This window comes from Micromonospora sp. M42 (genome assembly GCF_000568915.1).
Taxonomy (GTDB): Bacteria; Actinomycetota; Actinomycetes; order Mycobacteriales; family Micromonosporaceae; genus Micromonospora; species Micromonospora chalcea.
On record NZ_KK037233.1, the window covers coordinates 4843052 to 4897227 of the forward strand.

The following is a 54176-nucleotide window of genomic DNA, read 5'->3' on the forward strand; positions in this document are numbered from 1 at the left end:
GTCGGGGGCAGGTCGGTGCGGCCGGTACGGGCGGGGCTCGGCAGCAGCGACGGGTCAGCGGGTGGGCGCAGACAGGCCGCCGTACCCCGATCCGGTGCCGGCTCGCCAGATGCGCGGCCACGTCGGCCGAGTCCCGCCCGGCGACCACGAAGCTGACGATCCCCACCCGTGGGGCGTCCGGGCCGAACATGCGCAGCTCGACCAGGTCGGGCAGCGTGGCGAGGCCACGGCGCAGCCGGGTCAGCAGCGCCTGTTCCCGTACGTGCAGCGCCTGCCGGTCGGCCTCGCCGAGCGCGGCGCAGACCGCCGCCAGCGCCACCGCGCCGAGCAGGTTCGGGGTGCCGGCCTCGTGCCGTGCCGGGCCGGTGGTCCACCGCACCTCGTGCGTGGCCGCGCCGACGTGGCTGGTGGCGCCGCCACCGGCCAGGTACGGCGGGGCCGCGTCCAGCCAGTCCGCCCGCCCGGCGAGCACGCCCGCGCCGAACGGGGCGTACAGCTTGTGGCCGGACAGCGCCACGTAGTCCACGTCCAGCGCGGCCAGGTCGACCGGGGCGTGCGGGGCGAGCTGCGCGGCGTCGACCAGGATGCGTGCGCCGTGCCGGTGCGCGACCCGGGCCAGTTCGGCGATCGGCCACACCTCGCCGGTGACGTTGCCGGCGCCGGTGACCGCGACCAGCACGGGCAGGCCGGGCCGGGCGTCGCGGGCCAGCTCGCCGAGCGCCGCCGCGAGGGACCGGACCGCGCCGGCCGGGCTGTCCGGCACCGGCAGGCGTACCGAGCCGCGCGGCCAGGGCAGCAGGTTGGCGTGGTGCTCGCCGCCGAACGTGATCACCGTGGTGCCCGCGGGCAGCGCCCGGGCCAGCAGGTTCAGCGCGTCTGTGGTGTTCCGCGTGAAGATCACGTGGTCGTCGGGGCGGGCGCCGAGGAAGTCGCCGACGGTCTGCCGGGCCTGCTCGTAGGCGAGCGTGCAGCGCCGGGACAGCCGCCCGCGCCGCGATGCACGCTCGCGTTACCAGGAAAGCCCGGCCACCGCGTCGGCCGCGGCCCGCGCGCACGGCGCGCTGGCGGCGTGGTCCAGGTTGATCTCCCCCGGTACGCCGAGCACGCCGAGCGGGTCGGGCCGGACCGGCGCGGGCAGCACTGGCGACGGGGGTACGAGAGTGAGGGTCATGGCGGAGCCTCCCGGGTCACAGGTGGACCCCGGGTGGTGCCGGGACGGGGTCCGCGCTTGCCCAGCACGCGGAGCGGCGCTGGGCCCGGTCATCACCCGGGGCACCCCACCGCGAACCTCGACGAGGGTTGCCGGCCAGCAAGCCGGGGCTTGACGCTGGCGCTCGTGACCTGTTCGGGAGCATAGCCGTAGCGTTCGGCCCGGACCAGTGGGTCGCGGGTGACTACGCTGACCGCATGGCCGACACCCCGCCCGGCGGAGCCCTGCCGCCGCCGCCCGCGCCCGCCGCCCCGCCGCCGGGAGGGCCGACGCCCCGGATGCCGCTGCGCCGGCTCGGCTGGCGGCGCTTCCTCGCGCTGGCCGGTGTGGTGCTGCTGATCGCGGCCGGCGCGCTGTTCATGGTCTTCACGCTGGGCGAGAGCCTCGGCGCCGAGGCGCTGCTGGTGGGCCTGGTCGCGGCGATCCTGCCGGTGCCGGTGCTGGTCTCCTGCTTCCTGTGGCTCGACCGCTACGAGCCGGAGCCGTTGAAGTATCTGATCTTCTGCTTCGCGTGGGGCGCCTTCGTCTCCACCGCGATCTCGCTGCTGGTCAACGAGACCGGCGCGCGGCTGTTCGACGACCTGGGGCTGCCCGCCGCGCTGACAGCGGTGCTCGTCGCCCCGTTCATCGAGGAGCTGACCAAGGCGGCGGGCCCGCTCCTGGTGCTGATCTTCCGGCGCCGGGAGTTCTCCGGGATCACCGACGGCCTGGTCTACTGCGGGCTCTCCGCGGTCGGCTTCGCCATGGTCGAGAACATCCTCTACCTGGGCGGGTACGGCTACCGCACCGGCGTGGAGCAGTACGGCCCGGCCACCGGCGCGCAGCAGGTGATCGCGATCTTCATCGTCCGGATCCTGCTGTTCGGCTTCGCCCACCCGCTGTTCACCTCGATGACCGGCGTCGGGCTGGGCGTCGCGGCGCGTACCGCCGACCGAAGGGTACGGGTGCTCGCCCCGCTGGCCGGCCTGCTGCTGGCGATGATCCTGCACGGCACCTGGAACCTGCTGCCCTCGCTGGCCCAGGCCACCGGGCAGACGGTGATCGTGCTCTACGGGTACATCGGCGTGATGGTGCCGATCTTCTTCGCCATGGTGGGGCTGGCGATCTGGCTGCGCGCCTGGGAGGGCCGCCTCACCGAGCGCACGCTGCCGGACTACGTGCGGGCGGGCTGGCTCACCCCGCCCGAGGTGGCCGCGCTGGGCAGCCTGGGCCGCCGGCACGCGGCGCGTACGTGGGCCCGGCGGGTCGCCGGTGACGGCGGGGTGAAGGCGATGCGCGGCTACCAGTTCGCCGCGACCCGGCTCGCGCTGCTGCGCGACGGCATGCGCCGGGGACTGGACCGCAAACCCGCCGAGCGGGAACGGACAGCGAGGGAGGAACGGGAACTGCTGGAGGCGATCTCCGCGTACCGGTCGTTCTTCGTCGGCCGGGACCCGCAGGCGCCGGTCGGGGTCTGGGACGGTCAGCGCTACCACCTGCGGTTCCCGGACGGTTCGCAGCGCCCGGTGGAGGCGCCCGACGACCCGGTGGTGCCGATCCCGGTGGTGCTCGCCGCGCCGCCCGCGTACCCGCCGCCCGGCTACGGCCCGGGCGGCTGGCACGGCCCGGGCGCGCCCTGGCATCCCGGGCGCTGACGGGTCAGCTCATCAGGCCGGTCAGGAAGTCGCCGAGCCCCTGGGCGATGGCCATGAGCGCGGCCCCGATCCCCCTGAACACCTGCGCGGCCCCGTCCGGACGGAACGCCATGAAGTAGATCAGGAACGCGAGGAATCCCCAGGCGAGGATCTTCTTGATCACTACCGGCATGGTGTCCCTCCCCAGGGCGCTCAGGTGCCTGGGCTTCCCGCCGGGAAGCGCCGCAAACGGCGCCGATGCCGGGTCGGAGGGTGGAGAGCCGGATCAGAGGTAGAGACCGGTGGAGCCGGCGGCGGTGCTCTCCACCCGCTCGGCCGCCACGGCGTGCACGTCCCGCTCGCGCAGGAGCACGTACGCCCGCCCGTGCAACTCGACCTCGGAGCGGTCGTCCGGGTCGAAGAGCACCCGGTCGCCGGCCACGATCGAGCGGACGTTCGGCCCGACGCCGACGGCTGTCGCCCAGGCCAGCCGCTTGCCCACGGCGGCGGTCGCGGGGATCACGATGCCGGCGGTGGAGCGGCGTTCGCCCTCGGCGCCCTCGGTGCGTACCAGCACGCGGTCGTGCAGCAGGCGGATCGGCAGCCCGGCGTCGAGACTCTGGTCGGCGGTCACGCGAAGACGCTACCGCGTGCCCGGCTGTCGATTCCGCCGTGGTTCGCAGGAGCGCCGGGCGGGCAATGTGTGGCCGAGCCGCCCTAGGGTGGGGCGAGCAGACGTATCCTGTGCCCCCTGCGACGTGGTGGGGCCGACTTTGCCGGAGGTGCGCTTGAGCCGCTTCGAGCGGATGCGCGGACGGCTCCGCCGCGCGTACGAGTCGGGCCGGGAGGCCGCCCGGACCCGCCGGGCCGACCCGGAAGCGGCGCCGGGGGAGGCAGGAGTGGCCTCGCCCGCGTCACCGGGACCGTCGGCGTCGCCGGAGGCGACTGTGGTGGGCGTCGAGCCGCCGGCCGCGATGCACTCGTCGACTGTGAGCCGGGACGACACCGAGGTGCCGCACGCGCTGCGGATCACCGCCGCGTGGTGCTGGCGGCTGATCGTGATCGGCATCGTGACCTGGGCGCTCATCAAGATCATCGGCACCATCAGCATCGTGATCATCCCGCTGACCGTCGCTCTGCTGCTCTCCGCGCTGCTCGCCCCGGCGGTCGGCTGGCTGCTCCGGGCCCGCCTGCCCCGCTCCCTGGCCACCGGTGTGGTACTCGTCGGCGGCCTGGCCGCCGTGGTCGGCACGCTGACGCTGGTGGTCAACGAGTTCATCAAGGGCGTACCGGAGCTGAGCGAGAAGTCCTCGCAGGGTATCCGGCAGATCCAGGACTGGTTCAAGACCGGCCCGCTGCACCTGTCCGACAGCCAGCTCGACCGCTACATCAACGAGGCGCAGAACTGGATCAACGGCAACACCGAGCGGTTCACCAGCGGTGCGCTCAGCACCGCCGCCACGCTGGCCGAGGTGCTCACCGGCACCGTGCTCGTGCTGTTCGCCACGTTCTTCTTCCTGCGTGACGGCAACTCCATCTGGCGGTTCCTGGTCCGGCTGCTGCCGGTCGCGGCCCGCTGGAAGGTCGACGACGCCGGTCGCGCGTCCTGGGCGACGCTCGGCGCGTACGTGCGGGCCACCGTGCTGGTCGCCTTCATCGACGCGGTCGGCATCGGCATCTTCCTGGTGCTGTTCGACATCCCGTTCGCGTTCCCGCTGGCCGCGCTGGTCTTCCTGGGCGCGTTCATCCCGATCGTCGGCGCGTTCCTGTCCGGCGTGGTCGCAGTGCTGGTCGCGCTCGTCGACAGCGGCCCGGTGACCGCGCTGATCATCCTCGGCGTGGTGGTCGGGGTGCAGCAGGTCGAGGGCCACGTGCTCCAGCCGCTGATCATGGGCCGGGCGGTGGCCATCCACCCGCTCGCCGTGATCATCGGCATCGCCGCGGGCGTGGTGCTGGCCGGCATCGCCGGCGCGCTGGTCGCGGTGCCGCTGATCGCCGTGCTCAACACCGCGGTCCGGCGGCTCGCCGCGCGTACCGTGCCGGACACCCCACCGGACGCGTGGTGGTCGCCTCCCAGGCGCCCTGACCCGCACGACCCCCTGACGCCCGTGTCGCCCCGCCCGGGGAGCGCGGCGTCAGCTCTTGCCGAGCCGTTCCAGCGCGCCCCGGCCACCTTACTGTCGCTAGCTGATCGATTGGTCCTGAATAGTGCAAGTCAAAGCTTTTGTGAGTCCCCCAGTTAATCGTGGTGAACTAACTGCCCTGGATTGTGTTGAGCGAAACCCACCGAATCCGTATGCGGCATAGCCGGCACACTGGTTCGCGGAGCCGCTGAATCGCCGTGCTCAACACCGCGGGTCCGGCGGGCTCGCCCGCGCGTACCGTGCCCGGACACCCCACCAGACCGGTGTTGATCGCCTCCCAGGCGCCCTGACCGCACGACCCCCTGACGCCCGTGTCGCCCGGGGAGGCGCGGGCGTCAGCTCTTGGCGAGCCGTTCCAGCGCGCCCCGGGCACCTTGGGCCGGGTCGTGTACCAGAACGGCGGCACGAACGGCGCAGGAACGGGCCGTACCCGCGCGCCGTCTCCAGCCGCGAGTCGAGCACCGCCACCACACCCCGGTCGCCGGTGGCCCGGATCAACCGGCCGACGCCCTGGGCCAGCCGGACCGCCGCGATCGGCACGCTCACCGCCGCGAAACCCGAGCCGCCACCGGCGTCCACCGCCGCGGCGCGCGCCGCGGCGAGCGGCTCGTCCGGCCGGGGGAACGGCAACCTGTCGATCACCACGAGCTGGCAGGCGTCGCCCGGCACGTCCACCCCCTGCCAGAGCGACATCACCCCGAACAAACAGCTCTCCCGCACCTCGCGGAAGCGGCGCACCAGCAGCGGCAGCGCCTCCTCGCCCTGCAGCAGCACGGGCAGGTCGGTCCGCGCGCGGACCAGCTCCGCCGCCTGCTGCGCGGCCCGTCGCGACGAGAAGAGCCCGAGGGTACGACCACCGAGCGCCTCGACCAGCGCCAGCAGCTCCTCACCGGCCGGCCCGGGCAGCCCGGAGACGCTGGGGCGGGGCAGGTGCGCGGCCACGTACAGGATGCCCTGCCGGGCGTAGTCGAACGGCGAGCCGACGTCCAGCGAACTCCAGCCCGGCCCCTCGGTGGCCGGCACGGTGCCGATCGACGCCCGGCTGCCCTCGGCGGCGGCCACCGGCGGCGTGACCGGGGTGCGGCCCGCGGCGGCAGCGGTGGCGATCGCGGCGGCGGCCGGGGACGGCGGGGCAGGCGGCGGCGCGTCCAGCCCCAGCGCCCGGGCCACCGTGTCGAAGCGGCCGCCCAGCGCCAGCGTCGCCGAGGTGGCGACGACCGTGCGCTCGTCGTACAGGTGGGTGGCGAGCGTGCCCGCGACCGACAGCGGCGCGACCACCAGCGCCCGGCGGCTGCCGTTGTCCGGCTTCTCGACCCAGGCGACGTCGTGGTCGGCCTCCTCCAGCAGCCGCTGGGCGGTGGTGGACAGTTCGTCCAGCACCGCCTTGGCCTGCTGCTTGCGTACCGGGTCGGGGTCGTCGGACTTCACGTCGCCGATCGCCTCCAGCGCGGCCCGGGTCGCCGAGTCCAGCAGCGTGCACGCCTCGCGCAGCGCGGACGGCAGACCGGCGGTGAGCCGCCCGGCCGGCGCCTCGGCCAGCCCCACGGCGAGCGCGTCACCGGCCTCGGTGAGCCGCTCGGCCAGGTCCGGGCGCAGCAGCGGCCGGGCCCGGCGGGTGGACCTGTCGATCAGCTCCGGCACCAGCTCGGCCTGGGCCGCCGAGGAGACCCGGTCGGCCAGCTCGTGCGCCTCGTCCACCACCAGCAGCTTGTGCGGCGGCACGATGTGCCGACCGGCGAGCATGTCGACGGCGAGCAGGCTGTGGTTCGTCACCACGATGTCCGCCTCGCGGGCGCGCGCCCGGGACGCCTCCGCGAAGCACTCCTGACCGAACGGGCAGCGGCTCGCGCCCACGCACTCGCGCGCCGGCATGGAGACGGTGCGCCACACCTGGTCGTCCACGCCCGGATCCAGCTCGTCCCGGTCGCCGGTGGCGGTCTCCTCGGCCCAGTCACGCAGCCGCTGCACCTGCTTGCCCAGGCGGCCCGCCTCGCCGAGCCACTTGGTGCCGCCGTTGCCGGGGCGCGGCGCGTCGAAGAGCGCGTCGTCCGGCTCGTCCTCGACCGAGCTGTCCAACCTCGCCAGGCACAGATAGTGGTGGCGACCCTTCAGCACGGCGAACGTGGGGCGCCGGCCCAGCACCGGCTCGACCGCGTCGGCCAGCCGGGGCAGGTCGTGCTCGACCAGCTGGGACTGCAACGCCAGCGTGGCGGTGGAGACCACCACCGGCCCGTCCACCGTCAGCGCCGGCGCGAGGTAGGCCAGGGACTTGCCGGTGCCGGTGCCGGCCTGCACCAACAGGTGCTCGCCGGAGGCGATGCTGCGCTCGATCGCCTCGGCCATCTGCTGCTGACGGGCCGGGCCGCGCCGCCGGGAACCGCGCCCAACCGCGGCGGTCAGCAGCTCCCCGGCGCCGGCGCGACCACTGCGGCGCTTCTTCGGGACGGCCGGGCCGGTGGCGGTGCGGGACGGGGTCACCGTGCGACCGTACCCGCCGGCACCGACGGGGGTCCGGTCGCTCCGGCGGCGTGGCGGGACGGCGGGTCGCGTCCGGTTACCTCCCGATCGCGTGGCGTGGCCGGAATCGGTTAGGGTGCCAGGCATGCCGAGCGACGTGGTCCGCGTGATCTACCGCAAGTACGACGGCAGCGCCCACCGCGACTACCCGGCCCGCCGCCTCGCCGAGGACGATCTCGGCGTCTGGCTCGGCGTGCCCGCCGGCACCGAATCCGTCTACCACGGCCGCCCGTCCGTCGAGCAGATCCCGTTCGTCCTGCTGGTGCCCCACCACGGCTGGTGGACCGGCATGTTCAACCCGCCGCCGCGCACCAGCGAGGTCTACTGCGACATCGCCACCCCGGCCCGCTGGGAGGGCGCGGAGACGGTCCACCTGATCGACCTCGACCTGGACGTGGTGCGCCGCCGCGAGACCGCAGTGGTCGAGCTGCGCGACGAGGACGAGTTCGCCGAGCACCGGGCCCGCTGGGGCTACCCGGACGACGTGGTCACCGAGGCCGAGGCGGCCGCCCGCTGGCTGCTCGGCGCGCTCGGCGACGGCACCGAGCCGTTCGCCACGTCGTACCGGAAGTGGCTGGCGCTGGTGGTCTGAGCCGGCTCACCAGCGCGGCGGCCAGGCGGCGTCCGGCCCCAGCGGCGGCAGCTCGCCGACCTTGTCCGGGTTGAGCTGGTTGAACACCCCGGTGACCCGCCCCTCGTGGACGGCGAACGAGGTGACGATCCGCATGGTCCGCCCGTCCCGGTAGGGGACCTCCGACTGCCAGCCCAGCGTGCCGTCCACCACCACCGGCCGGACCCGCATCGCGCCCCACTTGCGGGCCTGGTTGAACAGGCCGAGGAGCAGGCGACCGGCCGCCTCCGCGCCGACAACCGGCTGGCGGGCCGCCGGGAAGTGGCCGCCGGAGTCGCCGATCGCCACCACGTCGGGTGCGAGCACCCGGACCAACTGCTCCAGCTCGCCGGACTCCACGGCGGCGACGAACGCGGTGAGTACCCGTCGCTGCTCGGCGAGGTCGGCGCTGTGCTGCGGCGCGTCCGGCCGGTGCACCGCCCGCCGGGCCCGCGACGCGAGTTGACGCGCCGCCTCCGGCGTGACCGCGAGGACGTCCGCCACGTCGGAGAACGGCACCGCGAACACGTCGTGCAGCACGAACGCCACCCGCTGCTCCGGCGTCAGCCGTTCCAGCACCACCAGCAGCGCGGTGCCGATCTGGTCGGCGCGTACCGCCCGCTCGGCCGGGTCGGGCGCGAACCCGTCCGCCGCCGGCACGGTGGTCACCACCGGCTCGGGGAGCCACTGACCCGGGTACGCCTCCCGGCGCACCCGGGCGGAGCGGAGCACGTCCAGGCAGATCCGCGAGCAGGTGGTGATGAGCCAACCGCGCAGATCGCGTACGCGGGCGCGCTGCTCGGGGTCGCTCAACGCGCCGGAGAAGCGCAGCCAGGTCTCCTGGACGGCGTCCTCGGCCTCGCTGCGGCTGCCGAGCATCCGCCGCGCGACCGCCAGCAGATGCCCCCGCTCCGCTTCGAACTCCCCCGTAAGTTCATCCACCCACCCATTCTCCCGCCCCACCACCCGCCCCGGCACCCCGCCGCCCACCCTCGCCGATCTTGCGCTTGCCGCCCCGGCAAAAGCCGCTTTCCGGATGCACCAGGGGCCGCAACTGCAAGATCAGCGGGGTGGGGCGGGCGGGAAAGGGCTTCGGGGGTGAGGATCGGGGGATGAGTGAGGTGGTGGGGCCCGAGGGCGGGCCGATGCGGGAACTGCTGCGGGTGGGGCCGGGGGCGGTGGATCTGGCGGCGATCGACCCCCGGTCGACGCCCGGGCTGCCGGCGGTGGCCGGGCGCGGGCCCGCGCGCAAGGAGTGGGCACGGGCCCAGGTCGAGCTGGTCGGCGCGGAACTGGGGCGGCAGCAGGAGATGCTGTACGCCTCGGCGCAGGGCGCCTCAGGTCCGGGCAGCGCCACGAGCGCGCCGGCCCAGGCGGGCGCGGGGCTCGGTGAGGGCCGGCCGCGCCGGCTGCTGCTGGTGCTCCAGGCGATGGACTGCGGCGGCAAGGACGGCACGGTGAAGCGGGTGGCGGGCGCGATGAACCCGCTCGGGCTGCACATCCGCTCGTTCGGGCCGCCCACCGAGGAGGAACTGCGGCACGACTTCCTGTGGCGGGTACGCCGGGCGCTGCCGCCGCCCGGGTACGTGGGCGTGTTCAATCGCTCGCACTACGAGGACGTGCTGATCGCCCGGGTCGAAGGGCTTGTCGACGAGGCGACCTGGCAATCCCGGTACGCGATCATCAACGACTTCGAGCGGGAACTGGCCGAGCAGGCGGTGACCGTGATCAAAGTCATGCTGCACATCTCGTACGCGGAGCAGGGCGAGCGGCTGATGCAGCGGCTGACCGACCCGACGAAGTTCTGGAAGTACAACCCCAGTGACCTGGACACCCGGGCACGATGGGACGACTACCAGGCGGCGTACGCCGAGGCGATCGAGCGGTGCGGCGCCGACGACGCGCCCTGGTTCGTGGTCCCGGCGGACCGCAAGTGGTACCGGGACTGGGCGGTAGCCCACCTGCTGCGCGAGACGTTCGACGAGTTGCATCTGGGGTATCCGCCTGCCGATTTCGACGTTGAACGGGAGCGTGACCGGTTACGGAGCCAACTCGGCGGGTGATCAGGTGAACGGAAGGTGAACGAGCGGTGAATCGGGCTTGACCAGGGGTGGGCCGATCGAAAGCCGCCTGGACGCGATCCCTAGCATGCGCAATGCAGACGCCCGGGCGGCGACGGCCACCCTTCCACCGACACGACGAGGTCCGTGCTGTGAAGTTTTCCTTCCGTCCCACCGAGGGCGCCTTCTACGAGCTCTTCACCAGGGCCGCGCAGAACCTGGTCAAGGGGACCGACCTGCTCAACGAGCTGGGTCTGCCCGGCGCCGACGTGCAGTCGATCAGCGAGCGGCTGACCGACATCGAGCACGACAGCGACCAGATCACGCACGAGCTCTACAAGAAGATCAACTCCACGTTCATCACGCCGTTCGACCGGGAGGACATCTACCGGCTGGGCTCGCTGCTCGACGACGTGATGGACCACCTGGAGGCGGTCGGCAACCTGCTCTACCTGTACGGCCTGACCAAGCTCCCGTCCCTTCCGCGTGAGCTGCACGAGCTGGTCAACGTGCTCGACCTGCAGGCCAAGCTCACCGCCGAGGCGATGCCCCGGCTGAAGTCGATGAAGGATCTTGAGGACTACTGGATCGAGTGCAACCGGCTCGAGAACGACGGCGACCAGGCGTACCGGATGCTGCTGGTACGCCTCTTCTCCGGTGAGTACGACGCGCTCACGGTGCTGAAGATGAAGGAGGTGGCCGACGAGCTGGAGGCCGCCTGCGACGCCTTCGAGCACGTCGCCAACACCGTCGAGACCATCGCGGTCAAGGAGTCCTGATCCAGTGAGTCCCGAACTCATCGCCGTGCTGGCGGTGATCGCGGTCGCCATGGCGTTCGACTACACGAACGGCTTCCACGACGCGGCGAACGCGATCGCCACCAGCATCTCGACCCGGGCGCTGACTCCCCGGATCGCCCTGGCGCTGGCCGCCGTCGGCAACTTCGTCGGCGCGCATTTCGGCGCCGGCGTCGCCAAGACGGTCGGCGACGGCCTGGTCACGTTGCCGACCGGGGTGGAGAGCCTCGGCGTGGTCTTCGCCGGCGTGCTGGGCGCGATCATCTGGAACCTGATCACCTGGTACTTCGGCCTGCCGTCCTCCTCCTCGCACGCCCTCTTCGGCGGCCTGGTCGGCGCGACCCTGTTCGCCGCCGACGGCATCGTCCAGTGGGGCACCATCATCGAGAAGGTCCTCATCCCGATGGTGCTCTCGCCGGTGGTCGGCCTGGTGCTCGGCTTCCTGGTGATGCTGGCGATCATGTGGCTGTTCCGGAAGGGGCAGCCGGGCAAGCTCAGCCGCGGCTTCCGCTGGGCGCAGACCGCGTCCGCCGCCGCCATGTCGGTCGGCCACGGCATGCAGGACGCCGCCAAGACCATGGGCATCATCGTGCTGGCGCTCTACACCGGTGGCTTCCAGGAGAGCAAGACCCACATCCCGGGCTGGGTCTTCTGGACCTCCGCGGCGATGCTGGCCGCCGGCACGTACGCGGGTGGTTGGCGGATCATCCGGACGCTCGGCCGGAAGATCATCGACCTCGGCCCGGCGGAGGGCTTCGCGGCCGAGACCGTGGCCAGCGCGGTGCTCTACTTCAACGCGCTCGTGCTCAAGGCGCCGATCTCCACCACGCACACGATCACCTCGGCGATCATGGGTGTGGGCGCGACGAAACGGCTCTCCGCGGTGCGCTGGAACGTGGCCGGCAACATCGTGATCGCCTGGATCATCACGTTCCCGGCCGCCGCCGCGATCGCCTGCCTCGCGTACCTGCTGGTCCGCCCCCTGTTCTGAGCTCCCGCGCAACGACGTCGAGGGGTTCCCCGCCGTGGCGGGGAACCCCTCACGCGTAGGAGACGCCGATCCGGGCCTTGATGTCGTCGATCAGGCCCATCACCTCGAGCGTGGCGGCGTGCGGCACCAGCGGGCTCTCGGTCAGCCCGGCCGCCAGGCAGCGCTGCACCTCGATCGCCTCGTACTGGTAGCCGCCGCCGGTCAGGTCCGCCGGGATCGTCTCCGGCTCGGCGCCGGCCCGGTGCAGCACGGCGTGCGCGGGCCGGAAGAACAGCTCGGGCAGGTCGATCCGGCCGGTCGTGCCGGTGATCGACGCGGTGATCGCTGTCGCGCCGACCATGCCGCAGCTGAGCGTTGCCACCGCGCCGGAGTCCCAGCCGAGCACCATGCCGGTGTTCTCGTCCACCGCCTCCGGGGTCAGCTTCGCCCACGCCTGCACGTGCTGCGGCACGCCGAGCACCAGGTGGGCCAGGCTCAGCGGGTAGACGCCGAGGTCGAGCAGCGCGCCGCCGCCGAGTGTGCGGGCCCGCATCCGGTGCTCCGGCGGGAACGGGCCGGCCACGCCGAAATCCGCCCGTACGTGCGTCACCTCGCCGATCGCGCCGTCCCGGATCAGCTCCAGCACGCGCAGGATCAGCGGGTTGGTCCGCATCCACATGGCCTCCATGAGGAACAGGCCCCGGGCACGGGCCGTCTCCACCAGCTCGGTGGTGGTCGGCAGGTCCAGCGTGCAGGGCTTCTCCACCAGCACGGCCTTGCCGCCGGCCAGGCACGCCAGCGCCGCCTCGTGGTGCGCCGCGTGCGGGGTGGCCACATAGATCGCGTCCACGTCCGGGTCCGCGGCCAGTTCCGCCCACGAGGCGTACGCCCGCGGCACGTCGTGCCGGCGCGCGAACAGTTCGGCGCTCTCCCGGGTACGCGAGCCGACCGCGACCAGTTCGGCGTCCGGCACCAGCCGCAGGTCCTCGGCGAAGCGGGCGGCGATGTTTCCGGTGGCCAGGATTCCCCAACGCGTCATGCCCGGCACGCTATCCCTTCCCGCTGCGGGACCGGCAGGGTGATCCACCGGTCGGGACGGCTCAGCGGGGGGTGTCGGCGACGGCCAGGGCGGCCAGTTCGATCGTCGCCCGCCGCGTCGCCAGCGTCGGCCGGTCGGGTTCCAGGTGCGCGTACGCGGCCCATGCCCCGGTCGAGCCGTCGAGCTGTTCCCGCAGGATGTCGGCGTGCCCGGCGTGCCGGTTGGTCTCGGCCAGCACGTGGACCATGACGTTGAACAGCTTGACGTCGGGGCGGGGCCACCACGGCACGTGGCCGGGCGCGTCGATGGGGAGGGCCTCGATGGTCGCGTCCGCGTGCTCCCACGCCCGTCGGTAGCGGCCGATCACCTCCTCGCGGGTCTCGTGCTCGGTCGCCCACATGTCGGCGCCGTCCGGATCCGGATCGTCCCACCGGGGCAGCGGTTCCGGGAACGGCCTGCCGAACACCTCGCCGAAGTACCGGGCCTCTGTGAACGCCAGGTGCTTGACCAGGCCGAGCAGGTTGGTGCCGGACGCGGTCAGGGGGCGGCGCACGTCGTACTCGGACAGCCCGTCGAGCTTCCACAACAGCACCTCGCGGATCTGACGCAGGTCGTTGTGCAGATACTGCTTCGCGAAGTCGTCGATCACAGGTCACCACCCTGCCAGGCGCGGCCGGCGCACGCTGCCCGGTGCGCGCCGGTGGGTGCGCGGCGGTCCTCCAGGCGGCTGAAGTCACTTCGCTAGTGACCACTTAGCGTGAAGGTTGCGGAGCGTAATGGATCCCGTTCGACTCCTCGCAGAGCCGGGTACCCAAAAGCCACTAGGCAGACATAAGTCAGCCCGATTTCGGGCTGGGCCAATCGCCTCTCGCCGACTTTGCTCTGCAGCCCCATGCGCACTGGTTACGGAAGGTTGCCGCTGCGGATCTGGCTGCAGAGCAAAGTCGGCGGAGGGGTTCATGGTGGCGGCGGCCGAAAACTACACAAAGTGACCGGGTTGGGTTCGCGCGGTGCGGATGCTTGCGTGCGGCGGCGTGCACCGCGCCAGGCGGTGCCAGGCCGCCCCCGGCCCGGCCGCTCGGGCGGGAACTAGGCTCGGCCGCATGACGATCGACGGCTTCGCCGCACCCCCCGCCCTGGTGGAGCACGCTCGCCGGTTCCGGGCCGAGGGCGCCGTACCGGCCGTGCCCCGGGTCGCCGCCACCGTGCTGCTGCTCCGCCCGGCCGGCGACGGGTTCGAGGTCTACATGATCCGCCGGGTGGCGGCGATGACCTTCGGCGGCATGTACGCCTTCCCCGGCGGCGGCGTGGACCGCTCCGACTCGGAGGCGCACCTCGGCTGGGCCGGCCCGGACCCGGCGGCGTGGGGTGTGCGGCTCGGACTCGACCCGGCGGCCGCGCAGGCGGTGGTGTGCGCCGCCGCCCGCGAGGTCTTCGAGGAGGCGGGCGTGCTGCTCGCCGGGCCGGACCCCGACACGGTGGTCGGCGACGTGAGCGGCGACGACTGGGAGGCGGCCCGGCAGGACCTGGAGGGACGGCGGGTCGGCTTCGCGGACCTGCTGGCCGGGCGCGGCCTCACGCTCCGGTCCGACCTGCTGCTGCCGTGGAGCCGGTGGATCACCCCGGAGTTCGAGCCGCGCCGCTTCGACACGTACTTCTTCGTCGCCCTGCTGCCCGAGGGGCAGCGGACCCGGGACGTGTCCGGCGAGGCCGACCACACGCTGTGGCTGCGCCCGGCGGACGCGCTGGCCCGCGCGGAGGCCGGCGAGCTGACCATGCTGCCGCCGACCATGGTCACGCTCGCCGAGGTCGCCGCCGCGGGCGACCTCGGCGGCGTGGCGCGGGATGCGGCGGAGCGCGACCCGGGTACGCCGATCCTGCCGTACATCGAGGGGCTGGACGGCGCCGAGCCCAGCTTCCGCCTCAGCCGAAGCGGCCGGTGATGTAGTCCTCGGTCTTCTTCTGGCTCGGGTTGCTGAAGATCTTCTGCGTGTTGTCGTACTCGATCAGGCGGCCCGGGTCGCCGGTCTTCTCGATCGAGAAGAATGCGGTCCGGTCCGACACCCGCGCGGCCTGCTGCATGTTGTGCGTGACGATGATGATGGTGAACTTGTCCTTGAGCTGGAACATCAGGTCCTCGATGGCCAGCGTGGAGATCGGGTCCAGCGCCGAGCAGGGCTCGTCCATCAGCACCACCTGCGGCTCGACCGCGATGGTGCGGGCGATGCAGAGCCGCTGCTGCTGACCGCCGGACAGGCCCGCGCCGGGCTTCGCGAGGCGGTCCTTCACCTCGTCCCACAGGTTCGCCGAGCGGAGCGCCCGCTCGGCCGCCTCCTCCAGGATCGACTTGCGCCGCACGCCGTTGAGCCGCAGGCCCGCCACCACGTTCTCGAAGATGCTCATGGTGGGGAACGGGTTCGGCCGCTGGAAGACCATCCCGATCATCCGGCGGACCGCCGTGACGTCCACGTCGCGGTCGTAGATGTCCTGGTCGTCGATGGTGAGGCTGCCCTCGACCCGGGCGCCGGGCAGCACCTCGTGCATCCGGTTGATCGACCGCAGGAAGGTGGACTTGCCGCAGCCGGACGGCCCGATCAGGGCGGTGACGGTCTTCGGCTCGACGGTCAGGTTGATGTTCTCGATCGCCTTGAACCCGCCGTAGTAGGCGGTCACGTTCGTGGCTTCGATGCGCTTGGCCATGGTGGCGGTACCTCCGGGGTTCATCGGCCGAGCCGGTTGCGGCGGGACAGCAGCTTCGCCGCCACGGTGAGGACGAGGACGAGGGCGACCAGGGTCAGCGCGGCGGTCCACGCCCGTGCCGGCGAGTACCTCGACGCCTCACCGGCCTGCTGGTAGACGAAGAGGGCCAGCGACGACTGGTTGTTCTCGAACGGGTTGAAGTTGATCGCCGCGCCGCCGCCGGCGACGAGCAGCACCGGCGCGGTCTCACCGGCGGCCCGCGCGATGGCGAGCATGACGCCGGTGACGATGCCGGGCAGCGCGGTCGGCAGTACGACCCGCAGGATGGTCTTCCACTTCGGTACGCCCAGCGCGTACGCGCCCTCGCGCAGCGGCGCGGGCACCAGGCGGAGCATCTCCTCGGTGGAGCGGACCACTGTGGGCAGCATCAGCACGCTCAGCGCCAGCGCGGCGGCGAAGCCGGAGAAACCGGGCCGCCCGTCGTTGAACCACGGCGAGACGATCAGCACCCAGAAGGCCAGCACGAACAGGCCGGTGACGATCGACGGGATGCCGGTCATCACGTCCACGAAGAAGCGGATGGTGAACGCGAACCGGCCCCGGCCGTACTCGACGATGTAGATCGCGCAGAGCACGCCGAGCGGCACCGTGATCAGCGTGGCGATGCCCACCTGCTGCAGCGTGCCGACGATCGCGTGGTACGCGCCGCCGTTGGCGTCCCGCGACCCGATGTTGTTCATCGAGGTACCGAAGAAGTTCGCGTCCAGCCGCTCGGAGCCCTTGCTGACCAGCGTCCAGACCACCGAGGCCAGCGGCAGCACGGCCAGCACGAAGGCGGAGTGGATCAGCGCGCTCCAGGTCCGGTTGCGGGCCGACCGGCGGCCCTCCACCGCGTTCGCCGCGACGAACAGACCGGCCAGGTAGAGCAGCGCGCCGACCACCACGACCAGGACCGGGCCGCCGATGCCGGCGCCGTACACGATGCCCGCCGCGAGCAGCAGCGCCGCGACGGCGATGGCCGGAGCGGCGTACGCGGGAAGTCGCCTCGCCCGCAGCGTGGCCGGCTGGGCCGGCGGGCGCGGGCGGCGGGAGGTGAGGGTGGTGGTCATGCGGCCGACTCCGTGAACTCGCGCCGCCGGTAGATGATCGCCCGGGCGGTGATGTTGACGATCAACGTGATCGCGAACAGCACCAGGCCGGAGGCGATGAGCGCGCCCCGGCCGGTGTCGTTCGCCTCGGCGAACCGGTTGGCGATGTTCGCGGCGATCGAGTTGCCGCCGCTGGCCAGGATGTTGAACGAGATGGCGTACGTGGAGCCGAGCGTGAGCGCCAGCGCGATGGTCTCGCCGAGCGCCCGGCCCAGCCCGAGCATCACCGCGGCGATGACGCCCGGACGCCCGTACGGCAGGACGGCGGTGCGGATCATCTCCCAGCGGGTGGCGCCGAGCGCGAGCGCGGCTTCCTCGTTCGCGGTCGGGGTCTGCCGGAACACCTCGCGGGACAGCGAGGTGATGATCGGCAGCACCATGATCGCCAGCACCACGGAGCCGAGCAGGATCGAGTTCCCGTACGGGCCGTCGCCGAAGATGGGGATCCAGCCGAAGTACCTGTTCAGCCAGGCGGACAGGTCGGCGACCGGCTGGGCGAAGTAGTCCCGGCCCCAGAGGCCGAAGACGACGCTCGGCACGGCGGCCAGCAGGTCGATCAGGAAGCCCAGGGCGTTGCCGAGCCGCCGGGGCGCGTAGTGCGACAGGTACAGGGCGATGCCCAGCGCGACCGGCACCGCCATGAGCAGCGCCAGCAGCGAGCTCAGGACGGTGCCGAAGGCGAGCGCGCCGATGCCGAACTGCGGCGGGTTGTCGTTCGGGAACCAGCCCTCGAACGTCCAGAACGACTCGGTGTTCGCCCGCAACGCCGGGACGGCCTTGGCGACCAGGAAGATCGCGATGGCCGCGATGACCACCAGGACCGTGGTGCCGGCGGCCAGGGTCAGGCCGCGGAACGCCCGTTCCGCGCCGAAGGCGCGGGCCCGGGGGAGGGCGCCGCCGCCGCCGAGGCCACCGTCGGGGCGGCCCGGGTTACCGGGGCGCTCGGCCACACGCGCCGAGGCACCGGCGGGTCCCTCGTGGCTCGTGGCCACGGGAGTCCCGCCGGTGCCGGCGTGGGCCGAGCGCTGAGGGGTGTCACCCATCTGCTCGCTCGCTTCGCGTTGAGGAGGTGTCGGTCGGGAGCGTCAGGAGAGGCTCTTGACCGCGGCCTCGACCTTGGTGCGGACGGTCTCGGGCAGCGGGGCGTAGCCGAGCTCGACCAGCTCCTTCTGCCCCTCGGCGCTGGCGGCGTGGCCGAGCAGGCCCTTGACCAGCGGCAGCTTGTCGGCGGCGAGGCCCTTGCTGCAGACGATCTCGTAGGTCGCCAGGACGATCGGGTACGCCCCGGCCTCCTTGGTGTTGTAGTCGATCGACATCTTCAGGTCGTTGCCCTGACCCTCGAACTTGGCGCCGGCGATGGTCTTGCCGGCCGAGTCACCGGTCAGCTCGACGAACTCGCCGTTACCGTTCTTGACCTTCGCCATCTTCAGGTCGGAGTTCTCGGCGTACGACCACTCGACGTAGCTGATGGTGCCGTCGGTGCTCTTGACCTTGCTGGCCACGCCGTCGGACTTGGCCGCGCCGACGCCGCCCGGGGCCTTCCACGCCTTGGAGTTGCCGAGCGTCCAGTCCGCCTCGGCGGTCTTGGAGAGGTACTTGGTGAAGTTGTCGGTGGTGCCCGACTCGTCGGAGCGGTGCACCGCCTGGATCGCGGTCGACGGGAGCTTGGCGTCCGGGTTGTCGGCCTTGATCGCCGGGTCGTCCCACTTGGTCACCTTGCCGGCGAAGATCTTCGCCAGGGTGGCCGGGCTGAACTGGAGGTTGTCCGCGCCGCTGACGTTGTAGACCACGGCGACCGGGCCGATCACCATCGGCAGGTTGAGCGCCTGGCCGCCGACGCACTTGGCGTCGGCCTGCGGCTGCTCCTCCGGCTTGAGGGGGGAGTCCGAACCGGCGAAGTCTGCGGTACCGGCGATGAAGGCCTGGATGCCGGCGCCCGAGCCGCTCGGCTCGTAGTTGATCGTGGTGCCGGCGCACTTCTGCTGGTACGCCTTGATCCACTCGGCCATGGCGTTCTTCTGGGCCGAGGAGCCCTGCGCGTTCAGCGTGCCCGTCGCGCAGTCCACCGCGGCGGTGGAACCGGAGGCGCCGGCGGGCTCGTTGTTGTCCGAGCCGCAGGCGCTGAGACCGAGAACCGCGGTAAGAGCGAGACAGGCGATGGCGCCGTGCCGCTGGAGCTTCACTTCAGGGGTTTCCCTTCACGTCTTTGGTCAGGTCGCCCGGAGTGCCGGGGGCCGGCGCTGACCGGCTGACACGAAAGGTAGGAGGGCCAGGTGGACGGTTCGCCGGACGCAAGTGAACGCGCGGTGAACACGTTCAGCCGACGAGATGGCCGTACGCTGAGGAAGGGTTGTCCATTTCGTGAACTAGCAGCCTGGTATCGCCTTTATGGCGATTTTCCGGGGCCGCGGAACGCTCAGCCGCGCTGGTAGTTGACGTGCGCGGACCACATGGCGAAGCCCAGCCGCTCGTAGAGCGCGACCGCGGCGGTGTTGCTCTCGTCCACGTAGAGCATCACCCGGTCCAGCCCGCGCTCGTCGCGCAGGTGGGTCAGGCCGGCGGCGGTGAGCACCCGGCCCAGGCCGCCCCGGTGCGCGGACGGGTCGACGCCGAGCACGTAGACCTCGCCGATGCGGGCCGAGCCCGGCCGCTCGTGCACCTTGGTCCAGTGGAAGCCGAGCAGCCGCCCGGTCGTGGAGTCGACGGCGAGCAGGAAGCCGGCCGGATCGAACCACGGCTCGGCGATGCGTACGCGCAGGTCGTCGAGCGTCCACTTGCCCTGCTCGGGGTGCTGGGCGAAGGCCGCGTTGTTCACCGCCAGCCACGCCTCGTCGTCCTCGCCGGGGCGGAACGCGCGAAGCGTCACGCCGTCCGGCACCACCGGCGCCGGCAGCTCGGCGGTCAGCGGACGGCGCATCTGCCAGAGCACCCGCGCCCGGGCGAAGCCCAGGTCGACAGCGAGCGCGGCGGCCGACGGGTGGTCGCCGTGGGCCCAGGCGCGCAGCGGACCGGGCGCGGCGTCCACCACGCCCCGGGCCAGCGCCCGGCCGACGCCGCGCCGCCGGTACGCGGGATGCACGACCAGTTCGGCGCCGACGCCCTCGGCCGGGGCGGTGACGTCGAGATGCGCGTACCCGGTGAGTGCGCCGTCGGCGGTGCGGGCGGTGAGGTGCACGGCGGGAGCCTCGGGGTCGCGCAGCCGCAGCAGCACGTGCTCGTCGAGCGGGTCGGCGCCGTCGGCGTCACCGGCGGCGCGGGCCAGCGCCAGCACCTCGGCGACCTCGGCCGGCGTCAGCCGGTCCGTCCGGTCGCTTGCGGGGCCACTGGTCGGCTCGGGGCTCATCTGAGTCACGGTAGCCGCCGTCCGGCGGCGGTTCGCGCCGGACGAGGGCGGCGGTCGGTGGCGCTCGTCACTGCGGGCCGACGGGCAACGACTCCAGCTCGAACCGCGCCAGTATCTCGGGCAGGAGTTGCTGCAACGCCGCGACCGTGCCGGAACGGTCCCCGCCCGCGTCGTGCATGAGCACGATCGCCCCCGGTCCCATCTGTGTGCGGATCCTCGACTCGATGGTGAGCGCGCCCGGCGCCCTCCAGTCCGACGGGTCCACGCTCCAGTGCAGCGGGGTGAGGCCCAGGTCGGCGCAGGCCGAGATCACCGGGCGCGTCCAGGCCCCGCCCGGCTGGCGGTAGTACGCGATCCGCGCCCCCGGCGCGGCGGCCAGGATCGCGTCGTTCGTGCGCAGGATGTCGGCCCGGATCGTCGCCGGGGACCGCTTGCCCAGGTCGACGTCGTGCTCCCAGGAGTGGTTGCACAGGGTGTGCCCCTCGGCGACTATCGACCGGATCAGATCCGGATGGGCCTCGGCGTTCTCGCCGACGACGCAGAACGTCGCCTTCACGCCGTACTGGGCCAGCAGCGCGAGCACCTGCGGGGTCCAGCGCGGATCGGGGCCGTCGTCGAAGGTCAGCGCGACCCGGGACGAGCCGGTGACGACCAGGCTGCCGTACGGGCCGTCGCCGCCCGGTTCGACCGGGGCGGCGTCCGGCGCGGCGTCGGGGCTCGGCCCGGCGGTGGCCCGGCCGCCGGGGAAGTCCGTGCTGGGCGGCTGGTCGGCGTAGCGCGGTCCGTTGAGCGCGGTGGTGGCGCCGGCGTTCGACGGCGGGTGTTCCGGGACCAGGCTGCGGCCCAGCGCGAACGCCGAGCCGAGCAGGCCCGCGAGCACCACGGTCACGAGCCCGGTGGCGCGCAGCGTCGGGCCCCGCATCAGCGGCACCGGCCGTTCGTCGCCCCCGTGTTCACCGCACGCACCGCCGCCCCCTTTGCCCGGTAAATCCGGCAGTCAGGATATGTCTGACTGATCGGGCAAAAAGGGCGTTCTGCGGAAATGCCCCCTACCGGAGTGGGGCGTGGGCGGTCAGACCGGCAGCGGCGCGGGCTCCGACTCCGGCAGCGAACGCGACGGCGGGACGACGAACTTGTAGCCCACCTGTCGGACCGTGCCGATCATCGACTCGTACTCCGAGCCGAGCTTGGCGCGCAGGCGCCGCACGTGCACGTCGACCGTGCGGGTGCCGCCGAAGTAGTCGTAACCCCAGACCTCCCGCAGCAGCTGGTCCCGGGTGAACACCCGCCCCGGGTGCTGGGCCAGGAACTTCAACAGCTCGAACTCCTTGTACGTGAGGTCGAGCGGGCGGCCCTTCAGCTTGGCGGCGTAGGTGTCCGGATCGATGTTCAGCTCACCGGCCCGGATCGAGCCGCCGGCGCCGGCGGTCGCGTTGCTCAGCCGGCCGACGGCGAGCCGCAGCCGGGCCTCCACCTCGGCCGGCCCGGCGCCGGCCAGGATCACGTCGTCGACACCCCAGTCCGCGTTGAGCGCGATCAGGCCCGCTTCGGTGACCACCGCGACGAGCGGTACGCCGAGCCCGGTGGCGTGCAGCATCCGGCACGTGGCGCGCGCCTCGCTCAGTTCGGAGCGGGCGTCCACCAGGACGGCGTCCGGCGTGGGGCCGGAGACCAGCGTGCGGACGTCGCGGGGTGCGGTGCGGACCGAGTGCGGCAGCAGGTCGAGTGCCGGCAACACCGCCGACGGCTCACCGGCCCGTGCGGTCACGAGCAGCAGGAGCTCCACGATCACCTCCGTCCCGGCGGCCCTTCGGCCGCGCGCGACCAGCGACACGCCCGGGTGAGGGCGGCGCTGTGAACTTGCGTGGGTCCCGGCGTCGCTGACGGGCGGGTAACGGCCTGAGCGTAACCGATGGACCCGCCGTCACCTCCGGGGTGCTTTCCCGTTTGCCCCTTCTGCCCTTGATCGCGGTGCAGGTTTTAACGTCACCGAAACCGGGACCTCCGCCGAGCCGCCCGGGTCTGGCACGATCGGGGCGTGTTTCCCTCCACCTCGCGCGACACCGGTCGTGAACCGTGGGCCGACGACCCGTCCGCCGGGCCCTCCGGCCCCGCCCGTGGCTACCCGCCCGCCCCGCGTACCGGCCCCGCCGACGAGGAGGGCGACCGGCCGGAGCGGAAGGGACCGCGTCGGCTACGGAAGGGCGGACCCGGCCGGCGCGCCGACGACGAGTCCGACGAGGCGCCCGAGGAGGAGATGCCACCGGTCCCGGTCCGCCGGCCGCTGGCGCTCACCGTCGCCGGCTTCGCCGCGCTGCTCGGCGTCGGCCTGGTGCTCGGCGCGCAGACCTCCGGCCCCGGGCACCGGCTGCCGTTCGCGGCCATCATCTTCGGCGTCCAGATGCTCTTCGTGCTCGCCTGGACGATGGCCATGCGACCGCCCGCCCTGCTGGTCGTCGCCCTGGTCAGCGCCGGCACGGCCGTGATCGCCGACGTCGCGGCGGTCCAGTCGGACATCGCCGGCCTGGCCCCGCTCGGCTACGCCGCGGCCGCCGGGCTGCTGCTCGCCGTGCTGGGGCAGCTCGTCCGGCGGGTGGACCGGGTCCGGGTGACCGACTCGCTCGGCGGCACCCTGCTCATCGTGGTGGGCGTGGTCGCCTTCGGCACGCTCGTCGTGCTCAGCCGGATTCCCAAGGGCACCCAGGCGATCACGGTCTGCCTCACCGCCGCCGGGGTGGCGTTGCTGGTGGCGCGGCTCACCGACGCGGTGGCGCCGTGGCCGCGGCTCGCCCCGCAGGTGCCGCGCGGCGCGGCCGGCGTGGTCGCGGGCGCGATGCTCGGCACCCTCACCAGCGCCCTGCTCGGCAGCTACCTGGTCGGTTTCACCCCGACCAGCGCCGCCCTGGTCGGCGTGGTCAGCGCCGCCACCGCCGTCCTGGCCGACCTCGCCGTGGGGTACACCGAGGCGGGCCGCCTGATGGCCGGTGAACCGCCGACGATGTGGGTGGCCCGGCACATGCAGGGGCCGCTGGGCGGATTCGCGCTGGCCGCGCCGGCCGCGTACGCGATGTGCGTGCTGTTCCTCTGAAACGGTTGGGGAAGATTCGCCTCGGGTAAGTACGGTTGCGCCGCGAGACGCGGTGACGGCGGCGAGGACGGGAGGCGGCGTGGCAGAGGCGTATCCGGCGGAGGGCCGACCGCGGCGACGCGGCCGGAAGGTGCTGATCGGCTTCGTCGTCCTGCTGCTGGTGCTGGTCGGGCTGCTCGTCGTCGCCGACCGGGTCGCCGCCGGGGTCGCCGAGCGGGCGATCGCCGACCAGGTGCGGCAGGAGATCGCCAAGCAGGACGCGCAGTCCGCCGCGCCGCAGGTCGAGGTGGGTGGCTTCCCGTTCCTCACCCAGGTGCTCGACGGCCGGTACGAGCGCATCTCGATCCAGCTCACCGACGTGCGGGGCGCCGTCCAGGGTGACGCCGTGGAGGTGCCGAAGCTGGACGTGGACGCGCGCAACGTGACCGCGTCGCTGGACACGCTGCGCTCCGGCCGGGGCGACGTGGTGGCCGAGAGCGTGGACGGGCGGGGCACCGTCACCTACGAGAGCCTGGCCAAGCTGCTGGACCGTCCCGGGCTGACGCTCGGCGAGCGGAACGGCAAGCTCGCCGTCACCGCCCCGGTGGACATCCTCGGCGTCAAGCTCACCGTCAACGGCACCGCCGACGTCACGGTGGCCGGCGGCAAGGTGGCGCTGCGCTTCAACGACCTCACCGCCGACGGCCTGCCGAACGTGCCGCTGGCCCGGGCCGCGCTCACCCGGTACGCGCAGGGCATCTCGATCGACGTGCCGCTGCCGGAGCTGCCGTTCCAGCTCAACCTGCGCAAGGTGGAGCCGAAGCCGGAGGGCCTGGTGGTCACGGCGGACGCGGCGAACGTGCCCATCAACTCCGCCGGCTGAAAGCCGTACACGGCCGGTCCGGGGAGCGGGCCGGCCGTCCCGGATGCTGGTCGGCCTGGTGGCAGCTGTGGCGTGGGCTGGTAATCTCCCTGCCCATGGGGACCCACCTCACCAAACGGCGCGCGGTCGACCTGTGCCGCGTGGCCACCTGCCTGTGTCGCCCCGTCATCTGACGGCGGGGCTGTCTCCGGCCGCCTGAACGGCGGCCACCCAGGGTCCACGAACCTCTCCCGGTTCCCCTCAACGCCCGGCAGCGGCGCCGTCGCACGTACCCGTGATCCGTTCCTAGCTCTGGGTCCCGCGCGTGGTGCGACAACAATCGACATCGATCTCCGCGCGCAGGCTCACCAACCATCCTCACCAGGGAGTGATCTGATGAGTCGCGACACCGCACTCGTTTCGGCCGAGTGGGCCGAGAAGAACCTCGGCGCCCCGGGCGTCGTCTTCGTCGAGGTCGACGAGGACACCTCGGCCTACGACACCGGGCACATCGCCGGCGCCGTCAAGCTCGACTGGCGTACCGACCTGCAGGACCAGGTCCGCCGGGACTTCGTCAACAAGAGCCAGTTCGAGGCGCTGCTGTCCGACCGGGGCATCGCCAACGACGACACCGTGATCCTGTACGGCGGCAACAACAACTGGTTCGCCGCGTACGCGTACTGGTACTTCAAGCTCTACGGCCACGGCGACGTCAAGCTGCTCGACGGCGGCCGCAAGAAGTGGGAGCTGGACGCCCGTCCGCTCGTCACCGACGTGGTGGAGCGGCCGAAGACGCAGTACGTCGCGCAGGAGCCGGACACCTCGATCCGCGCGTTCCGCGACGAGGTGGTAGCCGCGATCGGCACCAAGAACCTGGTCGACGTGCGCAGCCCCGACGAGTTCGCCGGCCGCCTGCTCGCCCCCGCCCACCTGCCGCAGGAGCAGGCGCAGCGGGCCGGCCACATCCCGACCGCGATCAGCGTGCCGTGGTCCAAGGCGGCGAACGAGGACGGCACGTTCAAGTCCGACGACGAGCTGCGCAAGATCTACGCCGACGCCGGGCTGGACGACAGCAAGGAGACGATCGCGTACTGCCGGATCGGCGAGCGCTCCTCGCACAGCTGGTTCGTGCTCCAGGAGCTGCTCGGGCACCGCAACGTGAAGAACTACGACGGTTCCTGGACCGAGTACGGCTCGCTCGTCGGCGTGCCGGTGGCGCTCGGTGACGAGCCGGGGGAGGCCTGATGACCGCCACCTCCGCCACCTCCGCCGCCTCGACGGCTGCCGCCGGCTGCGCCGCGCCGGACCAGGCCGCCCCCCTCCCGGCCAGCCTGGACCTGGAGAAGGAAACCGTCATCACCGGCCGTGTGCTGTCCGAGTCCGGCGAGGTCGTGCCGGGCGCGTACGTGCGGCTGCTCGACTCCACCGGTGAGTTCACCGCCGAGGTGGTGACGTCGCCGGCCGGGCAGTTCCGGTTCTTCGCCGCGCCGGGCTCGTGGACGCTGCGGGCGCTGTCCCGCCAGGGCAACGGCGACACCGCCGTCGCCGCGGCTCGCGGGATCAACGAGGTGACCGTCTCGGTCGCCGCCTGACCCACGCTCTGATCGTGGCCCGCCACCCCAGCCGGGTGGCGGGCCACGAGCCGTTCCGGTGACTGTGCGGCTTGCCCGTGGCTGGCAGGCTGGACGGCGGCGCGCCCCGGACGCGCCGGAGGGGGATCAGGTGCCCGACGACGCCGCCGCCCACGCAGTTCGCTATCTGATCGACTTCATCGACGGCAACCGGGGTGAGGAGATCGCCCGCGAACTCCAGCGCACCGCCGGGTCCGGCCGCGCGCGCCCGTTCGACGTCTCGGTCGCCAGCCTCGACACGGACCTGTCGTTCCTCACGAAGCGGGCCACGCTCGTCACCGGCAAGCTGGTCCTCTCCCAGCCGGGCGGCAAGCACTGCTACCTGGCCAACCGGGAGACCTGCAAGTGGTGCGGCAAGGATCCGGATCACTGCGACCCGCGCTGCCGGTACGAGGACATCCGAATCGACCAGCTCTACGCCGAATGCGACGACCTGGACCGCCTCGGCGCGTACCTGCGGGACTGCGCGCCGCTGCTGGAGCTGGGGCAGCTCGTCTACTTCCCGCAGACCTTCCGCCGCACCCACCTGGAGTCGCGTGCGCCGGACTCCCAGTCGACCTCCTCGCCGTTCGACACGATGGGCCGGATCGAGCTGGGCGACAACCCGGACCGCACACTCGACCTGATCGTCAAGGGGCACCGGGTCGTCGACGTGCCGAGCGGGGATCCGGTGAAGGCGCGGCTGGTGACCCCGCTGCTCCAGCTCGACCTGCCGATGCTGGAGGGCACCTCGCTGCGGGACTACTGCGCCATCCTGACCCAGGAGAGCGACGCGCTCGCCGCGACCCAGGCGTACCTGCGCGGCCGGATGCTGGACGTCGACACGGATCCGGACAAGGCGCTGGTGCAGCTCGCGAAGCTCGACGCGGAGATCCAGGAGGGGGTGCGGGCGGCTCGCTCCGAGGTCGCCCGGGTGGCCCGGCGCTCGGCGGTGCAGGCCGCGGGCGCCGCGGTGGCGACCGTCGCCGCGACGCTGGTGGCGGTCGAGGGCACCCACCTGGCACCGGTGCTCGGCATGCTGGGCGCGGGCGGGTTCTTCTCCGCGGTGCTCGCCGCCGACCAGTACGCCGACCGTCGTGGCGAGCTGCGGCAGCGCCCCTTCTACCTGCTGTGGCTGCTGTCCCGCCGGTCCGTCCCGGCCTGACCGGGCGTGCCGAGGCGCGGCCGGGCGCCTCGCCGGCACGTGACACCATTGCCGGGTGACTGCCGTCGAGACGGGCTACGCCCCGCCCAACCCTGGAGATCAGCCGGGCGCCGGCCGGCGTCGGCTGCGCTGGCTGACGGCCGCCACTGTGGCGTGGGCCGTGCTGCTGGCCGGGCTGACCTGGTGGTCGGTGCGGACCGACCCGCCGACGGTCAAGGAGCAGCGCTCACTGGACCAGGCCGGTCCGGTGGTGGACCGGGCGATCGGCGAGCTGACCGGCGCGGTCGGCGCCGACGGCGTACCCGCGCTCGTACCGGACCGCCTGGAACGCGGCTGCCGGATCACGCCGATGGACTCCGGCGCGTCGCTCGAGCGCGGCGTCGAGGTGGCGATCGGCGGCGACGACGTACGCGAAGTGCTGCGACGCGTCGCCGACCGGCTGCCGCAGGCGTGGCGGGCGGGCGTGTCGACGTTCGACGGCGAGCCGCTGCTGCGCGCCGACGCGGGCGACTTCGTCGCGGTCGAGGGCCGGGCCGACGGCCCGGGCCGGATCCTTCTGACCGCCGCGACCGGCTGCCGGCCGCTGGGTTCCGGCTACCGCGCGCCGACCGCCGACGCCGCTGCCGAAGCCGCCGCGCTGGCGTCGGCGCTGGGCCGGTGGGGCGGCGCGACCGGCGCGGTCCAGGTCCTGACCGCGCCCTGCCCCGGTGGGGGCGCGGCCCGCACCGCCCGGGGTGAGGCCGCCGCGCCGGCGGATCAGCCGCTCGCCGCCGCGTTCGGCGGTGGCGTCGCGCCGGTGGTGGACTCCGCCGACCGGTACGCGCGCCCCGGCGAGCCGGCCGTGCTGGCCGAGCGGGCCGACGAGCGGGTGCGCGTGGCGGTGACCACGCCCTGCCCGGCTGACTCACCGGCCGGGCAGCCCGAGCGGCGGCGGTGCCGGTTCCTCGTGCGGTTCCCGGCTGCGGCCCAGCGCGTCCACCCGGCCCCAGCGGCCCGGGATGTCGAGCAGTTCCACCCGGCCCATCCCCGGCGGTACGGCCGGGTCGATGATCAGGTGCTCGCCCTGCGGCTCCAGTCCCAGGATCACCCGTAGCAGCAGCAGAGGCGTACCGGCGGACCACGCCTGCGGGCTGCACGCGGTGGGGTACTCCACCGGGTAGTCGGTGAGGCCACGTTCGTAGCCGGCGAACACCTCGGGCAGCCGCCCGTCGAAGAAGTGCGACGCGCTGAGCAGCGCGTCGCAGATCCGGCCGGCCTCCTGCCGGAAGCCGTACCGCCACAGACCCCAGGCGATGATCGAGTTGTCGAACGGCCACACCGTGCCGACGTGGTATCCGACCGGGTTGTACCGGCCCTGGTCGTCGGCGAGCGTGCGTACCCCCCAGCCGGAGAACAGGCGCGGGCCGAGCAGATGGGCGGCGACCGCGGGGGCCCGGGACTCGTCCACGATGCCGCTCCACAGCAGGTGGCCGATGTTCGAGGAGAGCGCGTCCACCTGCCGCCCGCGCGGATCGAGCGCCAGCGCGTAGTACTCCCGGTCGGCGATCCAGAAGTCGCGGTTGAACCGTTCCTTCAGCGCCGCCGCCTCCTGCTCCAGCCGGTCCGCGTACGCCGGGTCCTGCCAGTAGGTGCGGGCCAGGCGGGCGCCGCGCATCTTCGCGTCGTACGCGTACCCCTGCAGCTCGCAGGTGGCCCGGGGGAACTCCGGCATCCGCCCGTCGGCGTAGGAGATGGCTTCCGGTGAGTCCTTCCAGCACTGGTTCGGCAGCCCCGTCTCCGGGTTGCGGGACATGTACCAGACGTAGCCGGTGCCGAGCAGGTCCCCGTACGTGTCGAGCCAGGTCAGCGCCGCCCGGGTCTCGTACTCCAGCTTGCGTACCAGATCGGCGTCCCCGGTCCACCGCTCGTACTCGTCGAGCAGGATCACGAACAGCGCCGTCGTGTCGGCCGCGCCGTAGTACGGCGAGTGCGGCTGTTCCTCGAATCCGGCGCTCTCGCCGTAGCGCAGCTCGTGCAGGATCTTGCCCGGCTCCTCGTCGCGGAAGTCGTCGACCCGGCTGCCCTGAAGACCGGCCAGCATGATGATCGTCGGTTTGACCAGGTCGGGGAGGAACGGCAGCACCTGGAGCGAGGTGAAGATGCTGTCGCGGCCGAACAGCGTCATGAACCAGGGCAGGCCGGCCGCGAGCAGCCGGACGCCGAGCGTGATCGACTCGTACCGGAGCGCGGCCAGGTCGTTGAGGCTGCGCCGGTACGCGCTGGCCAGCGGCTCGCAGTCGCAGCCCAGCTTCGGCGCACGGCTGATCAGGGCGCTCTGCTCGGCCTCGATCTCGGCTGCCGTGCGCTGGCCGCCCAGCGGCAGGATGGCCCGGATGTCCTCACCACGCGCGCCGTAGATGATGGTGCTGACGTGCAGCCGGGTGGTCCACTCGCCGTGCGGGCTGATCCGGACCCGGAAGGTCATCCCGTCCGCGTCGACCTCGACCGGCGCGCTGCTGGTCACCAGCGTCTCGCGGCGGAACGCCTCCCGGCGGTAGGTGAGCCGCAGGCCGTTCGGTTCCACCGTCGGCGTGGTGAGTCCCTTCTTGTCGCGCCGGTTCTTGATCTCCAGGAGGTCGGCGAAGTCGGAGCCGATGTCCAGCCGGAGGTGGAACTCCTGTTCCTGTTCGGAGTGGTTGAGCACGGTCAGTTCCTCGTCGAGGCTGCCGCCGATGGCGCGGCTGCGGATCACCGAGACGTTGGCGTCCAGGTAGTGCGTCGGCTCGCCGGGGACCAGGAAGAACCGCGTCTTGTACGACAGCGAGTCGTCGATCGAGAGCGCGTGCAGACGTTGCCCGTCGATGGTGAGGAACCAGGTGGACAGGAACCGGGTGTCGAAGGAGAACAGCCCGGTGGGGAAGTCGTACGACGGTTCGATGTTGCCGCGATCGTCGCTGACCAGGAACGTGTTGCCGTCGAGGATGCTGACCCGGTCCTTCACACCAGCCGCCGGACGTGCTCGCGGGCGGCGTCCCGGGGGTCCCGCACGTCGGGCCGTTGCGGCAGGAATCGGCGGAACGCCAGGAACAGCACGACGTGGCCGCTGAACGTGGCCTCGTTGCGCAGCACCGCCGCCATGCCGGCCGCCCGCCCGGTGACGAGCTTCTCGAACAGCTCGGTGGACAGCGTCAGCACGCCGTCCGCCGGCCGTAGCTCCTCCCGGCTCACCTGTGCCGTGCCGGGGGCCAGCGTCACGTACCAGTGCTCGGTGCGGTTGCCGTCGGCCAGGTCGATCTGGAGTGTCCCGCCGATCGGGCTGTTCAGAACGGCTGCGGCACGCGCCGGCAGCGACGCGAAGAACTCCTGGATGGCCTGACTCACATTCGCATGGTAGGCAGCATCCGGACATGCCGGGTCAGGATCGGCGCACTGGGCAGAATGGACAACCCGGGCCGGTTGTCAGTAGACCAGCGCCTGTGCGCCCTCGGTCATCGCTTCCTCGACGAACACGGCTGCGCCCGCGATGCGTACGCCGGGGATGACGTCGCCGGTGCCGATGTCCCGCCGGGCCGCGCACTGGGTGCAGGCGGTCACCCGGCCGGTGGCCAGGACGACGTGCAGCAGCTCGCCCAGTGGCGCGGAATGCGGCAGCTCGAACGACTCGGCCCGGCCGGGGAGCGCGAACCAGGTCGATTCGCCGGTGAGCCAGAGCGACACGTCCACCCCGGCCGCGGCGGCGGTGGCGGCGACTGTGAACGCCTGGGCGCAGCGTTCCGGGGAGTCCGCGCCGGCGGTGGCCTTGACGACGAGAGAGCGCGCCATGCCACCCAGCATAGGATGGTCCGGATGGTTACCGAGATCGGGTTCGTCAGCCTGCTGGTCGCCGGCCTGGGCGCGCTCGCCGGTGGCCTGGCCTATCTCGCGGTCCGCATAGCTAGAGGTAAGTGGTGAATCTGTGAGTGAGAATCCGCTTCAGCCGCCGTGGTTGAACGCGCCGCCGGTCGAGGAGTACCCGTACGAGGAGAGCCACGACCTGCGCGTCGGCCCGAAGCTGCACCCGAGCCTGGACGGCCTGCTGCCGTACATCGGGGTGTGGCGCGGCCGGGGCCGGGGTGGGTTCCCGACGATCGAGGACTTCGACTACGCGCAGGAGATCCGGATCAGCCACGACGGCCGGCCGTTCCTGTTCTACGAGTCGCGGGCCTGGATCCTGGACGAGCAGAGCCGTCCGGTCCGGCCGGCCGGCCGCGAGGTGGGCTGGTGGCGTCCGGTGCTCGACGGTGAGCGGGTCACCGACGAGCTGGAGGCGTTGATGACCACGCCGACCGGCGTGATGGAGCTGCACATCGGCAAGCGCAAGGGCACCCAGATCGAGTTCGCCACCGACGCGGTCGTGCGTACCGCGACGGCGAAGGAGGTCACCGCCGGCGCCCGGCTGTTCGGCATCGTCGAGGGCGCTCTGCTGTACGCGCAGGAGATGGCCGCCGTGGGTCAGCCCTTGAGCCCGCACCTCTCCGCCCGCCTCACCCGGGTGGCCGGCTGACCCGTCCCGCTTCCCCCGTTGATCATGAAGTTGACGGCGTCGGCTGCCCGATTTGTCACCGCCAACTTCATGATCAACGGGGGGAGGGCCGGGGGAAGTTCAGGAGGGCCTGGATGCGGGGGGTCAGGGGGGAACTCGGGCGGGGGGTTCCGTTCAGGGTCGTGACCTCTGTGGGGCCGCGTAGTGAGCTGGTCAGCCAGATCGCCTCGGCGGCGTGCAGGTCGGGCACTGTGGGCAGGTGCTCGGCCGGGGTCAGGCCCAGCTCTCCGGCACGGCTCACCAGGTGGTGGGCGGTCACGCCGGGCAGGATGCCGGTCTGCGCCGCCGGCACCGTGCAGAGCGTCCCGCCACGCAGCCACACCACGTTCGCGGTGGGTCCCTCCAGCACGTAGCCGTCGGTCGAGACCCAGAGCACGTCGTCCACGCCCGTCCGCTGCGCCCAGCGCCGGGCGGCGGTGCTGAGCGCGTACGAGGTGGACTTCACGCCGTTCGGCAGCCACCCCAGCTCGGGGCGGGACCGGGCGGCCACCCCGAGCGGCAGCGTGGCCACCGTCACCCCGGTACGCCGAGCCAGCCGGGCGGCGGCGGGCACCTCGCCCAGCGTGGCGTACACCGTGGCCCGCCCGCCGCCCTCCGGCCCCCGGGTGCAGACCAGCCGCAACGCGCCCTCGGTCTCCGGCGGCCAGCCGGCGCGGACCGCGTCCAGCAGCTCGACGAGCGCGTCGTCCGGGGGCAGCGGCAGGTCGATCGCCGCCGCGCCCGCCCGCAGCCGGGCCAGGTGCGGCTCCAGCAGCCAGGGGACCCCGTCGCGCAGGTGCAGCGTCTCGAACAGGCCGTCGCCGTGCAGCACACCCCGGTCGTCGCCGCGCACCACCGGCTCACCGGCCGGTACGAGCCCCCGGCCGAGCACCGCCACCCGCGTCGCCTCCACGGGCGCAGCGTAGTGGCGTACCCCGGCGGCGGACGGACCGGCGCGGCGGCCGAACTATGATCGAAGGGTGTCCGAATCCTCCCTCGCGGAAATGCTCCGCGCGCGCGGGCTGCGGCTGACGGCGCAGCGGCAGCTGGTGCTCCAGGCCGTCCTCGACCTCGGGCACGCCACCCCGGAGCAGGTACACACGGCGGTCCGCGAGGTGGCGGCCGGCGTCAACATCACCACCATCTACCGCACCCTGGAGCTGCTGGAGCGGCTCGGCCTGGTCACGCACACGCACCTCTCGCACGGCGCGCCCACTTACCACGCGGCCGGCGAGCACCAGCACGTGCACCTGGTGTGCCGGGAGTGCGGGGCGATCGACGAGATCTCACCCGAGATGCTCCGCCCGCTCGCCGACCAGCTGGCCGACCAGCGCGGATTCCAGGTCGACATCGGGCACGTCGCGCTCTTCGGAGTCTGCGGCCGCTGCACACTGAACGGGGAACACGCATGATCGACATCGCCGGAGCGGTGACCACCGAGAGCATCGACGACCAGACCCGGGACCAGCCCGAGCCGGCCCACCGGGCGGCCGGTGTCGCGCCGGTGGCCGCGCACTACGGCGACCCGATGCGTGAGCAGCGGCTCCTGGCCACCGGCGTGGGCCTGGTCGACCGGTCGCACCGGGGCGTGGTCGCGGTGCCCGGCGAGGAACGGATCAGCTGGCTGCACACGCTCACCAGCCAGCACCTGGCCGCGCTGGCCCCCTGGCAGGGCACCGAACTGCTGGTGCTCTCCCCGCACGGGCACGTCGAGCAGCACGCGATGGTCGCCGACGACGGCGAGACCACCTGGCTGGACACCGAGCCGGGCATGACCGGCGGCCTGGTGTCGTACCTGGAGAAGATGCGGTTCTTCAGCAAGGTCGACCCGCGCGACGCCACCGCCGAGTTCGCGCTGCTGTCGCTGGTCGGGCCGGAGGCTCCCGGCGCGCTCGACACGCTCGGCGTGACCGGGCTGGCGGCTCCCGACGTGGCAGCGGTGCCGGGTCCGAAGTTCCGTTCCGGCGAGCTGCCCGCGCGGCCCTCCGTGGTGTACGACGTCAAGCCGCTGCCGGTCGGCGGCTGGGCCCGCCGGGTGGCGCTCGGCGTCGACCTGCTCGTGCCCCGCGCCGCCACGGACGGGGTGGTCGCCGAACTGCGCGGCGCCGGGGTGCCGGTCGCCGGGCTGTGGGCGTACGAGGCGGTCCGGGTCGCCGCCAAGCAGGTACGGGCCGGGGTGGACACCGACCACCGGACGATCCCGGCCGAGGTGGACCTGATCGCCCCGGCCGTGCACCTGGACAAGGGTTGCTACCGGGGCCAGGAGACGGTGGCCCGGGTGCACAACCTGGGCAAGCCGCCCCGCCGGCTGGTCCTGCTGCATCTGGACGGCGTGGCGAGCGACCAGCCGCCGGTGGCCGGTACGCCGGTGACGCTCGACGGCCGGACGGTCGGCTTCGTGGGCACCGCCGTGCAGCACTTCGAGCTGGGTCAGGTGGCGCTCGCCGTGCTGAAGCGCAACACGCCCGACGATGCCCGCCTGCTCGTGGGCGAGAGCGCCGCCGCCATCGACGTGTAAGGAAGGGCCCCCTATTAACGCCTCCGGTAGAGGAAGGGTCCCTTCTTAACGCCGCCCGCACCGGAAATCCTCCGGTCGACCCGACGTCGGGCACCGGTCTAGGATCCGGGGCATGACGACAGGGACGTTGATCACGGTTGCCCCCACCGGCGCGGAGTCGGCGAAGGCTGAGGTGCCGGCGCTGCCGGTGACGCTCGACGAGCTGCTGCTGACCGCCAAGGAGTGCGAGGCGCTCGGCGCCGCCGTGATCCACGTCCACATCCGCGACGACGAGGCGCGGCCCACGCTCGACCAGGGGCGGCTGCGCGAACACCGTGGGCGGCGCTGCGGGAGAGCACCGACCTGATCGTGCAGCTCTCCTCCGGGGGCGCGGTGACCGACCCGGGAGTCCGCCCGGCTCGCGGTGCTCGACGCCGCGCCGGACATGGCCTCCTGCACCATGGGCACCGTCAACTTCGGCGACGACGTGTTCCTCAACCGGTGGGAGTTCATCGTCGACCTGCACACCCGGATGCAGGAACGCGGCGTCGTCCCCGAGTACGAGATCTTCGACCTGGGCCACCTCACCGCCCTGCAGCGGCTGCTCGGCAAGTACGGCCTGCCGCACGGCGGGCACGTGCACGTCGACTTCGTGATGGGGGTGCCGGGTGGCATGCCCGGCACCACGGCGACCCTGGTGGCGGCCCAGCAGATGCTGCGTGACCTGCCCGAGGGCACCACGTTCGCGGCCACCGGCATCGGGCGCAGCACCATCCCGGTGATGCTGGCGTCGCTGTCGGCCGGCGGTCACCTGCGGGTCGGCATGGAGGACACGGTCACGTACGCCAAGGGGCGCCCGGTGGAGTCCAACATGCAGCTCGTCGCGCGGGCGGTCGGCTTCGCCCAGCTCGCCCAGCGGCCTCCGCTGACCACCGCCGAGGCCCGTACGCTGCTCGGTCTTCCGGTCACCGGCCGGTAAGCGGCGTACCGGCCGCCGGCCCTGTATGGCCCCGGGCGACGCCGCAGGTCACCCCGCCGTCGGCCGGGCCCGCCCCATCGGTACGGTCCATTACGTGGGAAAGACGTACGAGGGCGGCGCGCCGCTCGCCGAGGTGGTCCGGTCCGGTTTCGTGGAGGGCTTCCACCGGGGTTCCGTGGTGGTGCTCGACGCCGCCGGAGCGCCTGTCGCCGGGGCCGGAGACGTGACCTCGCCGATCTTCCCCGCTCGTCCAACAAGCCGATGCAGGCGATCGGGATGCTGCGGGCCGGGCTGCCGCTCACCGACCCGGCCGACCTGGCGCTCGTCTCGGCCAGCCACGCCGGTGAGGAGTTCCACATCGAGCGGGTCACCGCGTTGCTGCGCGGCGGCGGCCTCACCGGGGACGCGCTGCACTGCCCGCCGGACCTGCCGGTCGGCGAAGCCGCCCGGGAGGCGGTGCTGCGGGCCGGCGGCGGTCCCGCCCGGGTGCTGATGAACTGCTCCGGCAAGCACGCCGGTATGCTGCGCACCTGCCTGGCCGCCGGCTGGCCGCTGGACGGCTACTGGCGGCCCGAGCACCCGCTCCAGCAGCGCCTGACCGCCACGATCGAGGAGTTCACCGGGGAGCGGGCGGCGGCGGTCGGGGTGGACGGCTGCGGCGCGCCGGTGCTCGCCGTCTCGCTCACCGGGCTGGCGCGGGCGTTCCTGCGGCTGGTCGACGCCGAGCCGGGCACCGTCGAGCGGACTGTGGCGGACGCGATGCGCAAGTACCCGGAACTGGTCGGCGGTACCCAGGCCGAGGACACGCGGCTGATGCGCGGCGTACCCGGTCTGCTCGCCAAGATCGGCGCGGAGGGTGTGATCGCGGCGGCGGTCCCGGGGGTCGGCGCGGTCGCGCTGAAGATCGACGACGGCGCGGCCAGGGCCCGCATGCCGGTCCTCGTCTCGGCGCTGTCCCGGCTGGGCGTCGACGCGCCGATCCTCACCGAGTACGCCGAGACTCCCGTGCTCGGCGGCGGCCTCCCCGTAGGCGCAACCCGCCCCATCTGGTAACCCCACCCCGCCCTCCATCCCCGTCGATCTTGCACTTGCTGCCCCAGGCGAAACGCGCATTCCAGGCGCACCGAGGGCCACAAGTGCAAGATCAACACGGCGAAGGGAGGGAGGGGGCGGTCAGGGGAGGAAAGCCAGGAGGGCGGTGTTGGTTTCGGTGGGGCGCTCCAGGGGGAGCAGGTGGGCCGCGTTGTGGACGTCCGGCATGCGTACGCCCTGGGGGGCCTCGTCGGCGATGCGGTCGGCCAGGCGGCGGATGTCGGCCAGGTCGTCGGCGCCCGTGCCGACCAGCACCGGTACGCGCAGCTCGCCCAGCCGGTCGATCGCCGGCGGGTCCAGCTCGTCGACGTCGACCGCGCTCAGCGCCTGCTCGGCGGCGAGCGCCCGGCGATCCATCTCCTCGGCGAACCGGATCAGCTCCGGGTCGACGTCCTCCGGGCGGCGGGTCGGGCCGACCACCCAGAACCGCACCTCCCCGGCGGCGGTGGCGGCGAAGTCCTCCGGGTCCACGTCGCCGACCAGGTCCTCCCAGAGCTGCTCGGTCTCCTCGGACCACTCGTTGCCGGAGACGGGCGCGCCGAAGAGCGCCAGCGCCGAGACCCGCTGCGGGTGGGCGAGCGCGGTGTCCACCGCGACCCGGCCGCCGAACGAGCAGCCGACGAGCGCGGCCTGCTCGATGCCCAGCGCGTCGAGCAGCCCGATCACGTCGTCGTGGTGGGCGAACGGCGCGGGCGGCAACTCCGACTCGCCGTAGCCGCGCAGGTCCAGCGCGATCACCCGATGCCGCTGGGCGAGTGCCGGGATCTGCCCGCGCCACATCCGCCGGTCGGCGATGCCGGCGTGCAGCAGCACCACGGCGGTGCCGGTGCCGCTCTCGTCGTACGCGAGCTGGGCACCGTTGATATCGATCTTGGTCACGGGGGAGAACCGTACGGAACGGACATGGGCTCCGCAACCCGCCATCGGTGACCCTGCTAACTCTGGCTAGCGTTTTGCTTGCAGCAGTTAGCGGACCGAGCTAGCGTTGAGTCATGGCCACCAGCAAGGACCTTCCCGATGTCGGCGGGTTCATTCGCGACCTGCGGCGCAACGCGAAGATCTCACTGCGCCAGCTCGCCGAGCAGGCGGGTGTCAGCAATCCCTACCTGAGCCAGATCGAGCGAGGGCTGCGCAAGCCGAGCGCCGAGGTGCTCCAGCAGCTCGCGAGCGCGCTGCGCGTCTCCACCCCGGCGATGTACCTGCGGGCCGGGCTGCTGGACGACAAGGAGGGGCAGGGCGTGCTCGCGGCGATCGCCGTCGACCCCGAGCTGACCATGGCCCAGAAGCAGTCGCTCACCCAGATCTACGAGACGTTCCGGCGCGAGAACGCCCGCCTGGCCGAGGCGACCGAGGCCGCCGGGACGGCGGAGACGGCCGAGAAGGCCGCCGCGACCGAGCCGGCCACCGCGCCGGAGGCCCCGGCGACAGTGGCGGCGGCCGCTACCGGTCCGGTCACGCCGGAGGGCACGCCGACCGAGGCGGTCCTCGAATCGGTAGCCGTCACCGAAGCGGGTGCCGCGCCCGCCCCGACCACCGCGCCCGCCCCGACCACCGCGCCCGCCCCGACCACCGCCGCCCCGCAGGACACGACCGCCCGCCGGGCGGCCCGGAAGGCCGCCGGTGCGGCCGAAGAGGAGCAGTCATGACCACCCAGCCGAAGACCAACCGCATCCCCGCACCCCTCTACGCCGCCGCCGGCGCCGGTGAGCTGGCCCTGGAGCAGCTGCGCAAGCTGCCCACCGTGGTCAGCGGCCTCGGCACCCGGGTCGTGACCGACCTCGGCGGCAAGGCCGTCGTCACCGGTTTCGAGCTGCGCCAGAAGGCCACCGAGACGCTGAAGACCGCCAACCAGACCGCGACCGGGCTGCGCGAGCGCGCCGTCGCCACCGACCTCGACCAGCTCCGCGAGGCCGCCAACCTGGAGAAGCTGCGCGAGGCGGCGAACCTGGAGAAGCTGCGCGAGGCCGCCAACCTGGACAAGCTGCGCGAGGCCGCCACCCGCAACGCCGCCGTCGTGGTCGCCGGCGCGCACGCCGCGCAGGAGCGCGCGCTGGCCGCGTACGCCGAACTGGTCGCCCGTGGTGAGCGTGTCGTCGGCGCCGGCGTGCTGGAGGCCGCCGACACGGTGAACGCCGACATCCAGGCCACCGAGGCCACCGGCACCGACGTGGCCCCGAAGGCCGAGGTCACCCCGAAGGCCGCGGTCGCGACGAAGACCGAGGTGGCCGCGAAGCCGGACACCGCCGCCGCGACGACCGATGTGCCCAGCCCGGCCGAGGTGGCCGAGGCGGTGGCCGCCAAGCCGGCCGCGGTGAAGCGCACCCGCGCCACCAAGGCGACCGCCACCAAGGCCGTCGCCAAGACGACCGCCACCAAGGCCACCAAGCCGGCCACCCCGTCGGCGAAGCTGCCGAAGGCCACGAAGCGGACCCGCCCGGCCGCCGAGTGACCTGATGCTCCACCGGACCCCGGACAACGTCTTGTCGGACGTTTCCGGGGTCTCGGCATAAGCTTGCCCCCATGGCCATCGCCGCGCCGATCTTCGCGTTCGCAGTCCAAGACGTGATCCAGCTGATCCTGCTCGTCTTCGCCCTGGTCGTACAGGGAGTGGCGCTGGTGCACGCGGTCACCCAGCGCGGCGACGGTTTCGCCGCGCTCGGCACGCTGCCGAAGGGCGGCTGGGTCGCCATCCTGGCGGTCTGCCTGCTGCTGACCCTGCTCGGCTTCGGCCCGATCAGCCTGTTCGGACTGATCGGCATCGCCGCCGGTCTGATCTACCTGCTCGACGTGCGGCCCGGCCTGCGGGACCTGCACGACGGCCGAGGGTCCTGGTGAGAGGTTTCCGCTGGCCTCCGCCGCCGGACGGCGGTCCCCGCACCTGGGGGCCCGGCCCCGGCGCGCCCCGGACCGGGCGTCCCGCGCTGCCCGAGCCGGAGACGGAGCTGGTCGCCACCCCGCACGGGGTGAGCCTGGAACGGCTGGTCACCGGCACCGGTGACCCAGTCACCGTGTTCGCGCACGGGCTGGGCAGTGGCATCGCCACCACCCGCCCGTTCGGCAGCGGCGTCGCCGGGCGGCGCGTCTTCTTCCAGTTCCGCGGGCACGGCCGCTCCGACTCCCCGCCCGGCCCGTGGACCTACCTGGACCTCGCCCGTGACCTGCGCGCGATGGCGGACCTGAGCGGCGCGACCCGGGCGTTCGGCGCGAGCCTCGGCGCGGGCGCGCTCTGCCGGCTGCTCGCGGAGAGCCCGGAACGCTTCGAGAGACTCGTCTTCTTCCTGCCCGCCGTGCTGGACACACCGCGCGGCGAGGTGGCCCGCGCCCGGCTCACCGGCCTGCTCGACGCGGTGGCCGAGGGCGACGCCTCGGCGCTGGCCGACGTGGTGTCGCTGGAGTTGCCGCCGTCGGTGCGCAACACCCCGGCCGGCTGGGCCTACCTGCGGCAGCGGCTCGACCAGTTGTTGCGCGACGGGCTCGCGCCGGGGCTGGCCGACCTGCCAGCCCAGGCCCCGCTCGACGACGCCGGGTCGCTCGCCGCGGTCACCGCGCCGGCGCTGGTCATCGCCGCCGCCGACGACGACCTGCACCCGGTCGCCGTCGCCGAACGGCTCGCCGCCGCGCTCCCGAACGCCACACTGCACGTGTACGACCGGCCCGGCGTGCTCTGGACCGAACGCGCCGACCTGCGGGGGCGCGTCTCGGAGTTCCTGAACGGGTAACGTCGCCGTCCATGGGCGTCACACACCACGGCCGTACGCACCGGCTCGACCTCGCCGACCCGACCCTGCGCGAGTGGACCTGCCGGGTGCTGGCGGCCGATCCCGAGCAGGGCATCGTGCTGGACCGGTCCGCGTTCTACCCGGGTGGGGGCGGGCAGCCGCCGGATCACGGGGTGCTGCTCTGGCAGGGCGTACAGACCCGGATCGTCGGCACCCGCAAGGGCGACGACCTGTGGCTGATCCCGGCCGAGGGCGACCCGGTGCCGCCGGTCGGCAGCGAGGTGGTCGGCGCGGTGGAGGACGCCCGCCGGACCATGCTGATGCGTACCCACTCCGGGCTGCACGTGCTCTGCGGCGTGGTGTTCCGTGACTTCGGCGCGCTCGTCACCGGCGGCAACATGGAGCCGGGCGAGGCGAGGATGGACTTCAACCTGCCCGAGGTGCCGCCGGACTTCAAGGCCCGCATCGAGGAGCTGGTGAACGCCGAGGTGGCCGCCGACCGGTCGGTGGCGGTGCGGGTGCTGCCGCGCGCCGAGGCGCTCGCGCTGCCGGACATCATCCGTACCCAGTCGAACCTGATCCCGCCGGAGGAGCAGGAGGTGCGGATCGTGGACATCGTCGGGCTGGACGTGCAGGCCGACGGCGGTACGCACGTCGCCTCCACCGCCCAGATCGGCAAGGTCCAGGTGGTCAAGGTGGAGAGCAAGGGGCGGGCCAACCGCCGGGTACGGGTGCGCCTGGCGGACTGACCCGCTCAGCGCGGCAGGTACGCCGCCCGGACGGCGAGCAGCCAGCGTTCCACCGTCTCCTCGTCCGGGCGCTCCGGCAGCGGTGAGCGGATCCGGTCGAACTCCGCCTCGGCGTCCGCCACCAGTGCCTGCGCCTCCTCCAGCGCGCCGCCGGCGACCCGTTCGCCGAACGCGCGGAACCACTCCGGGTCGGCGAGGCGGATCTCCAGTACGCCTGTCGCGTACAGCACCCGGCCCTGGTGCAGCAGCCGGGCCAGGTGCCGGGCGTGCTTCGCCGAGCGCAGCCGCCCACCGGCGTCGGCGGGCCGGCCGGCGAGTTTGCGGAACTGCTGCGCGGCGTACCCGAGGTAGGCGTCACGGACGCGCGGCGCGCTGAGGAACGCCGACCGGATCGCGATCAGCTCCTCACCGAACCCGGTACGGGTCTCGTAGCAGTCGTCGGGCAGCCACATCAGCTCGGTGGCGGTGGGGTTGCCGCTCAGCGCCAGCAGCGCGTACTTGCGGGCCTCGTGCAGCGTGACGTCCGGGTCGGTGGTGACCACCGACTCGCGGGGCGGGCGCAGGCCGTGGAACGCGACTGTGGGCGCGGCGAACACGCCGAGCCGGTCGGTGTCCGAGCCGGGTCCGGCCAGCCCGTACGCGACCGAGCCGACGATCCCGGACAGCAGCAGGTGCATACCGGTGATGATCGCCCATCCGGTTCGTTCGGGAAACCGGACTTCCGTTGTCAGGTATCGCTGACACGGTGATCCCATGAACTCACCACTGACCGGAACTGTCGCGCTCGTCGCGGGCGCTACCCGGGGCGCCGGCCGGCAGATCGCCGTGCAGCTCGGCGCCGCCGGGGCCACCGTCTACGCCACCGGCCGCACCACCCGCGAGCGCCGCTCCGAGATGGGCCGGCCGGAGACCATCGAGGAGACCGCCGAGCTGGTCACCGCCGCCGGGGGCACCGGAATCGCCGTCGCTGTCGACCACCTCGACCCCGAGCAGGTACGCGCCCTGGTCGAGCGGATCGACGCCGAGCAGGGCCGCCTCGACGTGCTGGTGAACGACGTCTGGGGCGCCGACCCGCTGATCACCTGGGAGAAGCCGGTCTGGGAGCAGCCGCTCGACGCCGGTTTCCGTACGCTGCGGCTGGCTGTCGACACGCACATCATCACCAGCCACTTCGCGCTGCCGCTGCTGATCCGCAACCCGGGCGGCCTGGTGGTCGAGGTCGGCGACGGCACCAAGGAGCACAACGACAGCGAGTACCGCCTGTCGGTCTTCTACGACCTGGCGAAGGTGTCGGTGAACCGGCTCGGCTTCAGCCAGGCGCACGAGCTGGCCCCGCACGGCTGCACCGCCGTCGCGCTCACGCCGGGCTGGCTGCGCTCGGAGGCGATGCTCGAACACTACGGCGTCACCGAGGCGAACTGGCGTGACGGCGCGAAGACCGAGCCCCACTTCGTCATGTCGGAGACGCCGGCGTTCGTCGGGCGCGCGGTGGCGGCCCTGGCCGCCGACCCGGACCGGGCCCGCTGGAACGGCAAGTCGCTGGACAGCGGCGGTCTGGCCCAGGTGTACGGCTTCACCGACGTCGACGGCAGCCGCCCGCACTGGGCCCGCTACTACGAGGAGGTGGTCAAGCCTGGTAAGCCGGCCGACCCGGACGGCTACCGCTGACCGTCTGACGGCGGATCGGTGTAGAGCGCCGCCGCGCGGCGGGCCGCCTCGGCGAAGCGCGCCCGCAACCGCGGCGGCGCCAGCACCTCCACCTCCGGGCCGAGCGCCAGCAACTGGGTGTACGCCACATCGACCGACTCGACCGGCAGCCGCAGCACCAGCCGGCCCTGATCGTCCGGCGGACCGGCCGCGTCGACCGCCTCGGTGTAGACGAACGGCGCGTCTACCAGGTGCCGCAGCGCCCGCAACCCGGCCGGGCCGAGCCGCACGGTGACCCGCTCCCGCAGCAGCTCACGCAGGAACGCGCCGGCCTGTTCCCGCCAGTACGCCCCGAGGTCGAAGTCCTCGTCCCGGTCGAAGCCGTCGGCGCTCACCTCGGCCGAGACAACCCGGTCCACCCGGTACGTCCGCCAGCCGTCACCGACCCGGCCGACCAGGTACCAGACCCCGTTCTTCAGCACCAGCCCGTACGGCGCCAGCGTGCGGGTCACCTCCCGGTCCCCGCGCCGGTAGCGCAGCTCCACCATCAGGTCCCGCCAGACCGCCCGGGCCAGCTCGGCGAGGGCGGGCGGCGGCGCGGTCTCCCGGAACCAGCCGGGGACGTCCAGGTGGAACCGCTGCCCGGTACGCGCGGGCGCGTCCCGCAGGCTCGGCGGCAGCGCGGCGAGCACCTTCAGCTCGGCGGCGGCCACCGAGTCGGCCAGTCCCATGTCCCCTGCCGGTCCGGGCAGCCCGGCCAGGAACAGCGCCTCGGCCTCGTCCCGGCTCAACCCGGTCAGCCGGGTCCGGTAGCCGCCCAGCAGCCGGTAGCCGCCGGCCCGGCCCCGGTCCGCGTACACCGGGACACCGGCGGCGGAGAGCGCCAGCACGTCCCGGTAGACGGTCCGCTCGGACACCTCCAGCTCGTGGGCCAGCTCGGCAGCGGTCATCGTCTCCCGCGACTGGAGCAGCAGCACAAGCGAGATCAGCCGGGACGCACGCACCGGCCCATTGTGGTGCACCGGCAGATTAGGCTGTGCCGTCGTGAACGCCTCCCGTACGATCGCGCCGGTCACTGGCGCGGCCACCCGCTTCCTCGGCGGCGCCGGGCTGCTGCTGCGCGGCTTCGGCATGTACGTCCGCAGCCCGAAGCTGATGCTGCTCGGCGTGATCCCGGCGCTGATCACCGGCGCGCTCTACGTGGCGTTGTTCGCCACGCTGCTCTACTTCGTCGGCGACCTGGCGGGCTGGCTCACCCCGTTCGCCGACGACTGGTCGTCGCCCTGGCGCAATCTGCTGCGGGTCGCCGCCGGGCTGGCGGTGGTCGGCGTCGCCGGGCTGGTCGGGGTGCTCACGTTCACCGCCGTCACGCTCGTCATCGGCGACCCGTTCTACGAGGCGATCTCGGAGCGGGTCGAGGACCGGCTCGGCGGCACCCCCGGCGCCGTGGACGTGCCGTTCTGGTCCTCGCTGCGACGCAGCCTCGCCGACTCGTTGCGCCTGGTGGCGCTGTCCGCGCTGATCGGCGTACCCCTGTTCGCCGCCGGTTTCATCCCGGTGGTGGGACAGACGGTGGTCCCGGTGGTCGGCGCCCTGGTGGGTGGCTGGTTCCTGGCGCTGGAGCTGGTCGGCGCGCCGTTCTACCGGCGCGGGATGCGGCTGCCGGACCGGCGGGCGCGGCTGCGGGCCGACCGGCCGACGGCGCTCGGCTTCGGGGTGGCGGTCTTCCTGTGCTTCCTGATCCCGCTCGGCGCGGTGCTGGTCATGCCGGCCGCCGTGGCCGGGGCCGCGCTGCTGGCCCGCCGGTCGCTGGGCCAGCCCATCGAGGAGAGCTGAGATGGACACCGTCCTGATCGAGGGGGACATCACCGCGCAGCAGGTCGACGCGATAGTCAACGCCGCCAACTCGTCGCTGCTCGGCGGCGGGGGCGTGGACGGCGCGATCCACCGCCGCGGCGGACCGGCGATCCTGGAGGAGTGCGAGGCGTTGCGCGCCTCCCGCTACCCGCGCGGGCTGCCCACCGGCCAGGCCGTAGCCACCACCGCCGGCAACCTGCCCGCGCGTTGGGTGGTGCACACGGTCGGCCCGGTCTTCTCGCCGGGCGAGGACCGCTCGGCGCTGCTGCGCGACTGCTACGCCAACAGCCTGCGGGTCGCCGACGGGCTGGGCGCCACCCGGATCGCGTTCCCGCTGATCTCCGCCGGGATCTACGGCTGGCCGGTCGAGGACGCGGTGGCGCAGGCGCTCACCGTGCTGCACGCGGCCACCCCGGAGCACGTCACCGAGGCGCGGCTGGTGCTGTTCGGCGCCGATACGTACGCCACTGCGGTGCGGGTGGCCGCCGGGCTCAGCTGAGCGTGCGCCGGCACGACCACTGGCTGTCCACCGGCCGGTAGCCGAGCCGCTCGTTGATCGCCAGCATCGGCGCGTTCACCTCGTGGTTCGAGGTGTACGCGGTGCGAGCCCCGCGCGCCGCCGCACGGTGAAGCGCGGCCTGCTTGGCCAGCCGGGCCAGCCCCCGCCCCCGGTACGCGGGCAGCGTGCCGGTGAAGTCCGACCACATCCGCTCGCCGTCCCGCTGGACCAGGGTCAGCGCGACCAGTTCCCCGTCCACCTCGGCGAGCGTGCTCGCCTCCCGGTCCAGCCCCGGGTTGTCCCAGCACTCGTACCGCCACAGGTCGAAGCCGAGCGAGTCCGTCGGCACGTCCCCCGGCTCGTCCCGGGACGCCTCGGCGTCGACCCGGTGCACCAGACGCGGGTCGAGCCCGGCGGCGGACACCAGCCGTACGCCCGGCGGCGGCTGCGGCATCGGCGGGGGCGTGCTCAGGTCCAGCGCCGAGTAGCGCACCTCCCGGCTGGGCGTGAAGCCGTGCCGCTGCGCGAACGGCAGCGACTCGGTATGCGCGTAGGTGAGCACCTCGGTGGACCCGAGCGTCAGCAGGTGCCCGAGCGCGGTGTCGAACAGCGCCGCGCCGGTGCCGTGGCGGCGATGCGCCGGGTGTACGTGCAGCAGGGAGATCATCCCCACGCCGGGCGTCGAGGTCTGCGTGTTGCGGTACGCCGACGCCCAGCCGACGACCTCGCCGTCCGCCTCGGCGACCCAGGCCGCCCAGTCCTCGCCGGGCGGCGGTTCGGCGATCATGCGGCGGGTCGACTCGACGCCGCGCACCAGATAGGGGAAGACGAGCGCACGCAACGCCACCACGGCGGGCGCGTCGTCGGGGCGGGCGGGACGGATCTCGGCTGCGTTCATCCGGCGGACCCTAGACCCGCCGCCACCCGCGCCGCGACCGGTTAACGCGGGGCGGGCTGTTAAGAAGGGCCCCCTCCTCTACCGGAGGCGTTAAGAGGGGGCCCTTCCTTACGCGGACTCGCGCAGCACCAGCTCGGTGGGCAGCACCAGCGCCTGCTCGACCGTCTCGCCCGCCGCTATGCGCAGCAACTGCCGGGTCATCGACCGGCCCAGCTCCACTATCGGCTGCCGCACGGTGCTCAGCGGCGGCTCGGTGTACGCGGCCGTCTCGATGTCGTCGAACCCGATCACCGCCACGTCCTCGGGCACCCGCCGCCCGGCCTCCCGCAGCGTCCGCAGGGCGGCGTGCGCCATCAGGTCGGAGGCGGCGAACACGGCGTCCAGTTCCGGGTCGGCGGCGAGCAGCTCCCGCATCGCGGCGGTGCCCGACTCCCGGGTGAAGTCGCCGTACGCGACCAGCTCCGGCAGCCCGGCCTCGGTGATCGCGCTGCGGTAGCCGATCAGCCGCTCGATTCCGGCGACCATGTCCTGCGGCCCGGCGATGGTGGCGATCCGACGGCGTCCGCTCGCGATCAGGTGCTGGACCGCCGTGCTCACGCCGCCTTCGTGGTCGACGTCCACGTACGGCACGTCGGCGCCGTCCAGCGGCCGTCCGCTGCACACCACCGGGATGCCGAGGCGGGCCAGCCGGCCGGGCAGCGGGTCCTCGCCGTGCAGCGAGGCGAACAGCACCCCGTCGACGTGCCGGCCGGTGGTGTACCGCTCGACCCGTTCGTGTCCGGCCGGTGAGCCGGCGAGCATCAGCACGAGCTGCTTGTCCGCCGCCTCCAGCTCCTGCGCCGCGCCCCTGATGATGCCCGGGAACACCTGGTCGTCGGAGAAGACCCGGGTGGCCGCCTCGGGCAGCACCAGCGCCACCGAGTCGGTCCGCTGGGTGACCAGGCTGCGGGCGGCGAGGTTCGGGACGTACCCGAGTTCCTCGACCGCCCGGCGTACCGCCTGCCGGATCGGCTCGGCCACAGTGGTCGAGCCGTTCACCACCCGGGAGACGGTGGCCCGGGACACGCCGGCCAGCCGGGCCACCGCCTCCAGGGTCGGTCGCTGTGCCGTCGTCATCCCCGTAACCACCACCTCGTCACAGCCCGTTCCGGGCGATCACCTCCTGGTACCAGCGGGCGCTGTGCTTTGGTGTGCGCCGCTGGGTCAGGTAGTCGACGTGGACGATCCCGAATCGCTTCCGGTAACCCTCGGCCCATTCGAAGTTGTCCAGCACCGACCATACGAGATAACCGCGCAGGTCCACGCCGCGGGCGATGGCTTCGTGCGCGGCGCGCAGGTGCCCGTCGAGGTAGGCGACCCGGTCGGTGTCCGCCACCCCGCCCTGCTCGTCGAGGTCGGTGTCCGGAAACGCCCCGCCGTTCTCGGTGATCATCAGGGGCAGCCCGGGGTGGTCGGCGGCCACCCGTTCCAGCAGCCGGGTCAGCCCGGCCGGCTCGATCGACCAGCCCATGTCGGTGAGCGGCCCGGCCGGCGGCAGGAACTCGACGGTCCCGGCGGTGCCCGGGTACGCGTCCCCGCCCGCGCCGCCCGCCCGCCCGGCCACGTAGGTGGGCGCGTAGTAGTTCAGGCCGAGCAGGTCCAGCGGCGCGGCGATCAGCTTCTCGTCCCCGTCCCTGATGAAGTCCGGCGCGACGATCCGGCCGACGTGGGCCAGCATGTCCGCCGGGTAGCCGCCGCCGGTGAGCGGGTCCAGGAAGATCCGGTTGTGCAGGCCGTCGACCAGCCGTACCGCCTCGGCGTCAGCGGCGCTCGCGGCGTCCGCCGGCTGCACGTCGGCCAGGTTGAGCGTGATCCCCAGCGTCTCCACGCCGGCCGCGCGCAGCGCCCGCGCCGCCAGGCCGTGGCCGAGCAGCAGATGGTGTACGGCCCGGAACGCGTCACCGGCGTTCCGCCGCCCCGGCGCGTGCACCCCGGAGCCGTACCCGAGGTAGGCCGAGCACCACGGCTCGTTGAGCGTGGTCCAGGTGCGGACCCGGTCGCCGAGGCGGCCGTGCACGGCGAGCGCGTACTCGGCGAAGTGCTCGGCGGTCTCCCGGACGGTCCAACCGCCCCGGTCCTCCAGCGCCTGCGGCAGGTCCCAGTGGTAGAGCGTGACGATCGGGTCGAGGCCGGCGTCGAGCAGCGCGTCGGTCAGCCGGTCGTAGAAGTCGAGCCCGCGCGGCTCGACCGGGCCGGTGCCGTCCGGCCGCACCCGGGGCCAGGACACCGAGAACCGGTACGCCCGCAGCCCCAGCTCGGCCATCAGCGCGACGTCCTCGGCGTACCGGTGGTAGTGGTCGCAGGCCACGTCGCCGGTGTGGCCGGCGAACACCGCGCCCGGCGTACGGCTGAAGGTGTCCCAGATCGACGGACCGCGACCGTCGTCGCGGGCGGCGCCCTCGATCTGGTACGCGGCGGTGGCTCCGCCCCAGACGAAGCCCTCCGGGAATCGGACGTTGCTCATGCCTTGACCGCACCTTCCATGATGCCGCCGATGATCTGGCGGCCGAAGACGATGAACACCAGCAGCAGCGGCAGCGTGGCGATGGCCGTGCCGGTGAACACCTGCGACATGTCCTGGTAGTACCCGTCGGAGAGGGCCCGCAGCGACAGCTGCACCGTCGGGTTCTCCGGGTCGTTCAGCACCGCGTACGGCCACAGGAAGTCGTTCCAGGTGGTCATGAACGTGAGCAGGCCGAGCACGGCGGCGGCCGGGCGCAGCGCGGGCAGCACCACGTTCCAGTAGATCCGGGCGGTGTTGCAGCCGTCCATCCGGGCCGCCTCGATCAGTTCGGTGCTGACCGCCTGGCCCGCGTACTGGCGCATCATGAACACGCCGAAGCCGGTGACCAGCGCCGGCACGATCACGGCGGGCAGCCGGTCGTTCCAGTTCAGCTTCGTCATCAGCAGGTAGAGCGGGATCACGCCGAGCTGCGTCGGGACCATCATGGTGGCGACGATGACCAGCAGCAGCGCGTTGCGCCCCCGGAAGCGCAACTTGGCGAAGGCGAACCCGGCCAGCGTGGAGAAGAACACCACCGAGATCGTGACGGTGGTGGCCACGATCGCCGAGTTGATCAGGCCGGTCAGGAAGTACGCGTCGGTGTTGTCGAACAGCCGGGCGATGTTGGCGCCGAGGTTGCCGCCGGGGGTGAGCGGCGGCGGCACCTGGCCCATCGTGTCGCTGGTGCGGCTGGCCACCACGAACATCCAGTAGATCGGGAAGATCGACAGGACGGCCGAGAGCGTCAGCGCCAGGTAGGTGAGCCGGCTTGCCGACCAGAGGCGGGTCATCGGGAGACCTCCTTGCGGGAGCCGCCGCCGAGCCGGCGCAGGAGCAGGACGTTTATCGCCGCGACCACGGCGATGAGCGCGAACAGCAGCCAGGCGACCGCCGACCCGTAGCCGAAGTTGTAGTGCGGCGCGAAGGCGTTCTCGAACATGTACATGGTCACCGTCTGCGACTCCCGCAGCGGTCCGCCGCGGATCGCGTTGGTGCCGGAGTTGAACATCCGCGGCTCGGTGAAGAGCTGGAGGCCGCCGATGGTGGAGATGATGACCGCGAAGATGATCGTGGGCTTGAGCAGCGGCACCGTGATGGACCAGAACTGGCGGGCCCGGCCGGCCCCGTCGATCGCCGCCGACTCGTACAGGTCGCGCGGGATGGCCTGCATGGCGGCCAGGAAGATCAGCGCGTTGTAGCCGGTCCAGCGCCAGTCGACCATGGTGGAGATGGCGACCCAGGCGGCGAACCGGTTCGCCTTCCAGTCGATCGCGCTGATCCCGACGTGGTCGAGCAGCCAGTTGATCATGCCGAACTCGCGGCCGAACAGGACTGCGAACACGATCGCCACGGCGGCGGTCGAGGTGACGTTCGGGATCAGCACCGCCATCCGCCAGGTGGTACGGGCGCGCAACTGCCGGTTGAGCAGGTTGGCCAGCCAGAGCGCGGCGAGCAGCTGCGGGACCGTGGAGATCACGAAGATGCCCAGCGTGTTGACCACCGAGTGCCAGAAGTCCGAGTCGGCGAGCAGCTGGGTGTAGTTGTCGAAGCCGATGTACGGGTGTTCGGCGCCGAGCAGGTCCCAGTCGTGCAGCGAGACCCAGAACGTGTACGCCAGCGGGTACGCCCCGAAGACGCCGAACAGCAGGAAGAACGGGGCGATGAACAGGTACGGCGAGTACTTCGTGTCGAGTCGGCTGAGCCGGTTGCCCAGGCCGGGACGGGTGGGGCGGGGTGCCGGTGCGACCGGCGGGCGGGCGTCGAGCTGGACGGCCATGACCCGGGACTCCTTTCCGCCGTGCGGGCGGCCCCCGTGGCCGGGTGGCCGCCCGCACGCGCTGCTCGGGTTACTTGGCGGCGGCCTTCTCGGCGTTGGCGACCGCGTCGGTCCAGCCCTGTTCCGGGGAGCGCTTGCCCAGCTCGACGCTGCGGACGGCGTTCTCGACCTCGGTGCGTACGGCCTGGTTCTTCGGTCCCATGTAGACCGGCTTCAGGCTCTTGGCGCCCTCGGCGAAGATCTTCCCGACCGGCGCCTCGGAGAAGTAGGCGTTCTTCGAGTCGATGATCGCCGGGTCCTCCAGCGCCTGCGGCGAAGAGGGCAGGGGACCCTTCGCCTTGAACGCGCCGATCTGACCCTTGGCGCTGGTCAGGAACTTGGCCAGCTCGATCGCCTCGGCCTGGTGCTTGCTCTGCTTCGGCACCGCGAGGAACGAGCCGCCCCAGTTGCCGCCGTTGCCGGGGATCTGGGCGATGTCCCACTTGCCCTTGGCGCCCGCGCCCGCGTTGCCCTCGATCACGCCGGTCATCCAGGCCGGGCAGGCGATGGTGGCGAACTTCGACTGCTTGAACGCCGACACCCACTCCTCGGACCACGAGCCGTACTTGCCGGACAGCCCCGAGTCGATGATGTCCATCGTGGTGTCGTACGCCTGCTTCACCGCCGGGTTGCTGCCCACGACCAGGTTGTTGCTGGTGTCGTAGTAGCTGTAGCCGCTGCTGTTGCCGGCGGTCTGGAGCAGGATCGTGTTGAAGGTGTTGGTCGCGGCGTCCAGGAACGACGCGCCCGTCTTCTTCGCGGTGAACTGCTCGCCGACCTTGATGTAGTCCTGCCAGGTGGGCCAGAGCTTGGACACGGCCTCCCGGTCGGTGGGCAGGCCGGCCTTGGCGAACAGGTCGGTGCGGTAGCACATCGCCATGCCGCCGACGTCAGTGCCGAGGCCGATGAGCTGCTTGCCGTCGGCGGTGAGGCCCTGGTTCCACTTCCAGTCGAGGAAGTTGCCCTTCAGGTCGGCCGCGCCGTGGTCGAGCAGGTTGACGAAGTTCTGCGGGTTGGCCTTGTACTCGACGAGCAGGCCCTCCTCGATGGCGACCACGTCACCGGCGCCCTTGCCCGCGGCGAGCCACTGGGTGAGCTTCGGGGAGTACTCGTCGAGGTTGCCGCCGGTGCCGCGCTCGACGATCTTCACGCCGGGGTGGCTGGCCATGTACTCCTGGTAGAGATCGGCGTAACCGAACTGGCCGAAGACGTCGACGGTGAGCGTTATCGGCCCGTCGGCGGCGGCATCGTCGCCGCCGCCGCAGGCGGTGGTGCCGAGCAGCGCGGTGGCGGCGACCACTGCAACCGCCGCCAGGCGGCGGCGCGTGAAGGTGAGCATGCTGTCCTGACCTCTCGGGTCGTCGAAACGGGTGGTGGAAGGCGGTTCCGGAACTTAGAGAGCGCTCTCACGACAGCGTGGTGGAGGGTCACGGACCTTGTCAAGAGAGCGCTCTCAGAGCTGTCCGAAAAGAAACGGAGAGGGGCGCCCGCCGCCCCTCTCCGTCCGGTGCCCGTCGTCAGCCGACCCGCAGGCCCCCCAGCAGGGCCGGGTCGCCCGCCACGTCCAGCGCGTCGAAGCTGATTCGGCCCATCAGCGCCAGCAGCAGATCGCTCGCCGTGCCGGCCACCTGTGCCCGGGCCCGGTGGTCGTCGTGGTCCAGGATCGTCGCGGTGTCCAGCAGCGCGACCCCCTCACCCCGCAACCGCAGGTACCACTCCTGGGCCGCGTCGGTCGCGGTCAGCTGCACCACGCCGCGCCACTGCCCGGGCTGCACCCGCCGGCCCGCCGGCAGCCAGGTGTCCAGCACCTCGCTCACCCCGTCGGCCGCGAGCTTCGCCTCGATCGGATCACCCGCACCGATCGCGAGCTGGGCGTCCCAGCGGTGCACGGCCGTCTCGTGCGCCATCCGGCGCGGCCAGAAGGCCGCCTTCTTCGGCTGCGGCGCGAAGTTCCAGGCCGGCGCCTCCGGATCCGCCGCCTCCAGCAGCGCGGTGATCCGCTCGTACTCCCGCACGTACCACTGGGCCGGCGTCAGGTCCGCCGGCGGCTCCGGGTCGTGCCGCTCCGGGCGGGTGGTGCCACCGGCGGTCAGCACGGTGCCCGCCCAGACGTACACGCGGGTCAGGTGATGGGCGAGATCGGTGACCGTCCAGCCGGGACAGGACAGCACGGGTGTCTCGGGCGGCGCCTCCGAAACCGCCGCGGCGAAGGCGGGACCCTCCGTGCGCAGCGCGCCGATCCAGAAGTCCTTCGTGTGGTGCAGTCTGCTCATCGCCATCCTCCCGGGGGTGACCGGGCCACCAGTGGGTGCGCCGGCTACCCCTCAGCCTAGGGTGAAAGGCGTGTCAGACGTCTACGCCGAACCGGCTACTGCCGGTGAACCGACCGATCCGGCCACCCTGGCGCGCTACACCACGCTCCGGCTCGGCGGACCCGCCGGGCGGCTGGAGATCGCCGAGGACGCCGCCCAGATCGTGCGAAAAGTGCAGGAAGCGGAGGCCCGCGAGCAGGCCGTGCTGGTGCTGGCGGGCGGCAGCAACGTCGTGATCGGCGATCAGGGCTTCCCCGGCACCGTCGTGCTCGTCCGCTCGCGCGGGTTCCAGGCCGTGGCCGAGGAGGGCGACACCGTCACGGTACGTGTCGAAGCCGGCGAGCCGTGGGACGACTTCGTCGCCGCCACCGTCGAGCGCGGCTGGTCCGGGCTGGAGTGCCTCTCCGGCATCCCCGGCTCGGCCGGCGCGACACCGATCCAGAACGTCGGCGCGTACGGCCAGGAGGTCGCCGAGACCATCGTCGCCGTCGAGGCGTACGACCGGACCGAACGCCGGGTGGCGCGGATCGCGGCGGCCGACTGCGGGTTCGTCTACCGGGGGAGCATCTTCAAGTACAGCGACCGCTGGGTGGTGCTCTCGGTCGACTTCCGGCTCACCCGGTCCCCGCGCTCCGGCCCGGTCCGCTACGCCGAACTGGCCCGGGCGCTCGGTGTCGAGGTCGGCGACCGGGTGCCGCTGGCCGAAGCCCGGGCCACCGTGCGGAAGCTGCGCGCCGGCAAGGGCATGGTGCTGGACGCGGCCGACCCGGACACCTGGTCGGTCGGCTCGTTCTTCACCAACCCGGTGCTGCCGGGCGAGGTGTTCGAGCAGGTACGGGAACGCGCCGCCGAGGTGGGTGAGCCGCCGCACTGGCCGGGCGCCGACGGCACGGTGAAGGTCAGCGCCGCCTGGCTGATCGACAAGGCGGGCTTCGGCAAGGGGTACGCGGGCCCGGAGGGCGTCGCCATCTCCAGCAAGCACACGCTCGCGCTCACCAACCACTCCGGCAGCGCCAGCACGGCCGCGCTGGTGGCGCTGGCCCGCGAGATCCGAGACGGCGTCCAGTCCCGCTTCGGCGTAACCCTCCACCCCGAACCAGTCCTGATCAACTGCACCATCTGACCCGCGCCCCCGCCCCCCGCCCCCCGCCCCCTCCCACTCCCCCTCCCACCCCCGCGATCTTGCACTTCCGGCCCTCGGTCCGAGCGTTTTGACCCGTTCTGCCGGGGCAGCAAGTGCAAGATCAACGCTTGGCTCGAAGGGTCCCGCCGAGGGTTCCAGGGGAGGGGTGACGCCTCCCTTGATCTTGGAGTTGTGGTGCCTCGTGAACTGGGCCAAACGGGGCAAGATGGGCGCCACAAGTCCAAGATCGGCGGGGCGGTGGGCGGTGGGCGGGGCGGTGGCGTGCGGGTCAGCGGGGGGAGATGGCGGGCCAGGGGAGCGTGAGGTTGCCGTGGCGCCACGTACGAGGGCTGTCCCGGATCGGCCAGCCTGACTCCTTCACCGCCTCTACCGTCCGCAGCCAGCGCTGCCGGGGGCCGAACGGGGCGTAGCCGGCGGCCGCGCGCCACGCCTGCTCCAGCGCCTCGATCAGGTCGTGGATGCGTTCACCTGGGACGTTGCGGTGGATCAGCGCCTTCGGCAGCCGCTCGGCGAGCGTGGCCGGGCTCTCCAGCGTGGTCAGCTTCGCCGACAACGTGAGCGTGAGAGGGCCGGTGGCGTCCAGCAGCACCCAGGAGCCGAGCCGCCCCAGCTCGTCGCAGGTGCCCTCGACCAGCAGCCCGCCGGGGCGCGAGCCGCCCGGTGACTGTGTGCCAGGCGTCGGCCACCTCGCTCTCGTCGTACTGGCGGAGCACGTTGAACGCCCGCACCAGCGCGGGACGCAGTCCGGCCAGCTCGAAGCCGCCCCTGGCGAACGTCAGCCCGGGCGGGTCGGCGGCGGGCAGGGCGGCGGCGACGCGTACCGGATCGATCTCCAGGCCGACCACCCGCACGTCGGCGCGGACGCCGGACGCCAGCCGGGCGCGCAGCTCGACCGGGGTGACCGGGGTGGCGCCGTAGCCGAGGTCGACCACGAGCGGGTCGGCGGCGGCACGCAGCGCGTCCCCGCAGGTCTCGACGACCCAGTTGTCCACCCGCCGGAGCCGGTTGGGTTGGTGGTGCCCCGGGTGGC

51 protein-coding genes, 6 pseudogenes and 1 riboswitch are annotated in these 54176 nt (G+C 72.8%); of the genes and pseudogenes, 28 read left to right on the plus strand and 29 right to left on the minus strand.

The features are described 5' to 3' along the window. Positions 1 to 1171 (minus strand): annotated as a pseudogene (locus MCBG_RS22300) (aminotransferase class V-fold PLP-dependent enzyme); the annotation flags it as partial. A 48-nt stretch (positions 1172 to 1219) separates the two neighbouring features. Further along, a riboswitch (SAM riboswitch) is annotated at positions 1220 to 1342 on the minus strand. Positions 1343 to 1407: 65 nt separating this feature from the next. Between MCBG_RS22300 and MCBG_RS22305 the strand changes: the two are divergent. After that, on the plus strand, positions 1408 to 2844 hold the full coding sequence (locus MCBG_RS22305; RefSeq protein ID WP_084789594.1) for a PrsW family intramembrane metalloprotease: 1437 nt from the start codon (positions 1408 to 1410) through the stop codon (positions 2842 to 2844). A gap of 4 nt (positions 2845 to 2848) precedes the next feature. Here the strand turns inward: MCBG_RS22305 and MCBG_RS33170 are convergent, their stop codons facing one another. Next, complete coding sequence (locus tag MCBG_RS33170) at positions 2849 to 3016, minus strand: hypothetical protein (protein ID WP_166457585.1); 168 nt, start codon at positions 3014 to 3016, stop codon at positions 2849 to 2851. Between the two features lie 93 nt (positions 3017 to 3109). Beyond that, positions 3110 to 3457: a GroES family chaperonin gene (locus MCBG_RS22310; protein WP_043327996.1), complete on the minus strand. Its 348-nt coding sequence runs from the start codon at positions 3455 to 3457 to the stop codon at positions 3110 to 3112. Between the two features lie 88 nt (positions 3458 to 3545). Between MCBG_RS22310 and MCBG_RS22315 the strand changes: the two are divergent. Further along, a pseudogene (locus tag MCBG_RS22315) lies at positions 3546 to 4909 on the plus strand (AI-2E family transporter). Between the two features lie 393 nt (positions 4910 to 5302). Here MCBG_RS22315 and MCBG_RS22320 read toward each other — a convergent pair. Further along, a pseudogene (locus tag MCBG_RS22320) lies at positions 5303 to 7354 on the minus strand (ATP-dependent DNA helicase). 215 nt (positions 7355 to 7569) lie between these two features. Between MCBG_RS22320 and MCBG_RS22325 the strand changes: the two are divergent. After that, positions 7570 to 8076 (plus strand): DUF402 domain-containing protein, encoded by a 507-nt coding sequence (locus MCBG_RS22325; RefSeq protein WP_043327997.1) that lies wholly within the window; start codon positions 7570 to 7572, stop codon positions 8074 to 8076. Between the two features lie 6 nt (positions 8077 to 8082). Here the strand turns inward: MCBG_RS22325 and sigJ are convergent, their stop codons facing one another. Further along, positions 8083 to 9036 carry an RNA polymerase sigma factor SigJ gene (gene sigJ / locus MCBG_RS22330; RefSeq protein WP_043327998.1) on the minus strand — a complete coding sequence of 318 codons (954 nt, stop codon included), beginning with the start codon at positions 9034 to 9036 and terminating at the stop codon, positions 8083 to 8085. A gap of 170 nt (positions 9037 to 9206) precedes the next feature. On the opposite strand from sigJ, the gene MCBG_RS22335 reads away from it, so the two are divergent. The 3 genes from MCBG_RS22335 (at position 9207) to MCBG_RS22345 (ending at position 11942) form a co-directional block, all read left to right on the plus strand. Next, positions 9207 to 10157, plus strand: coding sequence for a PPK2 family polyphosphate kinase (locus tag MCBG_RS22335; RefSeq protein WP_043328000.1), 951 nt, complete (start codon positions 9207 to 9209; stop codon positions 10155 to 10157). 149 nt (positions 10158 to 10306) lie between these two features. Then, positions 10307 to 10933 (plus strand): DUF47 domain-containing protein, encoded by a 627-nt coding sequence (locus tag MCBG_RS22340; RefSeq protein ID WP_030504473.1) that lies wholly within the window; start codon positions 10307 to 10309, stop codon positions 10931 to 10933. Between the two features lie 4 nt (positions 10934 to 10937). Next, complete coding sequence (locus MCBG_RS22345) at positions 10938 to 11942, plus strand: inorganic phosphate transporter (protein ID WP_030504472.1); 1005 nt, start codon at positions 10938 to 10940, stop codon at positions 11940 to 11942. A 49-nt stretch (positions 11943 to 11991) separates the two neighbouring features. Here MCBG_RS22345 and MCBG_RS22350 read toward each other — a convergent pair whose 3' ends face one another. Both MCBG_RS22350 and MCBG_RS22355 read right to left on the minus strand, forming a co-directional pair. Then, positions 11992 to 12960: a Gfo/Idh/MocA family protein gene (locus MCBG_RS22350; RefSeq protein WP_043330895.1), complete on the minus strand. Its 969-nt coding sequence runs from the start codon at positions 12958 to 12960 to the stop codon at positions 11992 to 11994. A gap of 61 nt (positions 12961 to 13021) precedes the next feature. Next, complete coding sequence (locus MCBG_RS22355; protein WP_043328001.1) at positions 13022 to 13609, minus strand: DinB family protein; 588 nt, start codon at positions 13607 to 13609, stop codon at positions 13022 to 13024. Positions 13610 to 14063: 454 nt separating this feature from the next. Here MCBG_RS22355 and MCBG_RS22360 point away from each other — a divergent pair, with 454 nt between their 5' ends. After that, positions 14064 to 14903 carry an NUDIX hydrolase gene (locus tag MCBG_RS22360; protein WP_043328003.1) on the plus strand — a complete coding sequence of 280 codons (840 nt, stop codon included), beginning with the start codon at positions 14064 to 14066 and terminating at the stop codon, positions 14901 to 14903. Here the strand turns inward: MCBG_RS22360 and pstB are convergent. From pstB to MCBG_RS22395, 7 genes are all read right to left on the minus strand, one after another. Then, positions 14884 to 15660, minus strand: coding sequence for a phosphate ABC transporter ATP-binding protein PstB (pstB, locus tag MCBG_RS22365; protein ID WP_013288829.1), 777 nt, complete (start codon positions 15658 to 15660; stop codon positions 14884 to 14886). The genes MCBG_RS22360 and pstB overlap by 20 nt on opposite strands. Before the next feature lie 20 nt (positions 15661 to 15680). Then, positions 15681 to 16769 (minus strand): phosphate ABC transporter permease PstA, encoded by a 1089-nt coding sequence (gene pstA / locus MCBG_RS22370; protein ID WP_043328005.1) that lies wholly within the window; start codon positions 16767 to 16769, stop codon positions 15681 to 15683. Further along, entirely contained in the window at positions 16766 to 17851 is a 1086-nt protein-coding gene (gene pstC / locus MCBG_RS22375) for a phosphate ABC transporter permease subunit PstC (RefSeq protein ID WP_043328007.1), read from the minus strand. Before pstC ends, pstA begins: the two co-directional genes overlap by 4 nt. A gap of 42 nt (positions 17852 to 17893) precedes the next feature. Then, positions 17894 to 18991 carry a phosphate ABC transporter substrate-binding protein PstS gene (gene pstS, locus MCBG_RS22380; protein ID WP_043328009.1) on the minus strand — a complete coding sequence of 366 codons (1098 nt, stop codon included), beginning with the start codon at positions 18989 to 18991 and terminating at the stop codon, positions 17894 to 17896. A gap of 233 nt (positions 18992 to 19224) precedes the next feature. Beyond that, complete coding sequence (mshD, locus tag MCBG_RS22385; protein ID WP_043328011.1) at positions 19225 to 20151, minus strand: mycothiol synthase; 927 nt, start codon at positions 20149 to 20151, stop codon at positions 19225 to 19227. Positions 20152 to 20218: 67 nt separating this feature from the next. Continuing rightward, positions 20219 to 21073, minus strand: coding sequence for a polysaccharide deacetylase family protein (locus MCBG_RS22390; RefSeq protein ID WP_043330897.1), 855 nt, complete (start codon positions 21071 to 21073; stop codon positions 20219 to 20221). A 150-nt stretch (positions 21074 to 21223) separates the two neighbouring features. Continuing rightward, positions 21224 to 21943: a winged helix-turn-helix transcriptional regulator gene (locus MCBG_RS22395; RefSeq protein ID WP_176722767.1), complete on the minus strand. Its 720-nt coding sequence runs from the start codon at positions 21941 to 21943 to the stop codon at positions 21224 to 21226. Between the two features lie 246 nt (positions 21944 to 22189). Between MCBG_RS22395 and MCBG_RS22400 the strand changes: the two genes are divergently transcribed. From MCBG_RS22400 to MCBG_RS22420, 6 genes are all read left to right on the plus strand, one after another. Next, entirely contained in the window at positions 22190 to 23239 is a 1050-nt protein-coding gene (locus MCBG_RS22400; protein ID WP_043328012.1) for a hypothetical protein, read from the plus strand. A 79-nt stretch (positions 23240 to 23318) separates the two neighbouring features. Further along, positions 23319 to 24101: an LmeA family phospholipid-binding protein gene (locus MCBG_RS22405; RefSeq protein WP_030504460.1), complete on the plus strand. Its 783-nt coding sequence runs from the start codon at positions 23319 to 23321 to the stop codon at positions 24099 to 24101. Between the two features lie 95 nt (positions 24102 to 24196). Further along, positions 24197 to 24274: an Ms5788A family Cys-rich leader peptide gene (locus tag MCBG_RS35290; RefSeq protein WP_310503780.1), complete on the plus strand. Its 78-nt coding sequence runs from the start codon at positions 24197 to 24199 to the stop codon at positions 24272 to 24274. A 202-nt stretch (positions 24275 to 24476) separates the two neighbouring features. Next, positions 24477 to 25325 carry a sulfurtransferase gene (locus tag MCBG_RS22410; RefSeq protein ID WP_030504459.1) on the plus strand — a complete coding sequence of 283 codons (849 nt, stop codon included), beginning with the start codon at positions 24477 to 24479 and terminating at the stop codon, positions 25323 to 25325. Next, entirely contained in the window at positions 25325 to 25672 is a 348-nt protein-coding gene (locus MCBG_RS22415) for a DUF1416 domain-containing protein (RefSeq protein WP_043328014.1), read from the plus strand. Before MCBG_RS22410 ends, MCBG_RS22415 begins: the two co-directional genes overlap by 1 nt. A 130-nt stretch (positions 25673 to 25802) precedes the next feature. After that, on the plus strand, positions 25803 to 26855 hold the full coding sequence (locus tag MCBG_RS22420; RefSeq protein ID WP_043328016.1) for a hypothetical protein: 1053 nt from the start codon (positions 25803 to 25805) through the stop codon (positions 26853 to 26855). A gap of 904 nt (positions 26856 to 27759) precedes the next feature. Here the strand turns inward: MCBG_RS22420 and MCBG_RS22425 are convergent. The 3 genes from MCBG_RS22425 to MCBG_RS22435 all read right to left on the minus strand — a co-directional run bounded on the left by MCBG_RS22425 (position 27760) and on the right by MCBG_RS22435 (position 30668). After that, on the minus strand, positions 27760 to 29835 hold the full coding sequence (locus tag MCBG_RS22425; RefSeq protein ID WP_043328017.1) for an amylo-alpha-1,6-glucosidase: 2076 nt from the start codon (positions 29833 to 29835) through the stop codon (positions 27760 to 27762). After that, positions 29832 to 30215, minus strand: coding sequence for an SCP2 sterol-binding domain-containing protein (locus MCBG_RS22430; protein ID WP_043328019.1), 384 nt, complete (start codon positions 30213 to 30215; stop codon positions 29832 to 29834). Before MCBG_RS22430 ends, MCBG_RS22425 begins: the two co-directional genes overlap by 4 nt. 78 nt (positions 30216 to 30293) lie before the next feature. Next, positions 30294 to 30668, minus strand: a complete 375-nt coding sequence (locus MCBG_RS22435; RefSeq protein ID WP_043328020.1) for a DsrE family protein — start codon at positions 30666 to 30668, stop codon at positions 30294 to 30296. A 12-nt stretch (positions 30669 to 30680) separates the two neighbouring features. On the opposite strand from MCBG_RS22435, the gene mtfM reads away from it, so the two are divergent. Together mtfM and MCBG_RS22445 are read left to right on the plus strand one after the other, a co-directional pair. Further along, positions 30681 to 30785 (plus strand): small membrane protein MtfM, encoded by a 105-nt coding sequence (gene mtfM, locus MCBG_RS34950; protein ID WP_043330899.1) that lies wholly within the window; start codon positions 30681 to 30683, stop codon positions 30783 to 30785. A gap of 4 nt (positions 30786 to 30789) precedes the next feature. Beyond that, positions 30790 to 31377, plus strand: a complete 588-nt coding sequence (locus tag MCBG_RS22445) for a heme-binding beta-barrel domain-containing protein (protein ID WP_030504451.1) — start codon at positions 30790 to 30792, stop codon at positions 31375 to 31377. Positions 31378 to 31450: 73 nt separating this feature from the next. On the opposite strand, the gene MCBG_RS22450 is transcribed toward MCBG_RS22445, so the two are convergent. Continuing rightward, entirely contained in the window at positions 31451 to 32308 is an 858-nt protein-coding gene (locus tag MCBG_RS22450) for an aminotransferase class IV (protein ID WP_043328022.1), read from the minus strand. A 91-nt stretch (positions 32309 to 32399) separates the two neighbouring features. Here MCBG_RS22450 and MCBG_RS22455 point away from each other — a divergent pair, with 91 nt between their 5' ends. The 4 genes and pseudogenes from MCBG_RS22455 (at position 32400) to MCBG_RS22470 (ending at position 35924) form a co-directional block, all read left to right on the plus strand. Then, positions 32400 to 32807, plus strand: coding sequence for a Fur family transcriptional regulator (locus MCBG_RS22455; RefSeq protein WP_082930986.1), 408 nt, complete (start codon positions 32400 to 32402; stop codon positions 32805 to 32807). After that, positions 32804 to 33913, plus strand: a complete 1110-nt coding sequence (locus MCBG_RS22460) for a CAF17-like 4Fe-4S cluster assembly/insertion protein YgfZ (RefSeq protein ID WP_043328025.1) — start codon at positions 32804 to 32806, stop codon at positions 33911 to 33913. The genes MCBG_RS22455 and MCBG_RS22460 overlap by 4 nt, the downstream gene beginning before the upstream one ends. Before the next feature lie 112 nt (positions 33914 to 34025). Further along, a pseudogene (locus MCBG_RS22465) lies at positions 34026 to 34871 on the plus strand (3-keto-5-aminohexanoate cleavage protein). A gap of 94 nt (positions 34872 to 34965) precedes the next feature. Next, positions 34966 to 35924 (plus strand): annotated as a pseudogene (locus MCBG_RS22470) (asparaginase). 120 nt (positions 35925 to 36044) lie between these two features. On the opposite strand, the gene MCBG_RS22475 reads toward MCBG_RS22470, so the two are convergent. Continuing rightward, a complete protein-coding gene (locus MCBG_RS22475) occupies positions 36045 to 36842 on the minus strand; it encodes an alpha/beta fold hydrolase (protein ID WP_223201296.1) in 798 nt (265 codons plus the stop codon). Between the two features lie 113 nt (positions 36843 to 36955). Between MCBG_RS22475 and MCBG_RS22480 the strand changes: the two genes are divergently transcribed. The 5 genes from MCBG_RS22480 to MCBG_RS22500 all read left to right on the plus strand — a co-directional run bounded on the left by MCBG_RS22480 (position 36956) and on the right by MCBG_RS22500 (position 40431). After that, the gene (locus MCBG_RS22480; protein WP_043328030.1) at positions 36956 to 37609 is read left to right on the plus strand and encodes a helix-turn-helix domain-containing protein; all 654 of its coding nucleotides are present in this window, start codon (positions 36956 to 36958) and stop codon (positions 37607 to 37609) included. Further along, entirely contained in the window at positions 37606 to 38412 is an 807-nt protein-coding gene (locus MCBG_RS22485) for a hypothetical protein (protein WP_043328031.1), read from the plus strand. The genes MCBG_RS22480 and MCBG_RS22485 overlap by 4 nt, the downstream gene beginning before the upstream one ends. Before the next feature lie 71 nt (positions 38413 to 38483). Next, complete coding sequence (locus MCBG_RS22490) at positions 38484 to 38798, plus strand: DUF2516 family protein (protein ID WP_013288803.1); 315 nt, start codon at positions 38484 to 38486, stop codon at positions 38796 to 38798. Beyond that, entirely contained in the window at positions 38795 to 39682 is an 888-nt protein-coding gene (locus MCBG_RS22495; protein WP_043328034.1) for an alpha/beta fold hydrolase, read from the plus strand. The genes MCBG_RS22490 and MCBG_RS22495 overlap by 4 nt, the downstream gene beginning before the upstream one ends. Before the next feature lie 11 nt (positions 39683 to 39693). After that, positions 39694 to 40431: an alanyl-tRNA editing protein gene (locus MCBG_RS22500; protein ID WP_043328035.1), complete on the plus strand. Its 738-nt coding sequence runs from the start codon at positions 39694 to 39696 to the stop codon at positions 40429 to 40431. 5 nt (positions 40432 to 40436) lie between these two features. Here the strand turns inward: MCBG_RS22500 and MCBG_RS22505 are convergent, their stop codons facing one another. Further along, positions 40437 to 41108: a nucleotidyltransferase domain-containing protein gene (locus MCBG_RS22505; RefSeq protein ID WP_043328037.1), complete on the minus strand. Its 672-nt coding sequence runs from the start codon at positions 41106 to 41108 to the stop codon at positions 40437 to 40439. Positions 41109 to 41184: 76 nt separating this feature from the next. Between MCBG_RS22505 and MCBG_RS22510 the strand changes: the two genes are divergently transcribed. Then, a complete protein-coding gene (locus MCBG_RS22510; protein WP_043328039.1) occupies positions 41185 to 42099 on the plus strand; it encodes an SDR family oxidoreductase in 915 nt (304 codons plus the stop codon). Here the strand turns inward: MCBG_RS22510 and MCBG_RS22515 are convergent. Then, on the minus strand, positions 42090 to 43082 hold the full coding sequence (locus MCBG_RS22515) for a helix-turn-helix transcriptional regulator (RefSeq protein WP_043330901.1): 993 nt from the start codon (positions 43080 to 43082) through the stop codon (positions 42090 to 42092). The two genes, MCBG_RS22510 and MCBG_RS22515, sit on opposite strands and share 10 nt — an antisense overlap. A gap of 40 nt (positions 43083 to 43122) precedes the next feature. On the opposite strand from MCBG_RS22515, the gene MCBG_RS22520 reads away from it, so the two are divergent. Both MCBG_RS22520 and MCBG_RS22525 read left to right on the plus strand, forming a co-directional pair. Further along, complete coding sequence (locus MCBG_RS22520) at positions 43123 to 43914, plus strand: EI24 domain-containing protein (protein ID WP_043328041.1); 792 nt, start codon at positions 43123 to 43125, stop codon at positions 43912 to 43914. A gap of 1 nt (position 43915) precedes the next feature. Further along, positions 43916 to 44434 (plus strand): O-acetyl-ADP-ribose deacetylase, encoded by a 519-nt coding sequence (locus MCBG_RS22525; protein WP_043328043.1) that lies wholly within the window; start codon positions 43916 to 43918, stop codon positions 44432 to 44434. Here MCBG_RS22525 and MCBG_RS22530 read toward each other — a convergent pair. The 7 genes from MCBG_RS22530 to MCBG_RS22560 form a co-directional block, all read right to left on the minus strand. Then, on the minus strand, positions 44427 to 45332 hold the full coding sequence (locus MCBG_RS22530) for a GNAT family N-acetyltransferase (RefSeq protein ID WP_043328045.1): 906 nt from the start codon (positions 45330 to 45332) through the stop codon (positions 44427 to 44429). The two genes, MCBG_RS22525 and MCBG_RS22530, sit on opposite strands and share 8 nt — an antisense overlap. Before the next feature lie 108 nt (positions 45333 to 45440). Further along, positions 45441 to 46448, minus strand: a complete 1008-nt coding sequence (locus MCBG_RS22535; protein WP_043328047.1) for a LacI family DNA-binding transcriptional regulator — start codon at positions 46446 to 46448, stop codon at positions 45441 to 45443. Positions 46449 to 46467: 19 nt separating this feature from the next. After that, positions 46468 to 47835: a GH1 family beta-glucosidase gene (locus tag MCBG_RS22540; RefSeq protein ID WP_043328049.1), complete on the minus strand. Its 1368-nt coding sequence runs from the start codon at positions 47833 to 47835 to the stop codon at positions 46468 to 46470. After that, on the minus strand, positions 47832 to 48665 hold the full coding sequence (locus MCBG_RS22545) for a carbohydrate ABC transporter permease (RefSeq protein WP_030504579.1): 834 nt from the start codon (positions 48663 to 48665) through the stop codon (positions 47832 to 47834). The genes MCBG_RS22540 and MCBG_RS22545 overlap by 4 nt, the downstream gene beginning before the upstream one ends. Then, positions 48662 to 49651 (minus strand): carbohydrate ABC transporter permease, encoded by a 990-nt coding sequence (locus tag MCBG_RS22550; RefSeq protein WP_043328051.1) that lies wholly within the window; start codon positions 49649 to 49651, stop codon positions 48662 to 48664. Before MCBG_RS22550 ends, MCBG_RS22545 begins: the two co-directional genes overlap by 4 nt. 70 nt (positions 49652 to 49721) lie before the next feature. Further along, positions 49722 to 51029, minus strand: coding sequence for an ABC transporter substrate-binding protein (locus MCBG_RS22555; protein WP_043328052.1), 1308 nt, complete (start codon positions 51027 to 51029; stop codon positions 49722 to 49724). 178 nt (positions 51030 to 51207) lie between these two features. Then, entirely contained in the window at positions 51208 to 51969 is a 762-nt protein-coding gene (locus MCBG_RS22560) for a maleylpyruvate isomerase family mycothiol-dependent enzyme (protein WP_369799322.1), read from the minus strand. A gap of 64 nt (positions 51970 to 52033) precedes the next feature. Between MCBG_RS22560 and MCBG_RS22565 the strand changes: the two genes are divergently transcribed. Next, the gene (locus tag MCBG_RS22565; protein WP_043328055.1) at positions 52034 to 53125 is read left to right on the plus strand and encodes a UDP-N-acetylmuramate dehydrogenase; all 1092 of its coding nucleotides are present in this window, start codon (positions 52034 to 52036) and stop codon (positions 53123 to 53125) included. Positions 53126 to 53414: 289 nt separating this feature from the next. Here the strand turns inward: MCBG_RS22565 and MCBG_RS22570 are convergent. Next, positions 53415 to 54176: pseudogene (locus MCBG_RS22570) on the minus strand (class I SAM-dependent methyltransferase); the annotation flags it as partial.

Coding starts and splice junctions, on each gene's coding strand:
- MCBG_RS35290 (WP_310503780.1), top strand. CDS start 24,197: ATGGGGACCCACCTCACCAAACGGCGCGCGGTCGACCTGTGCCGCGTG.
- MCBG_RS22325 (WP_043327997.1), top strand. CDS start 7,570: ATGCCGAGCGACGTGGTCCGCGTGATCTACCGCAAGTACGACGGCAGC.
- MCBG_RS22455 (WP_082930986.1), top strand. CDS start 32,400: ATGCTCCGCGCGCGCGGGCTGCGGCTGACGGCGCAGCGGCAGCTGGTG.
- MCBG_RS22485 (WP_043328031.1), top strand. CDS start 37,606: ATGACCACCCAGCCGAAGACCAACCGCATCCCCGCACCCCTCTACGCC.
- MCBG_RS22360 (WP_043328003.1), top strand. CDS start 14,064: ATGACGATCGACGGCTTCGCCGCACCCCCCGCCCTGGTGGAGCACGCT.
- pstA (WP_043328005.1), bottom strand. CDS start 16,769: ATGACCACCACCCTCACCTCCCGCCGCCCGCGCCCGCCGGCCCAGCCG.
- MCBG_RS22550 (WP_043328051.1), bottom strand. CDS start 49,651: ATGGCCGTCCAGCTCGACGCCCGCCCGCCGGTCGCACCGGCACCCCGC.
- MCBG_RS22540 (WP_043328049.1), bottom strand. CDS start 47,835: ATGAGCAACGTCCGATTCCCGGAGGGCTTCGTCTGGGGCGGAGCCACC.
- mtfM (WP_043330899.1), top strand. CDS start 30,681: ATGGTTACCGAGATCGGGTTCGTCAGCCTGCTGGTCGCCGGCCTGGGC.
- pstC (WP_043328007.1), bottom strand. CDS start 17,851: ATGGGTGACACCCCTCAGCGCTCGGCCCACGCCGGCACCGGCGGGACT.
- MCBG_RS22555 (WP_043328052.1), bottom strand. CDS start 51,029: ATGCTCACCTTCACGCGCCGCCGCCTGGCGGCGGTTGCAGTGGTCGCC.
- MCBG_RS22545 (WP_030504579.1), bottom strand. CDS start 48,665: ATGACCCGCCTCTGGTCGGCAAGCCGGCTCACCTACCTGGCGCTGACG.
- MCBG_RS22480 (WP_043328030.1), top strand. CDS start 36,956: ATGGCCACCAGCAAGGACCTTCCCGATGTCGGCGGGTTCATTCGCGAC.
- MCBG_RS22415 (WP_043328014.1), top strand. CDS start 25,325: ATGACCGCCACCTCCGCCACCTCCGCCGCCTCGACGGCTGCCGCCGGC.
- MCBG_RS22530 (WP_043328045.1), bottom strand. CDS start 45,332: ATGAACGCAGCCGAGATCCGTCCCGCCCGCCCCGACGACGCGCCCGCC.
- MCBG_RS22305 (WP_084789594.1), top strand. CDS start 1,408: ATGGCCGACACCCCGCCCGGCGGAGCCCTGCCGCCGCCGCCCGCGCCC.
- mshD (WP_043328011.1), bottom strand. CDS start 20,151: ATGAGCCCCGAGCCGACCAGTGGCCCCGCAAGCGACCGGACGGACCGG.
- MCBG_RS22350 (WP_043330895.1), bottom strand. CDS start 12,960: ATGACGCGTTGGGGAATCCTGGCCACCGGAAACATCGCCGCCCGCTTC.
- MCBG_RS22505 (WP_043328037.1), bottom strand. CDS start 41,108: ATGCACCTGCTGCTGTCCGGGATCGTCGGCTCGGTCGCGTACGGGCTG.
- MCBG_RS22390 (WP_043330897.1), bottom strand. CDS start 21,073: ATGCGGGGCCCGACGCTGCGCGCCACCGGGCTCGTGACCGTGGTGCTC.
- pstB (WP_013288829.1), bottom strand. CDS start 15,660: ATGGCCAAGCGCATCGAAGCCACGAACGTGACCGCCTACTACGGCGGG.
- MCBG_RS33170 (WP_166457585.1), bottom strand. CDS start 3,016: ATGCCGGTAGTGATCAAGAAGATCCTCGCCTGGGGATTCCTCGCGTTC.
- MCBG_RS22510 (WP_043328039.1), top strand. CDS start 41,185: ATGAACTCACCACTGACCGGAACTGTCGCGCTCGTCGCGGGCGCTACC.
- MCBG_RS22490 (WP_013288803.1), top strand. CDS start 38,484: ATGGCCATCGCCGCGCCGATCTTCGCGTTCGCAGTCCAAGACGTGATC.
- MCBG_RS22525 (WP_043328043.1), top strand. CDS start 43,916: ATGGACACCGTCCTGATCGAGGGGGACATCACCGCGCAGCAGGTCGAC.
- MCBG_RS22335 (WP_043328000.1), top strand. CDS start 9,207: ATGAGTGAGGTGGTGGGGCCCGAGGGCGGGCCGATGCGGGAACTGCTG.
- MCBG_RS22435 (WP_043328020.1), bottom strand. CDS start 30,668: ATGCTGGGTGGCATGGCGCGCTCTCTCGTCGTCAAGGCCACCGCCGGC.
- MCBG_RS22560 (WP_369799322.1), bottom strand. CDS start 51,969: ATGGCGATGAGCAGACTGCACCACACGAAGGACTTCTGGATCGGCGCG.
- MCBG_RS22535 (WP_043328047.1), bottom strand. CDS start 46,448: ATGACGACGGCACAGCGACCGACCCTGGAGGCGGTGGCCCGGCTGGCC.
- MCBG_RS22460 (WP_043328025.1), top strand. CDS start 32,804: ATGATCGACATCGCCGGAGCGGTGACCACCGAGAGCATCGACGACCAG.
- MCBG_RS22500 (WP_043328035.1), top strand. CDS start 39,694: ATGGGCGTCACACACCACGGCCGTACGCACCGGCTCGACCTCGCCGAC.
- MCBG_RS22410 (WP_030504459.1), top strand. CDS start 24,477: ATGAGTCGCGACACCGCACTCGTTTCGGCCGAGTGGGCCGAGAAGAAC.